At 64.5% G+C, this 56,071-nt stretch carries 51 protein-coding genes, 1 tRNA gene, 2 pseudogenes and 1 riboswitch (1 of these 55 cut by a window edge); of the genes and pseudogenes, 30 read left to right on the top strand and 24 right to left on the bottom strand.

Annotated features, from left to right (window positions below):
- The 7 genes from ACREBX_RS17870 to ACREBX_RS17840 all read left to right on the top strand — a co-directional run.
- On the top strand, nt 1–1,103 hold the 3' portion of the coding sequence (locus ACREBX_RS17870; protein WP_431563084.1) for a hypothetical protein. Its footprint begins 124 nt before the window's first position; 1,103 of the gene's 1,227 nt are visible here — the last part of the coding sequence; the start codon falls outside the window, past its left edge; the stop codon is at nt 1,101–1,103.
- A gap of 40 nt (nt 1,104–1,143) precedes the next feature.
- The gene (locus ACREBX_RS17865) at nt 1,144–2,631 is read left to right on the top strand and encodes a protein adenylyltransferase SelO (protein WP_431563083.1); all 1,488 of its coding nucleotides are present in this window, start codon (nt 1,144–1,146) and stop codon (nt 2,629–2,631) included.
- Nucleotides 2,632–2,701: 70 nt separating this feature from the next.
- Nucleotides 2,702–3,904, top strand: coding sequence for a nucleotide sugar dehydrogenase (locus tag ACREBX_RS17860; protein ID WP_431563082.1), 1,203 nt, complete (start codon nt 2,702–2,704; stop codon nt 3,902–3,904).
- Nucleotides 3,905–4,088: 184 nt separating this feature from the next.
- Nucleotides 4,089–6,398, top strand: coding sequence for an autotransporter assembly complex protein TamA (locus tag ACREBX_RS17855; protein ID WP_431563081.1), 2,310 nt, complete (start codon nt 4,089–4,091; stop codon nt 6,396–6,398).
- Complete coding sequence (locus ACREBX_RS17850; RefSeq protein WP_431563080.1) at nt 6,398–10,636, top strand: translocation/assembly module TamB domain-containing protein; 4,239 nt, start codon at nt 6,398–6,400, stop codon at nt 10,634–10,636. Before ACREBX_RS17855 ends, ACREBX_RS17850 begins: the two co-directional genes overlap by 1 nt.
- On the top strand, nt 10,636–10,857 hold the full coding sequence (locus ACREBX_RS17845) for a hypothetical protein (protein WP_431563079.1): 222 nt from the start codon (nt 10,636–10,638) through the stop codon (nt 10,855–10,857). The genes ACREBX_RS17850 and ACREBX_RS17845 overlap by 1 nt, the downstream gene beginning before the upstream one ends.
- A riboswitch (yybP-ykoY riboswitch) is annotated at nt 10,836–11,013 on the top strand. It overlaps the preceding gene by 22 nt.
- Nucleotides 11,014–11,029: 16 nt before the next feature.
- Nucleotides 11,030–11,602, top strand: coding sequence for a TMEM165/GDT1 family protein (locus ACREBX_RS17840; RefSeq protein ID WP_431563078.1), 573 nt, complete (start codon nt 11,030–11,032; stop codon nt 11,600–11,602).
- Here ACREBX_RS17840 and galE read toward each other — a convergent pair.
- Nucleotides 11,599–12,615 carry a UDP-glucose 4-epimerase GalE gene (gene galE / locus ACREBX_RS17835; protein ID WP_431563077.1) on the bottom strand — a complete coding sequence of 339 codons (1,017 nt, stop codon included), beginning with the start codon at nt 12,613–12,615 and terminating at the stop codon, nt 11,599–11,601. The two genes, ACREBX_RS17840 and galE, sit on opposite strands and share 4 nt — an antisense overlap.
- A gap of 229 nt (nt 12,616–12,844) precedes the next feature.
- On the opposite strand from galE, the gene ACREBX_RS17830 reads away from it, so the two are divergent.
- Complete coding sequence (locus ACREBX_RS17830; protein ID WP_431563076.1) at nt 12,845–13,366, top strand: sigma-70 family RNA polymerase sigma factor; 522 nt, start codon at nt 12,845–12,847, stop codon at nt 13,364–13,366.
- 1 nt (nt 13,367) lies between these two features.
- On the top strand, nt 13,368–14,015 hold the full coding sequence (locus ACREBX_RS17825) for an NrsF family protein (RefSeq protein WP_431563130.1): 648 nt from the start codon (nt 13,368–13,370) through the stop codon (nt 14,013–14,015).
- A gap of 34 nt (nt 14,016–14,049) precedes the next feature.
- Here the strand turns inward: ACREBX_RS17825 and ACREBX_RS17820 are convergent, their stop codons facing one another.
- Together ACREBX_RS17820 and ACREBX_RS17815 are read right to left on the bottom strand one after the other, a co-directional pair.
- A complete protein-coding gene (locus tag ACREBX_RS17820) occupies nt 14,050–14,358 on the bottom strand; it encodes a DUF3325 family protein (RefSeq protein WP_431563075.1) in 309 nt (102 codons plus the stop codon).
- The gene (locus tag ACREBX_RS17815) at nt 14,348–15,955 is read right to left on the bottom strand and encodes a PepSY-associated TM helix domain-containing protein (protein WP_431563074.1); all 1,608 of its coding nucleotides are present in this window, start codon (nt 15,953–15,955) and stop codon (nt 14,348–14,350) included. Before ACREBX_RS17815 ends, ACREBX_RS17820 begins: the two co-directional genes overlap by 11 nt.
- 42 nt (nt 15,956–15,997) lie before the next feature.
- Here ACREBX_RS17815 and ACREBX_RS17810 point away from each other — a divergent pair.
- Nucleotides 15,998–16,918 (top strand): annotated as a pseudogene (locus tag ACREBX_RS17810) (TolC family protein); the annotation flags it as partial.
- Here the strand turns inward: ACREBX_RS17810 and ACREBX_RS17805 are convergent.
- Together ACREBX_RS17805 and ACREBX_RS17800 are read right to left on the bottom strand one after the other, a co-directional pair.
- Nucleotides 16,906–17,949, bottom strand: a complete 1,044-nt coding sequence (locus tag ACREBX_RS17805) for an LLM class oxidoreductase (protein ID WP_431563073.1) — start codon at nt 17,947–17,949, stop codon at nt 16,906–16,908. The pseudogene ACREBX_RS17810 and the gene ACREBX_RS17805 sit on opposite strands and share 13 nt — an antisense overlap.
- A 38-nt stretch (nt 17,950–17,987) precedes the next feature.
- Nucleotides 17,988–18,611 (bottom strand): glutathione S-transferase family protein, encoded by a 624-nt coding sequence (locus ACREBX_RS17800; protein ID WP_431563072.1) that lies wholly within the window; start codon nt 18,609–18,611, stop codon nt 17,988–17,990.
- Nucleotides 18,612–18,732: 121 nt separating this feature from the next.
- On the opposite strand from ACREBX_RS17800, the gene ACREBX_RS17795 reads away from it, so the two are divergent.
- Together ACREBX_RS17795 and ACREBX_RS17790 are read left to right on the top strand one after the other, a co-directional pair.
- Nucleotides 18,733–19,209 carry a LysR family transcriptional regulator gene (locus ACREBX_RS17795; protein ID WP_431563071.1) on the top strand — a complete coding sequence of 159 codons (477 nt, stop codon included), beginning with the start codon at nt 18,733–18,735 and terminating at the stop codon, nt 19,207–19,209.
- Nucleotides 19,122–19,622: a LysR substrate-binding domain-containing protein gene (locus tag ACREBX_RS17790; protein WP_431563070.1), complete on the top strand. Its 501-nt coding sequence runs from the start codon at nt 19,122–19,124 to the stop codon at nt 19,620–19,622. Before ACREBX_RS17795 ends, ACREBX_RS17790 begins: the two co-directional genes overlap by 88 nt.
- A 232-nt stretch (nt 19,623–19,854) precedes the next feature.
- On the opposite strand, the gene ACREBX_RS17785 is transcribed toward ACREBX_RS17790, so the two are convergent.
- The 3 genes from ACREBX_RS17785 to folK form a co-directional block, all read right to left on the bottom strand.
- A complete protein-coding gene (locus ACREBX_RS17785) occupies nt 19,855–20,628 on the bottom strand; it encodes a class I SAM-dependent methyltransferase (protein WP_431563069.1) in 774 nt (257 codons plus the stop codon).
- Nucleotides 20,629–20,826: 198 nt separating this feature from the next.
- A tRNA-Lys gene (locus tag ACREBX_RS17780) sits at nt 20,827–20,902 on the bottom strand.
- Between the two features lie 43 nt (nt 20,903–20,945).
- Nucleotides 20,946–21,467: a 2-amino-4-hydroxy-6-hydroxymethyldihydropteridine diphosphokinase gene (folK, locus tag ACREBX_RS17775; RefSeq protein WP_431563068.1), complete on the bottom strand. Its 522-nt coding sequence runs from the start codon at nt 21,465–21,467 to the stop codon at nt 20,946–20,948.
- A 23-nt stretch (nt 21,468–21,490) separates the two neighbouring features.
- Between folK and ACREBX_RS17770 the strand changes: the two are divergent.
- A pseudogene (locus ACREBX_RS17770) lies at nt 21,491–22,151 on the top strand (uracil-DNA glycosylase).
- A gap of 102 nt (nt 22,152–22,253) precedes the next feature.
- Here ACREBX_RS17770 and ACREBX_RS17765 read toward each other — a convergent pair.
- Nucleotides 22,254–22,730: an RNA pyrophosphohydrolase gene (locus ACREBX_RS17765; protein WP_431563067.1), complete on the bottom strand. Its 477-nt coding sequence runs from the start codon at nt 22,728–22,730 to the stop codon at nt 22,254–22,256.
- Complete coding sequence (locus tag ACREBX_RS17760) at nt 22,727–23,674, bottom strand: alpha/beta hydrolase (protein WP_431563066.1); 948 nt, start codon at nt 23,672–23,674, stop codon at nt 22,727–22,729. Before ACREBX_RS17760 ends, ACREBX_RS17765 begins: the two co-directional genes overlap by 4 nt.
- Nucleotides 23,675–23,858: 184 nt before the next feature.
- Here ACREBX_RS17760 and ACREBX_RS17755 point away from each other — a divergent pair, with 184 nt between their 5' ends.
- The 5 genes from ACREBX_RS17755 (at nt 23,859) to ACREBX_RS17735 (ending at nt 30,298) form a co-directional block, all read left to right on the top strand.
- Nucleotides 23,859–25,721 (top strand): 2-oxoacid:acceptor oxidoreductase subunit alpha, encoded by a 1,863-nt coding sequence (locus tag ACREBX_RS17755; protein ID WP_431563065.1) that lies wholly within the window; start codon nt 23,859–23,861, stop codon nt 25,719–25,721.
- Nucleotides 25,718–26,755 (top strand): 2-oxoacid:ferredoxin oxidoreductase subunit beta, encoded by a 1,038-nt coding sequence (locus ACREBX_RS17750; RefSeq protein ID WP_056375061.1) that lies wholly within the window; start codon nt 25,718–25,720, stop codon nt 26,753–26,755. The genes ACREBX_RS17755 and ACREBX_RS17750 overlap by 4 nt, the downstream gene beginning before the upstream one ends.
- Before the next feature lie 38 nt (nt 26,756–26,793).
- Nucleotides 26,794–27,747, top strand: a complete 954-nt coding sequence (locus ACREBX_RS17745) for a metal-dependent hydrolase (protein ID WP_431563064.1) — start codon at nt 26,794–26,796, stop codon at nt 27,745–27,747.
- A 76-nt stretch (nt 27,748–27,823) separates the two neighbouring features.
- Nucleotides 27,824–29,104 carry a class I SAM-dependent methyltransferase gene (locus tag ACREBX_RS17740; protein WP_431563063.1) on the top strand — a complete coding sequence of 427 codons (1,281 nt, stop codon included), beginning with the start codon at nt 27,824–27,826 and terminating at the stop codon, nt 29,102–29,104.
- A gap of 18 nt (nt 29,105–29,122) precedes the next feature.
- Complete coding sequence (locus tag ACREBX_RS17735) at nt 29,123–30,298, top strand: serine hydrolase domain-containing protein (protein WP_431563062.1); 1,176 nt, start codon at nt 29,123–29,125, stop codon at nt 30,296–30,298.
- Between the two features lie 149 nt (nt 30,299–30,447).
- Here the strand turns inward: ACREBX_RS17735 and ACREBX_RS17730 are convergent, their stop codons facing one another.
- Genes ACREBX_RS17730 through purF form a run of 3 tightly spaced genes read right to left on the bottom strand, consistent with a single transcriptional unit; the run spans nt 30,448 to nt 33,091 of the window.
- A complete protein-coding gene (locus ACREBX_RS17730; RefSeq protein ID WP_431563061.1) occupies nt 30,448–30,834 on the bottom strand; it encodes a hypothetical protein in 387 nt (128 codons plus the stop codon).
- A 60-nt stretch (nt 30,835–30,894) separates the two neighbouring features.
- Nucleotides 30,895–31,629 carry an SDR family NAD(P)-dependent oxidoreductase gene (locus ACREBX_RS17725; RefSeq protein WP_431563060.1) on the bottom strand — a complete coding sequence of 245 codons (735 nt, stop codon included), beginning with the start codon at nt 31,627–31,629 and terminating at the stop codon, nt 30,895–30,897.
- 4 nt (nt 31,630–31,633) lie between these two features.
- Complete coding sequence (purF, locus tag ACREBX_RS17720) at nt 31,634–33,091, bottom strand: amidophosphoribosyltransferase (RefSeq protein WP_431563059.1); 1,458 nt, start codon at nt 33,089–33,091, stop codon at nt 31,634–31,636.
- Between the two features lie 144 nt (nt 33,092–33,235).
- Between purF and hisI the strand changes: the two genes are divergently transcribed.
- The 6 genes from hisI (at nt 33,236) to ACREBX_RS17690 (ending at nt 39,133) form a co-directional block, all read left to right on the top strand.
- A complete protein-coding gene (gene hisI / locus ACREBX_RS17715) occupies nt 33,236–33,616 on the top strand; it encodes a phosphoribosyl-AMP cyclohydrolase (protein ID WP_431563058.1) in 381 nt (126 codons plus the stop codon).
- Nucleotides 33,603–34,157, top strand: coding sequence for a hypothetical protein (locus ACREBX_RS17710; protein ID WP_431563057.1), 555 nt, complete (start codon nt 33,603–33,605; stop codon nt 34,155–34,157). Before hisI ends, ACREBX_RS17710 begins: the two co-directional genes overlap by 14 nt.
- 51 nt (nt 34,158–34,208) lie before the next feature.
- Entirely contained in the window at nt 34,209–34,628 is a 420-nt protein-coding gene (locus tag ACREBX_RS17705) for a MerR family transcriptional regulator (RefSeq protein ID WP_431563056.1), read from the top strand.
- 78 nt (nt 34,629–34,706) lie between these two features.
- Complete coding sequence (locus ACREBX_RS17700) at nt 34,707–36,509, top strand: acyl-CoA dehydrogenase C-terminal domain-containing protein (protein WP_431563055.1); 1,803 nt, start codon at nt 34,707–34,709, stop codon at nt 36,507–36,509.
- 45 nt (nt 36,510–36,554) lie between these two features.
- The gene (locus ACREBX_RS17695; protein ID WP_431563054.1) at nt 36,555–38,054 is read left to right on the top strand and encodes a phospholipase D-like domain-containing protein; all 1,500 of its coding nucleotides are present in this window, start codon (nt 36,555–36,557) and stop codon (nt 38,052–38,054) included.
- Nucleotides 38,055–38,098: 44 nt separating this feature from the next.
- Complete coding sequence (locus ACREBX_RS17690) at nt 38,099–39,133, top strand: TIR domain-containing protein (protein ID WP_431563053.1); 1,035 nt, start codon at nt 38,099–38,101, stop codon at nt 39,131–39,133.
- On the opposite strand, the gene ACREBX_RS17685 is transcribed toward ACREBX_RS17690, so the two are convergent.
- The 7 genes from ACREBX_RS17685 to ACREBX_RS17655 all read right to left on the bottom strand — a co-directional run bounded on the left by ACREBX_RS17685 (nt 39,134) and on the right by ACREBX_RS17655 (nt 45,418).
- The gene (locus ACREBX_RS17685; RefSeq protein ID WP_431563052.1) at nt 39,134–39,985 is read right to left on the bottom strand and encodes an HpcH/HpaI aldolase/citrate lyase family protein; all 852 of its coding nucleotides are present in this window, start codon (nt 39,983–39,985) and stop codon (nt 39,134–39,136) included.
- On the bottom strand, nt 39,985–40,437 hold the full coding sequence (locus ACREBX_RS17680; protein ID WP_431563051.1) for a MaoC family dehydratase: 453 nt from the start codon (nt 40,435–40,437) through the stop codon (nt 39,985–39,987). The genes ACREBX_RS17685 and ACREBX_RS17680 overlap by 1 nt, the downstream gene beginning before the upstream one ends.
- Before the next feature lie 170 nt (nt 40,438–40,607).
- Nucleotides 40,608–42,449: an acetyl/propionyl/methylcrotonyl-CoA carboxylase subunit alpha gene (locus ACREBX_RS17675; protein ID WP_431563050.1), complete on the bottom strand. Its 1,842-nt coding sequence runs from the start codon at nt 42,447–42,449 to the stop codon at nt 40,608–40,610.
- Nucleotides 42,446–42,751, bottom strand: coding sequence for a hypothetical protein (locus ACREBX_RS17670; protein ID WP_431563049.1), 306 nt, complete (start codon nt 42,749–42,751; stop codon nt 42,446–42,448). Before ACREBX_RS17670 ends, ACREBX_RS17675 begins: the two co-directional genes overlap by 4 nt.
- On the bottom strand, nt 42,748–43,092 hold the full coding sequence (locus ACREBX_RS17665) for a DUF3088 domain-containing protein (RefSeq protein WP_431563048.1): 345 nt from the start codon (nt 43,090–43,092) through the stop codon (nt 42,748–42,750). The genes ACREBX_RS17670 and ACREBX_RS17665 overlap by 4 nt, the downstream gene beginning before the upstream one ends.
- A gap of 2 nt (nt 43,093–43,094) precedes the next feature.
- Nucleotides 43,095–43,817: a CPBP family intramembrane glutamic endopeptidase, BDIM_20840 family gene (locus ACREBX_RS17660; protein ID WP_431563047.1), complete on the bottom strand. Its 723-nt coding sequence runs from the start codon at nt 43,815–43,817 to the stop codon at nt 43,095–43,097.
- Nucleotides 43,818–43,819: 2 nt separating this feature from the next.
- On the bottom strand, nt 43,820–45,418 hold the full coding sequence (locus ACREBX_RS17655) for a carboxyl transferase domain-containing protein (RefSeq protein WP_431563046.1): 1,599 nt from the start codon (nt 45,416–45,418) through the stop codon (nt 43,820–43,822).
- A gap of 146 nt (nt 45,419–45,564) precedes the next feature.
- On the opposite strand from ACREBX_RS17655, the gene ACREBX_RS17650 reads away from it, so the two are divergent.
- A complete protein-coding gene (locus ACREBX_RS17650; protein WP_431563045.1) occupies nt 45,565–47,646 on the top strand; it encodes a M13 family metallopeptidase in 2,082 nt (693 codons plus the stop codon).
- A gap of 91 nt (nt 47,647–47,737) precedes the next feature.
- Here the strand turns inward: ACREBX_RS17650 and ACREBX_RS17645 are convergent, their stop codons facing one another.
- From ACREBX_RS17645 to ACREBX_RS17630, 4 genes are read right to left on the bottom strand one after another with little or no spacing between them, the layout of a single operon-like run.
- The gene (locus ACREBX_RS17645; RefSeq protein ID WP_431563044.1) at nt 47,738–48,016 is read right to left on the bottom strand and encodes a hypothetical protein; all 279 of its coding nucleotides are present in this window, start codon (nt 48,014–48,016) and stop codon (nt 47,738–47,740) included.
- Nucleotides 48,013–48,411 (bottom strand): VOC family protein, encoded by a 399-nt coding sequence (locus ACREBX_RS17640; RefSeq protein WP_431563043.1) that lies wholly within the window; start codon nt 48,409–48,411, stop codon nt 48,013–48,015. Before ACREBX_RS17640 ends, ACREBX_RS17645 begins: the two co-directional genes overlap by 4 nt.
- The gene (locus tag ACREBX_RS17635) at nt 48,408–48,755 is read right to left on the bottom strand and encodes a hypothetical protein (RefSeq protein ID WP_431563042.1); all 348 of its coding nucleotides are present in this window, start codon (nt 48,753–48,755) and stop codon (nt 48,408–48,410) included. The genes ACREBX_RS17640 and ACREBX_RS17635 overlap by 4 nt, the downstream gene beginning before the upstream one ends.
- Nucleotides 48,752–49,921: an isovaleryl-CoA dehydrogenase gene (locus ACREBX_RS17630; protein ID WP_431563041.1), complete on the bottom strand. Its 1,170-nt coding sequence runs from the start codon at nt 49,919–49,921 to the stop codon at nt 48,752–48,754. The genes ACREBX_RS17635 and ACREBX_RS17630 overlap by 4 nt, the downstream gene beginning before the upstream one ends.
- 101 nt (nt 49,922–50,022) lie before the next feature.
- On the opposite strand from ACREBX_RS17630, the gene ACREBX_RS17625 reads away from it, so the two are divergent.
- The 5 genes from ACREBX_RS17625 (at nt 50,023) to ACREBX_RS17605 (ending at nt 55,899) form a co-directional block, all read left to right on the top strand.
- Complete coding sequence (locus tag ACREBX_RS17625) at nt 50,023–50,925, top strand: LysR family transcriptional regulator (protein ID WP_431563040.1); 903 nt, start codon at nt 50,023–50,025, stop codon at nt 50,923–50,925.
- Between the two features lie 168 nt (nt 50,926–51,093).
- Nucleotides 51,094–52,020: a sulfate adenylyltransferase subunit CysD gene (gene cysD, locus ACREBX_RS17620; protein WP_431563039.1), complete on the top strand. Its 927-nt coding sequence runs from the start codon at nt 51,094–51,096 to the stop codon at nt 52,018–52,020.
- A complete protein-coding gene (gene cysN, locus ACREBX_RS17615; RefSeq protein ID WP_431563038.1) occupies nt 52,020–53,933 on the top strand; it encodes a sulfate adenylyltransferase subunit CysN in 1,914 nt (637 codons plus the stop codon). Before cysD ends, cysN begins: the two co-directional genes overlap by 1 nt.
- An 8-nt stretch (nt 53,934–53,941) precedes the next feature.
- The gene (locus ACREBX_RS17610) at nt 53,942–54,685 is read left to right on the top strand and encodes a 3'(2'),5'-bisphosphate nucleotidase CysQ (protein ID WP_431563037.1); all 744 of its coding nucleotides are present in this window, start codon (nt 53,942–53,944) and stop codon (nt 54,683–54,685) included.
- A gap of 74 nt (nt 54,686–54,759) precedes the next feature.
- A complete protein-coding gene (locus ACREBX_RS17605) occupies nt 54,760–55,899 on the top strand; it encodes a zinc-binding dehydrogenase (protein WP_431563036.1) in 1,140 nt (379 codons plus the stop codon).
- Nucleotides 55,900–56,071 lie beyond the last annotated feature (172 nt).

Below are 56,071 nucleotides of genomic sequence, written 5' to 3'. Positions count from 1 at the left end.
GTTTCAACGAACTCCGGGCGTTTGTCCCGGCAGATGTCGGAGTACAGGTACTGGCTGTGGTGCTTGGTGCGAAGGTTCCTTTCGATGGCGGTGGCGGCGTGTTTTTGTTCGACAGCCGGTCGTCGGACGCTGATGACGGGATGAGCATTTTGGGCGCGGCGAAGGATGATCGGGGACGCTGGCGTCGATTCGGAGAACCGGCGGTTGCGAATCAGGCGGAGCGCCTTGATGCAAGGTGGTTCGGCGCGAAGGGGGACATCCGGTCGGACGATACGCGAGCAATCCGCGATCTCGTCAAAGCTGCGGGGCCATATGACGGCGTACATGCTAAAGCGGCCTATATGCAGAGCGGGCTCTACAGGCTGACGGGTTCGCTCACCCCCCAAAGCTTTTCCCGGGTGCACGGCGACGGCATCACCCAGTCGGTATTGTATAATTTCGAGCATAAGCTTCCGGATGTTCCGGTATTCTTCACTTCCGAGCGGCTGATTTTCTCCTCATTCGAAAATTTTGGAATGATGTCGCAACGCGCAGGTTTCGATATCGCGGGTGAAACCGATCACAATCACTTCGCGAATGTGGGCTGCTACGAAATGGCAGACGCCCTGTTCCGGTTTCGGGGGCCGCTCCAGACATCGGTGTTCGACCGAATAGTCGCCGATACCTCGACCTACGGCATCGTGTGCGAGCACCCGGTCGTTAATCGCAATACCTTTCGCGAACCCGAGTTCAAGAATCTTCGCAATTCGGCTATGAAGTTCGCCGGTGCCGAGGATGTACTCGTGATCGGTGGTCGCTTCGAGACCGGGGGGGCGCTGGGCAAGGCAATTCTGGATTTTTCGAATGTCCGTCTTATCACTTTTCTCGGCGGCTATTTTGAGGGTAGCCACGAATATATTCTTAGAGCGCGCAACACGGTTGGCCTCATCGCATTTGAATCTGTTCATTTTACGTATTTTCGACCTGGAGTTCCGTATAAGTGGGATGTCGACGCGAAAGCCCGACTTGTATTTCGTAACTGTCACTCAACCATACCTATGACTGTTCCCCGAGGGAGCCTCTTGGAAGGGGTCAACTATAATCTCAGCGTTGCGCCGCGCTGAAAATGCCGTGCGCGACGCGACACAATCTCTTGCATTCTTGATGTCAGCGCTCGACATTGGTGTCATGGATTTCGCGTTCGACAATAGTTTTCATCGTAGCATGGGAGGCTTTTACGCGCCCGCAGATGCTGCGAAGCCTTCAATGCCTGAGTTGCTAGCCATCAACCATCTCCTCGCCGATCGGCTTGGACTCGACGTCGGCGGCACCGCCAAAGACGAGCTTGCGCGGATATTTTCGGGCCATGTGCTTCCCGAGGGCTCCAACCCGCTGGCGCTTGCTTACGCCGGGCATCAGTTCGGGCATTTTTCGCCGCAGCTTGGCGACGGCCGTGCGCTGCTTCTCGGCGAAATCATCGCCCCTGAAGGCGCGCGATACGACGTCCAGTTGAAAGGGTCGGGGCCGACCGCCTTTTCGCGCAATGGTGACGGCAAGGCCGCGATCGGCCCGGTGCTGCGCGAGTTTCTGGTGTCGGAAGCGATGGCGGCGATGGGCGTCCCGACGACGCGTGCGCTGGCCGCTGTCGCGACGGGGGACCGCGTGCAGCGCGAACGTGCGCATCCCGGCGCGGTGCTGACCCGCATCGCGAGCAGCCACATCCGCGTCGGAACCTTCCAGTTTTTTGCCGCGCATTTCGGCGCGGATCACATCGTCCAGCTCGCCGACTACAGCATTCGCCGCCATTTTCCCGACCTGGCGCAGGCCGCCAACCCGTCGCTTGCACTCCTCGATCGCGTTATCGGCCTGCAATGCGAACTGGTTGCACGCTGGCTGGCTGTGGGTTTCATCCACGGCGTCATGAACACCGACAATGTCGCGATCAGTGGCGAGACGATCGATTATGGTCCGTGCGCCTTCATGGATCGCTTTGCCGTGAACACGGTCTTCAGCTCGATCGACGCCAACGGCCGCTATGCCTATGGCCGCCAGCCGCAGATCCTGCACTGGAATATGGCGCGCTTTGCCGAGGCGTTGCTGCCCGCGATCCACCGGGTGTCGCCCGCCGATGTCGATGCGGCGAAGGCATTGGTCGATGCCATTCCCGTCCGTTTTCGCACGATATGGCATGCGCAGGTCCGGGGGAAACTGGGTCTCGGCGGCGAGGGCCCCGACGACAGCGAGTTGATCGATACGCTCTTCGACGAACTCGAAGAACATGATGTGGATTTCACCTCTTTCTTTCGGGCGCTCGCCATGCTCCTGCGCGGCGACGGTGCGATGCTGGAAAGCCTGCTTCCCGCCCTTGACGCGATGGCGCCGTGGATCGCGCAGTGGTGGGAGCGGATCGCGCACAAGGCGACGGGGCCGCTGGAACACGCCGCCGCGATGGACGCGGTGAACCCGCTCTACATCCCGCGCAATCATCTGGTCGAAGCCGCACTGGACGCGGCGGAGGCGGGCGACCTCGCGCCGTGGCTCGAACTGCTCGAAGTCGTGCGTCATCCCTATGCCCTTCGTCAGGGGCATGAGCGGTTTGCCGCGCCGGCCCCTGCCGACGCCGGCCCTTACACGACCTTCTGCGGCACCTGACGCCGGCCACGGTTGAGCCGGTGCGCCGCAATTGCTAGGGACGGCGCCACATCGATCAGAGGATAAGTCATTGCCCCCAGCAAATGTGCCGCATGCGCCGTCCGTCAAAATCACAGTCGTCGGCACGGGCTATGTCGGTATTTCCAACGCCATATTGCTGGCGCAGCGCAATGAGGTGATCGCGCTCGACATCGATGCGCGCAAGGTCGAGCAGATCAATGCCAAACAATCGCCGATCGCCGATCCCGAGATCGAGGATTATCTCGCGAACAAGCCGCTGAACCTGATCGCGACGACTGACCGCGACGCCGCATACGCGGGCGCGGCCTTCGTCATTGTCGCGACGCCGACCGACTATGATCCCGATACCAATTATTTCAACACAAGCACGGTCGAGAGCGTGATCGCCGATGCGCTGGTAAAGGCGCCGGGCGCGCTGATCATCGTGAAATCGACCGTGCCGGTCGGCTTTACCGAGCGGATGCGGGCCGAACATGGCAGCGACGCGATCGTCTTCTCACCCGAATTCCTGCGCGAGGGGCGCGCGCTCTACGACAATCTCCACCCCTCGCGCATCATCGTCGGCGACACGCACCCGCGCGCCGCCGAGTTCGCGCGCCTGTTGCTCGAAGGATCGCTCAAGCCCGAGGCGGAGATTTTGCAGACCGGCAATACCGAAGCCGAGGCCATCAAGCTGTTCGCCAACACCTACCTTGCGATGCGCGTCGCCTTCTTCAACGAGCTCGATACCTACGCCGCCTCGCACGGCGTGGACTCGCGCCAGGTGATCGAGGGCGTTTGCCTCGATCCGCGTATCGGGCAATTCTACAACAATCCGTCCTTCGGCTATGGCGGCTATTGCCTGCCCAAGGACACCAAGCAGATGCTCGCCAACTATCAGGAAGTGCCGCAGAATCTGATCCAGGCGATCGTGTCGTCGAACACCACGCGCAAGGATTTCATCGCGTCCGAAGTCATCAAGCGGGCGCCGCGCGTCGTCGGCATCCACCGGCTCGCGATGAAGGCGGGATCGGACAATTTCCGCGCCAGCAGTATCTTGGGCGTGATGAAGCGAGTGAAGGCGAAGGGCATCGAGGTGATCGTCTATGAACCGCTGGTCGAGGAGGACCGCCTGTTTAATTCGCGCGTGATCCGCGATCTCGAGGCGTTCAAGGCCGAGGCTGATGTCATCATTGCGAACCGGGTGACCGAAGACCTCGCCGATGTCGCGGACAAGGTTTACAGCCGCGACCTGTTCGGCGCCGATTCCTGAGTTTTCTCCATCGCCGCAACTCGCCGCATCGCCGGGAACTGTCCCATTGTCGGAGAGTTAGCTTATCAAATGGGGAGAAACGGGTTGCACAGCCATATCTCGCAAGCCACAAGTGCGCATCGGTGGCCAGCAGATGAAAAAATCTGAAAATTCCTGTGTATCGTCAGGCCGTCGATCCTCGCGGATGCGGCCGCTATTGATCGCCGCGACCTCCTTTCTTTGCCTCGCCTGGGCCGGCGCTGCCCATGCGCAGCAAGTCGAACCGCCGCAGGTGGTCCGGACCGTCGAAACTAAACAGACCGAGCCGATCGCGGCGCCATCGCCCCCCCCGCCCGATGCCGTCCTGCCCGAAGTGGCGCCGATCATCGAGGATGAGGAGTTCGAAAAGGCGATCCCGCCGATTAGCGCCGAGGACGATGCCGAGCTCGACCGTCCGCTGGAATCGATTGCCGATTTCGAAAAGCGCCAGGCGGCCGAGGCCGCGAAAGGCGTAAAACCGGCCGCGGAGGGCTCCGCAGAAGCCACGGTGGAAGCCCAGCCGCCGCAGGTGGATGGCGTTCCCGTGCCCGCACTCGCCGACGGCGATACCGTCGAGGTGATCGGCGACGCGCCGATCAGCGACGTCGAGCTCGCGGCGCCGCTGCCGCCGCTCGAAAATTTCGACGTCGAACCGGTCCAGTTTGCCGAGGCCGACGACGACAAGGATAATGTCAGCGTTGCCTATACCGTCAAGGTCAACGGGCTGAACGCCGCCGACGACAGCACCGATGTCGATCTCGCCGATCTGTTCGGCGACCTGTCGGCGCTGTACGACGGCGACGGCAAGGCCGACAATGCGGCGATGATCCGTGCGCGCCTGACCGCCGATGGCGAACTGATGCACCGTATCCTCGCGTCCGAAGGCTATTATGATGCGGTCGTCGATACGCGTATCGACCGCAGCGAGCGCGAGGAAGGGCAGCAAGACCAGCAAGACCAGCAAGGCCAGCGCCGGTCGATCACCGCGGTTATCGATGTGAAGCCGGGCAAGCGTTACACGCTGGCCGACATCATTATCAACGCCGCGCCGACGGTCCCGCCGAGCCTGATCGCCGACAATTTCCCGCTCGCCGTCGGCGAACCGATCGTGGCGCAGCGGATACAGGGTGCCGAAGCGGCGATCGCGCTCAAGCTGCCGCAGGAGGGCTATCCCTTTGGCAAGGTCGGGCAGCGCGACATATTGCTCGACGGCGCGACCGGCGACGGCGTCTATACGCTGCCGGTCGAGATCGGGAAACGGTCGCGCTTTGGCGGGATCGAGACGACGGGCGACCTTGCGTTCGATGCCGAGCATGTCGAGGTGCTGGCGCGATTCAAGCGCGGCGATCTTTACGACAGTCGCATGGTCGACGATCTTCGGCAGGCGCTGGTCGCAACGGGGCTGTTCGCGACCGTCGCCGCCGAACCGCAGCCGACGGGCGAAAGCGCGGGCGACGATACCGAATATGTGACGATGCTGGTGACCCAGCAGGCCGGCCCGCCGCGGACGCTGGCCGCCAGCGCAGGTTACGGGACCGGCGAGGGCATCAGGCTGGAAGGCAGCTGGACGCATCGCAACCTGTTTCCGCCCGAAGGGGCGCTGACCTTCCGCGGTGTATTGGGCACGCAGGAGCAGGGGATCGGGGCGACGCTGCGCCGCTCGAACGCCGGCCGCCGGGACCGTACGATGGAGCTCGTCACCGAGGTCACGCGCAGCAATTATGACGCGTTCAATGCGATCACGGGCCGTGTCGGCGTGCGCGTCAGCTATGACTCGACCCCGATCTGGCAGAAGAAATTCACCTATGCCTATGGCGCCGAGCTGATCGCGACACGCGAGGATGATTATGATTTCACGACGGGTGCGCGATCCTATGATTTCTATACCATCTTCGGGTTGACGGGGCAGGTCGGGATGGACCGCACAGACAGCCTGCTCGACCCGACGAAGGGTTTCCGCATCGCCAGCCTGATCCAGCCCGAAGGCTCGCTCGCCGGGAGCTTCTCGCCCTATGCACGGCTACGGACCGACGTCAGCGGTTATTATCCCGTCACCGACAGCATCGTGGTCGCGGGCCGCGTCCGCGTCGGGTCGATCCTCGGCGCGGCGCGCGAGCGGCTGGCACCCTCGCGGCGTTTCTATGCGGGTGGTGGCGGCTCGGTGCGCGGCTTCGGTTATCAGGAGCTCGGGCCAAAGGATCCGAACAACGACCCGATCGGCGGCCGCAGCGTCGCCGAGGCAGCGTTCGAGACACGCTATCGCTTCGGCAATTTCGGCGTCGTCGGCTTTGTCGACGCTGGGCAGGTTTATCGCTCATCCGCGCCGACCTTCCAGAATCTGCGCTTCGGCGCCGGTATCGGCGCGCGCTACTATACGAACTTCGGTCCGATGCGTTTCGACATCGCCACCCCGATCGGACGCAAGCCGGGTGAGGCGCGCGTCAGCGTCTATGTTTCGATCGGGCAGGCGTTCTGATGGCCGACGACGCCGCCTTCGCCGAAGACGGGACCGTGCCGGCGAAAGCCTTGCGTTCGTGGCCGCTCACGATATTGCGCTGGATCGGGCTGAGCCTGCTCGGGCTCGTGCTGCTCTTTGCGCTGTTCCTCATCGGGCTCAACAGCGACGCCGGACGGCGTTTCGTCGTCACCCAGATCGAAAAATATGAATTCGAAAACGGGATGAAGATCGGCATCGGCCGGCTCGACGGGTCGCTCTATGGCCGGATGGTCATCCGCGACTTTACGCTGTCCGACCCGAAGGGCGTGTTTCTCGCGTCGCCCGAAGTGAAAGTCGACTGGCGGCCGATCCGCTATCTCGCCAATCATGTCGACGTCCGTTCGGCAACCGCCGCGACGATGACGATGCGCAAGCTGCCCGAGTTCAAGGTGGTTCCCGACACCGGCGAGCCGCTGCTGCCCGATCTCGATATCGACGTCGGGCTGGTGCGCGTCGATCGTTTCATCTTCGAACCGCTGGTGGCGGGCGAGCGCCAGGTCGCGAAATTGAACGGCAAGATCGCGATCGCCGATCGCCGCGCGCAGGTCACCGCCAATGCCGAAACGATTGCTGGCGGCGGGGGGCAGGGCGATGCGCTGAAACTGGTGCTCGATGCGGTGCCCGAGGCGAACCGGCTCGCGGTCAAGCTCGACGTCACCGCGCCGCAGGGCGGCGTGCTTGCGGCGATGGGCGGCTTCAAGGAAACGCTGACCGCGAAGCTCGACGGTCGCGGCGACTGGAAGGCGTGGAACGGCAATCTGACCGCGAACCTGGGCGCCGTGCCGCTCGCGCGGCTGGCGTTGACGGCGCGTGACGGCACTTTCGCAGCCAAAGGGACGGCGCAGGCTTCCCGCCTGTTTGCCGACGGCCCGGTGGCCGAGATTTTGGGCACCGAAACCGCGATCGATCTCACCGCGCGGCTGAACGAGCGTAAGGCAGCGATCGACGGGCGGCTCTCTTCGGACGCGGCGCGGCTCGGGATCAGTGGCGGGGTCGACCTCGGTGCCAGCCGCTACGATGGGCTGGAACTCGCGGCCAATATATTGCGGCCGGGCGCGATTGCGCCCGCGGTGCGCGCCAATGGTCTCCGCGCGACGGCCAAGCTCGACGGCGCCTTCGCATTGCCGACGGTCGAATATCAGGCGAATGCCAACAGTCTCGCGTTCAACGACATTATCGTCGAGGGGCTGAGCCTCGCGGGCAAGGCGCGCGTCGACGCCGACCAGATCGTCATCCCGGTCTCCGGCCGCGCGACGCGCATCCGCGGACTCGATACCGTCGCCGGCGGCACATTGGTGGCGGTCCGGCTCGACGGCGATCTCGCCTACAGCAACAGCCGCATCCTCAGCGACAACCTGCGCCTGCGCTCGCCGCGCATCGATGCGAAGGCGATCATCATCGCCGATCTGAATAAAGGTTTCTACACGGGCGCGATCGACGGGCGGATCAACGATTATCGCGTCGAAAGCGTCGGCATCTTCGACATCGACACCGATGCCGATTTGAAGACCGCGCCGCGCGGCGGGTTCGAGATCGTCGGCCGCGTTCGCGCGCGCTCGACCAGATTGTTCAACTCGGGCGTGCGCGATTTCCTCGGCGGCAATGCGACCGCGTCGAGCGACGTGCGCTATGGCACCGATGGCATGATCCGCTTCGCCAATTTGCGGATGTCGGCGCCGCGCTTGCGGGTCACCGGCGGGCAGGGGAGCTATGCGCCGAACGGCCAGATCCGGCTGACGGCGCGGGCGAATTCGTCCGACTATGGTCCCGTCGGGGTTCAGCTTGCCGGGACGATCAGCGATCCGCGCGCCGTTGTGACCGCCGCGCGACCGGGGCTCGGTATAGGGCTCGCCAATCTGGTGGCAAAGATCAACGGCGCCCCGAACGGCTATCGCCTCGCGGCGACCGGCGACACCGATTATGGCCCGCTGTCGGCCGACGTCGTCCTGCTGATGGCGAAAGGGCCGCTGACGATCGATGTCGAGCGCGGCGACCTTTCGGGCATCGGTTTCTACGGACGGCTGGTAAAGAGCGATGCCGGGCCGTTCGTGGGCCAGCTTAACGCGTCCGGGCAGGGACTTGGCGGTCTCGTCCGTCTGAGCGCCGCGGGCCAATATCAGGCCGCGGCGATCAACGTCCGCGCCAACGATGTCGTGCTCCCCGGCGCGGCGAAACTCGCGGTGGGCTCGGCAATCGTCGATGCCGATGTGACGCTCTACGACACGCCGCATATCGTCGCCGACATCCAGATCGCCGACACGCAGATCCGTGAATATGATATCGCGGTCGGACGCGTGAAGATCGACTATCGCGACGGCAGCGGCAAGGCGCAGGCGCTTGTCGAGGGCACCAGCGGCGTGCCGTTCCGCATCGCCGCCAACGCCGATCTCCAGCCCAAGCTCTGGCGCGCGGCTGTGCAGGGGCGCGCGACGGGGATCAGCTTCCGCACGACAACGCCCGCGCGCATCATTCCCGGCGCCGACGGCTACGAACTGTTGCCGACCAATATCAGCCTCGGCCGTGGCAGCCGGGCGCGGATTGCCGGGCGCTTCGGCGACGGGATCATGATTCAGAGCCGGCTCGAACGCGTCAACATGGCGATTCTCAACGCCGTCTATCCCGACATGGGGCTTGGCGGCCGCGCGACGGGCAGCCTCGATTTCGAGCAGGCCAATTGGGACAGCTTCCCGCGCGCCGACGCGCGGCTGACGATCACCGACTTCACGCGGACCACCGCCGCGTCGGTCAGCCAGCCGGTCGACGTCAACTTCGCCGGCAAGCTGCTCGCTGACGGCGGCGAAGCGCGCGCGGTGATGCGCAAGCGCGGCAGCGTGATCGGGCGCCTGCAGGCGTCGCTCCGCCCGCTCGGCGCCGGCGCGGGCAGCTGGACCGAACGGCTGATGGCGGCGCCACTTGGTGGCGGTATCCGCTACAACGGCCCCGCCGACACGCTCTATTCCTTCTTTGGCCCCGCCAGCCAACATGTATCGGGGCCGGTCGCAGTCGCCGCCGATTTCAGCTGCAGTGTCTCCGATCCCTGCTTGCAGGGCGTCGTCCGCGGCAAGGACATGGTCTATGAAAACCAGACTTATGGCACGCGGCTGACCAATATGGTCGTCAATGGCCGTTTCACCGGCAACCGGCTCGAGATCGAGCAACTGACCGCGACAGCGGGTGAGGGCACCGTACAGGCCAAGGGGTATATCAGCCTCGCTTCGGCTGACGGTTATCCGATGAACATCTCCGCGACGCTCGACAATGCGCGCCTCGCCAAGAGCGAGAATATCGCCGCGCGCGCGACGGGCAATCTGACGCTGGAAAAGGTCGCGGGCCAGACCGCGCTCCTGTCGGGCAGCCTGCGCCTCCCCGAAACGCGCTATCGCATCATTCGCGAGGGCGCGGCGCAGGTTCCGGTGCTCACCGGCGTGCGGCGCAAGCCCCCCGCGGGCCGCCAGCGGATCAGCGGGGACGGGCTCGCGGCGGTCGGCGGCAGCCTGTTCGACCTCATCCGCCTCGATATTGCGCTGAAGGCGCCCGACGAAATCTATGTCAGCGGCATGGGGCTCGAATCCGAATGGAAGGCCGACATCGTCCTGCGCGGCACGACCCAGGATCCGCGCGTCACGGGCGAAATCGAGCTGGTGCGCGGCACGCTAGGCTTTGCCGGCCGCTCGTTCGAGCTTCAGGAAGGACGAGTGACCTTCCCGACGGGCGAAGCCTTCGACCCCGCGATCCGGTTGCTCGCGAGCGACACGATCGAGACCGTGACGGTGAGCATCAGCGTGACGGGCCGTGCGAGCAATCCGCAAATCGCCTTCTCCAGCGTCCCGGGGCTGCCGCAGGACGAAATCGTGTCGCGCATCCTGTTCGGCGATTCGATCACGACGCTGTCGCCGCTGCAGGCGGTGCAGCTCGCCTCGTCGCTTAACACGCTGAGCAGCGGAGGCGGGGGTTTGAGCCCGCTCGGTGCGCTCCAGTCGGCGACGGGGATCGACCGGCTGCGCGTGCTTGGCCCGGACGATACCGTCGGGCGCGGCGCCGCGCTGGCCGCCGGACAATATATCACCAAGGACATCTATCTGGAGGTGATCACCGACGCGCGCGGCTATACCGCGACGCAGCTCGAGATCAGCCTGACCCCGGCGCTGTCGCTGCTCAGCCAGGCGGGCGGATCGGGCGGATCGAACCTCAGCGTCCGATACCGCAAGGATTATTGATGCGCGCCGCTGTCCTGCTCGTCCCGCTGCTGCTGCTCGCGGCGTGCAAGGACGAACCGCGTTTCGAGGACCGCTACGACAAAGCGGCCAAGGAGATCGAAGCGCGCGCGAAGGCGATGGATGCCGACATCGCCAAGTCCGACGAAGCGGCCGCCGCGGCATCCAAAGACTTGCCTAAAGACGCCAGGCCGTCTAACGCGCCCACGTCATCTGGGGAGTAGCCAGCCGTCGTTCAGGACGGGCCACCGTGTCAACATACTCGGCCGAGAGGTCGTGGTGCGGTGGAAGCGGGAGACCGCTTGGGCGAGACCAATGGCATCAACCTTCGTCCGGGCCGGGCGGCGGGTTTGATGTCTATTGGAATCGCGAAGCCGCTCGGCCCCGGAGTACCCCATGGAAGCCCTGTTCACCTCGACCGCCGTCGTTGCGCTCGCCGAAATCGGCGACAAGACGCAACTCCTCGCGATCCTGCTCGCAACGCGGTTCAATCGCCCGGTGCCGATCATTCTCGGCATATTGGTCGCGACGCTCGCCAACCATGCGCTTGCGGCGCTGCTCGGGGCGTCGGCCGCTGCTTTCCTCGACAGCCCGGTCTTTCGCTATGCGATCGGCCTGTCCTTCATCGCAATGGCGGCGTGGACGCTGATTCCCGACAAATTCGAGGACGACGACGCGCCGAAGCCGCGCTTCGGAGCGTTCCTGACGACGCTGGTCGCTTTCTTCCTCGTCGAAATGGGCGACAAGACGCAGGTCGCGACGATCGCGCTTGGTGCGCAATATCATGACGTCCCTTTGGTCACCGCGGGCACGACGCTCGGCATGATGATCGCCAACGTGCCCGCAATCTTCCTCGGCCAAGAGCTGCTCAAGCGCGTCGATCTCGCCAAGGTCCGCATGGCCGCTGCGGTCTTGTTCCTCGTGATCGGCCTGTGGGTACTGGCGCAGACCGCGGGCTGGCTCGGCTAGTCCGCGTTTCGTCCGGCGAGGGTGCGTTCGAAATGCCAGCTCGACGAGCACATGGCGTCAAGATCGCGCTCCGCAGTCCATCCAAGTTCATTCGCGGCGCGGTCGGGGCTGGCGAAGCAGCTTGCGACATCGCCGTCGCGGCGCGGCGCGATGCGATAGGGAATGCTAACCCCATTCACGCGCTGGAATGCCTCGACCATGTCGAGCACCGAATAGCCTTGGCCGGTGCCGAGGTTCCAGATCGACAAGGATGCGTCGGCCTTGCCGATCGCATCGAGCGCCGCGACATGGCCATCGGCGAGGTCGACGACATGGATATAGTCGCGCACCCCGGTGCCGTCGGGCGTTTCATAGTCGTTGCCGAACACCGACAGCTCGTTCAGCCGTCCGGCGGCCACGCGGCTGATGAACGGCATAAGATTGTTCGGGATGCCGTTCGGATTTTCGCCGATCAGCCCGCTGTCGTGCGCGCCGACAGGGTTGAAGTAGCGCAGGATCGCGATCCGCCACTCGGGATCGGCGGCGGCGACGTCGGCCAGCATTTCCTCGATCATCAACTTGGTGCGGCCATAGGGGTTGGTCGCCGAGGTCGGATGATTTTCGTCGAGCGGCAGATATTGCGGCTGCCCGTAGACCGTTGCGCTCGATGAGAAGACCAGTCGCTTTGCGTTGCAGTCGATCATCGCTTCGAGCAGCGACAGAGTGCCTCGGACATTATTGTCATAATATTTGATCGGTTCGGCGACCGATTCCCCGACCGCCTTCAAGCCCGCGAAATGGATGACGGCCTCGATCGCGTGCTCGGTCATCACGCGGCGCAGCGTGTCGCCGTCGCGGATGTCGCCTTCGACGAGCGGTATCGCCTGGCCCGTAATCGCCTCGAGACGATCCATCACCGCTGCATCGCTGTTCGACAGATTGTCGAAGCACACCACATGGTGGCCAGCCGACACGAGCGGCGCTGCGACGTGGCTGCCGATATAACCTGCACCGCCCGTCAGTAGAATATTCATTGCTCGATCATCTCCATTCGCGCGCAGCGGCCGTCGCGGATGGACCTATTCTATCCGCGACACCCTGCCAAATAATTGTCCGTCGGCCATGTGTCGATTTTCGTGTAACCTTCGCTGCCATATCGGCGAACAGGTCATCAAACGCCGTCATCTGCGTCGGGAAGGGATCGTTGTTGCAGCCGCTTCGGCCATCCTGGTTCCCGATGAGCTTCGTCAGGATATACGCGAAATGAGCATCGACGAACCTTCGCTGGCGCGCTTGATGGCCGCATCGCAGCGGGGGGACCGCGCGGCCTATCGCGCGTTGCTCGGCGATTGCCGCAAATGGCTCACCCGCTATTTCGCACGGCGAATCGCGCCGCACCATATCGACGATCTGGTGCAGGAGACGCTTGTGTCGATGCACCGCAAACTTGCCACATGGGACAGCGGACGCGCCTTTCTGCCGTGGCTTGCGGCGATCGCGCGCTACCGCTGGATCGACATGCTCCGCCGCCAGCGCGACGAGGCCGAGCTGGGTGACAATGATGCCGCGGTCGGCGCCGAGGACGAGGCGATCCACGCGCGCCTCAGCATCGACCATCTGCTGACGCTGCTTCCGCCGGGGCAGGCTCAGGCGATCACGCTCGTGAAGATCGAGGGCGCCTCGATTGCCGAGGCATCGCAGATTTCCGGCCAGAGCGAATCGCTCGTCAAAGTGAATATCCATCGCGGGCTCAAGAAGCTCGCCGAACTGATTGAGAGTGAGTGAGATGAAGGACGCATCGATCGACGATCTGATCGACGGCTTGGCAAGCGACCTGAAACCCGTTCGTCCGCGGCGCGTCGTGCGCGGATCCCTGTGGGTCGCCGCCGGCTGGCTGGGGGTCGGCGCTGTGCTGGTAACCCTGTTCGGGGCACGGCACGATCTTGCCGCCGGCGTGATGCCGCCGCTTTCGATGCTCGCCTTCTGGCTGCTCGCCGCCGCGGGTGTCGCCGCGGCATGGAGCGCGCTGCGCATGGGGCTGCCCGGCGTCGGGCGCGACTATGGCGGCTGGCGCTGGGCGGTCGGGGCGTTGCTGGCGTTGCCGCTCGCGGCCGTGTTCGTGTCGTTCGGCGATGCGCATGGCCCTGCTGAAACCGCGCGGCGCGGGTTCGACATACACTGCCTCGCGCAAGGCGTGGTTTCGGGACTGGGCGTCGGGGCGGCGCTGTTCCTCTGGCTCAAGGCGAGCGCGCCGACCTCGCCGACGCGCGCGGGCTGGGTTATCGGGATTGCGGCGGGGGCGGCGGGGGCAACGATCGTCGCGCTCCTTTGCTCGAGCGACGACCTTGTCCACATCACGCTCTGGCATGCGTCGGCGGTGCCGTTCTCGGCGATCGCCGGGCGGCTGATCCTGCCTCGCTTCCTACGCTGGTAAGCGTCAGCGGACCGCTATTTTACCAATGCGGGTATCAACGTGCCAAACGCACCGCGGAGGCGCCGAGCCCCGTGACCAACGCGGCCCTCGGCCAGCGCGAAAGCAGCAGCACGAGCGGCAGTCCGGCGATCGAAACCATGCCGATGAAGGCGACCGGCCCCTGATAGGGACCGAAGGCATGGACCGCGCGCCAGGCCGCGAGAACGAGCAGCACCACGGCGAACGCGCGTAAGGTGGCGACCGTCGGCAGCCGCGCAAACGCGACGTCGCGGCGCAACCGGTGGCTGCTCAGCGCAAGGCAGGCCAGAGACGCATAGGACAGAAGAGCCGACTCAAGGCGCATCGACGGCCTCGCGCAAGGGGCTGGCGGGGCGCGGCGCCGCGCGGGGTTTCCGTGCCGGGCGTGACGATATTTGCGCTGCTCGCCATGCACCGAAGCCGAGCAACGCACCCGTCGCAAGCATGGCGAGATCGAACGCGACGAACAACCAGTCGCCGTTCACGAAAGATCGGAGAAACCCCCGCTCGGTCGTGAGTGCGTTGACCAGCGGCAGCGCCAGGAAAGCGATCGCCGCAATCGCCAGCATTTCGGTCCAGGCGCGGCGGATCGGCCGCACACAGGCCAGCGCCGCGAGCCCGAACCAGGTCCAGAACATGATGCTCACCTCGACGTCCCCGCGCGCCGGCAGCGCGGTCGGCAGCAGGCGGTTGGCGAGGAGGAAGGCTGCCATGCCCGCGGGAAGGCAGGCGATGGCGCCGACGTTCATCCGCTCGGCCAATCCTATTCCGAAGAAGGGCGCCGCGTTCGGGCGCTTGCGCTTCAACGTCCAGAGCATGAGCCCGGTGCCGACCATCGCCGTTCCCGAGAGGCCGAGCAGGAAAAAGGTCCAGCGCAGCAAGGGGCCGGCAAAGCTGCCCGTGTGCAGACCGCGCATGACGCCGCTCGTCTCGGCCGCGGGGCCGGGGGGCGACGACGCCGACAGCTGCCGGCCATCGACGCCCGAAAAGACGATCGATCCGCCGCGAGCGTTGAGCTGGTCCCTCGAGTTCTGGAACAGGGTAATCGTGGCGGCCGCGTCATTGGGATAGCGAACGACCATCGTAGCGGGCGTGCCGCCGCCCCATTCCTGCGACGCCCGGGCGATGAGCGGGCCGACGGGCGTCAGCGCGGCCAGGCGTCCCGGTGCCTCGGCGTCGGGCTCGGCGCCGAAGACGGCCTTCTCGAAGGTTGCCGGGTCCTTGTAGTTGGCCTGGATCGGCCACGGCATATACATCGCGACCAGCGTGATCAGGCCGGTGTAGGTGATCATCGCGTGGAAGGGCAGGGCGATCACCGCCGATGCATTGTGCGCATCGAGCCAGCTCCGCTGCCCCTTGCTCCACCGCAGCGTGAAGAAATCGACGAAGATGCGCTTGTGCGTGATGACGCCCGAGATGATCGCCGTCAGCATCGCCATTGCGCAGAGCCCGGCGAGCCATCGCCCCCATGGATGCGGAATCTGGAGCTGGAAGTGAAAGCGGTAGAAATGCTCGCCGCCGCGAGTGTCGCGCGCCGTCACTTCTTCGCCGGTTGCGGGGTCGAGCCGGAGTTCGGGGCGGCGCGGCGCGGGCTTCGCAGCGGGATCGGGGTTCGGACGTTCGCGAATGAAGATGCGCGTCGCGGTCGTGCGTGCGTCGGGCAGCGAGATGAACCATTGCTCGGCGGTCGGCGCGACCCTTTGCAGGTGCGCGACCGCGGTGCCCGCGGCGGTCGCGGCCGTGACCGGGCGCAGGTCGATCTCGGGCTGCATCCAGCGCGTGATTTCGGGCCGAAAATAGCTCGCGGTGCCGGTGAGGAACATCGCGAACAAGATCCACCCCGCGAGCAGTCCCAGCCAGCCGTGGATCCACGCCATCGACTGGCGAACGCCCGGCGCCTCGTTCGATGAAGCTTTGCTCATAGCGCCGGTCCCAGCAGCCACAGACATCCCGCCGACGTCGCCAGCCATTACTTCGAATTGCGGGGAAGCGAGGCTGCGCTTGCGATAACGCGTCGGCAGGTCGAAACGCAGCGGCGCTCGTTTGAGGTGACGCGCAAGCTCGAGCGAGCGGGTGCGGGGGCACGCTTCGACATTGTGCGCGCGGAAGCTCAACTCTCCGCGATCGAAGCGAGGCTGCCCCGGATCGAGCAACGCATCGGTACGGCGCGTCATGCGCTCGCCGTGCTGCTCGGCCAGACGCCGCAGAGCTTCGCCGGCCCGCCCGCATCGGGAGCCAGCCTCCCGCAGATCGCCCGGATCGGTGTCGGCGCACCGGCTGACTTGTTGCGCCGTCGACCCGATATCGCCGCCGCCGAACGCGCGCTCGCCGCCGCTACTGCCCGACAAGGGGTTGCCAGGGCCGACCTGTTTCCCACGGTGCGCCTGACTGGCTTCATCGGGCTTCTCGCCGGCGGGTTCGAGTCCTTGTTCGGCGGCGGTGCGCTTGCTTTCTCGGGCGGCCCCGGTCTCGATTCGGGCGTATTCGATATGCCGCGCCTGCGCGCGCAGGTTCGCGTCGCCGACGCCCGCACCGAGGCCGCTCTGATCGACTACCACCGGACCGTCCTTGGCGCGCTTCGCGATGTCGAGGACGCGCTGGTCGCTTATGGCGCGATCCGGACCAGCTTCGCGATGCACACCGAACAGGTCAATGCCAGCCGTGAGGCGGCGCGGATGGCGTCGGTCCGGTTCCGCGAGGGCGAAGGCCAGTATCTGGATGTTCTCGATGCCGAACGCACCTCATACGAAGCCGAAGCCATACTCGTCGATGCACGCGCGCAGCATCTGCTGTCGGTGGTCGAAATTCATCGCGCGCTCGGCGGCGGCTGGGAGGTGTGCGAGCCGGAAAACGGAGGCTCCTCAGGGCCTCGTCACCAATGCTGAGGATAAGGATCGGGGCCGGCATGTGACGGGAAATGGGGTAATATATATTCCGCCAGTTCCTGAATGATCTCGCCTGCCGGACGCGCGGAAAACTGGATGCCAAGCGCGGCGTGATTCACGCCCGCGTCCCGCCACTCGCGCAGCAGATCGATCAGCCCGTTGCGGCCGGTGCGCAGAACGAAGCCGCCTTGAACGGGCGTACGCGGGAAATCCGGATCCTCGACAAGATCGAGCCATTCGTTCGTCATATGCGGCCGAAAGCCTTGATCCGGAATGCTGTCCCGCCAGCCGCGTATCCTGGCGGCGAGCTTGTGGGGGCCGGCGGGCAGGTGCGTCGCCTCGGGATAGGTCAACCAGCCGTCGGCCTGCGCACCGATCCACTCCATGGACTGTCGGCTGGATCCGGTCACCATCAAAGGGATGCGCCCCGTCACGGGTTTGGGCAGCAGATCGATCCCCTGCATCTGCCCCAGTGGTGAAGCGATGGTCGGGCGCGTTTCCTCCACCAGACGCCGGAACATGGGAACCGCTTCGGCGAAGCGTCCGGCCCTTTGATCGCTGTCGAGGCCATAGGCCGGAAATTCGGAGGCGCGGTCACCGGACGCGATGCCGAGTATCAGCCGTCCGCCGGACAGGCGATCGATGCTAGTCGCGGCTTTGGCGAGGTCGATCGGATGGCGCAGGGAAAAGATCGCGCTGCCTGTGGCCAGCGCCGCATGCTTCGTGTGCGCGGCAAGCCAGGCGAGATAGGTGAAGGGATCGAAGAGCTGGCCGGCGTCGCCGAAGGCCGGGTCGAACAGGGGCACATCGCGCACCCAAATGGCGGCAAAGCCCTGGCGATCCGCTTCCGAAACCAGGGCGCCCTGATTTTCGAGGACGCGCATGTCGCCGTTGAAAAAGCGCAGTGGTAGGAACAGGCCGAGGGTCAGTGCGTCGGGTGCGAACATGCGCCGATAGCCTGGATGACCAGCGAATGCGTCGGAGGAGCGGCCGGCAGAAACGGCCGGTCCGTGGGAAGAAATGGTCGTCATGTTATTCCTTTGCGGGAGGAAGGCGCCGGGGGAGGGCGTCAGGGGCCGGTGGCGGGGGCGGGCAAGCTGATCCCGCGCTGCACGGCCGGCCTTGATGCGACGGCCTCATGCCAGCGGCTCAAATGGACGAAATTGCCGAAGGAGAAGCCGCATATGCGCGCGATATGCGTCCAGCCAAAGGTCGCGATATCGGCGATCGAATACTCCTCGCCGGCCAGAAATACATGGTCGCCGAGCCGGGCGTCGAGCACGGTGAATGCGGCGTGCGACAGTTCGCGATATCGCGCGATCGCGCCGGGAATCCTGTCTTCGGCGAACATCTCGAAGTGGACGCGTTGGCCTAAAATCGGCCCGGTGCTCGCGGCGTGGAATTGCAGCCATTGCAGCGCGGCCCAGCGCGCCTTGCGGTCGGACGGCAAGAGCTGCCCGCTCGCCTCGGCGATATAGAGCAGGATCGCGGCGGATTCGAAAAGGTCGATGCCGGTTTCGTCGTCGCGAAGGACCGGAATGCGCCCATGCGGATTGAGCGCAAGGAACGCCGGTTCGCGATGCTCCCCCCGTTCCATGTCGACGGCGTGCAGGTGATAGCGAAGGCCCGTTTCCTCCAAAGCGATCGTGGCTTTGAATCCATTGGGTGACGGGGCGGTGTAAAGTGTCAGCATGGCATGATCCATAAGTTAGACAAGCTCAATTTTTGAGCTTGTCTAACTGCCAATAGATCATGATATCGCAGAGGAAGTAGCGATCCTTTCTCCATCCAGAATATAGTTTGGCTAATTCCATATGGGCCGTGTCCTTCCTCTTCTCGCGCTTCGCGCTTTCGCCGAGGCGGGGCGCTATCAAAGCGTCAAGCGCGCGGCCGAAGCGATGGGCGTGACACCCGGTGCCGTCAGCCAGCAGATCAAGCAGCTTGAGGCACGGATAGGCATGCCACTGTTCCGGCGAACGCGTCACGGCATCGCGTTGCAGGAACCGGCCGAGGCGCTGCACCGCGAAATGCTCCGTGCCTTCGATCAGATCGAGGCGAGCCTCGATCGAATGGCGGCGGCGAGCGCGCGCCCTTTGCTCCGGGTCAGTACGGAGCCGTCCTTTGCGGCGTCATGGCTGGTGCCGCGGCTTGGCCGGTTCAGCGCGGCGCACCCCGGCATAGAGGTCCGGTTGAAGCGTCGGCCGTGCTCGCCGACTTGCACCGCGATGGCGTCGATATCGCAATCCGCCATGGGCTCGGACGCTACCCGGGACTGGTGTCGACGCTGCTGATGGCGCCTGCGCTGATCCCCGTCGCAAGCCCTGACTTACTGGCGCGGGGGCCGCGGATCGACACGCCGTCCGATTGCCTGCTGTATCCGCTCCTGCAGGATTCGGCGCGCGCAGATTGGCCGCTCTGGTTGGAGGCCGTGGACGATGTTGCCGATGAGCGCGCGGTTCGCGGGCAAGCCTTTGACGATGATTATCTGTTGCTGCGGGCGGCCGAGGCCGGGCAGGGGCTGGCGTTGGTGCGCGACGTTCATGCCGAGAGCGAAATCGCTTCGGGACGACTCGTCCACGCGATCGACCGTCCCTGGCCGGGGGCTTTCGCCTATTATGCCGTAACCCGACCCGACAGCGCGGAACGGCATGCGGTAAGGGCGTTCATCCAATGGGCCGGTGACGAGGCATCCTCTGGCTGCTGACGTTATCCGTGCGCTGCGAAACGCCGGTATGTTTCGTCCTGCTTCTTCTCGAACAGCTGCCATTTCGGCGCATCGCGGGACGGTCGTCGGTTCGCTGCGCTATAAATGGTGAGCTTTCGTCTGGTCGAACCGGGCGAATAGGCGAACAGCCGATGCCCATCTGTTCCGCCTTGGTCAGCGGCTTCAAAATTATGGGGTAGCGACCGCCGCGGCGATCACATGATGAAAGTGGTCAGACGTTGCGGTAACCGACCTTCCAGGGATCAGAGTTTTCCTTCATGCCCGGCAGGTAGGGCGCCAGCAGGTCCAAGTCGCCATAGTCGAAGGTGAGCTTGGGAAGGTCGATCTTGCGCGGCTGGAAGATCAGCGAAAATTCATTGGAACCGCGCACGAACTCCGCATCCGACAGATCGACGCCGCACAGGACCGTATTGTAGGCAAGCAGGCCGGGCGTCCAGAGCGAGACATGGCCACCCCAAAGCCCACGGTGCGGATCGGGAACGGTGATGCAAACCCATCCGCCGGGCGCGCAGTTTTCGATCAGGCGGGAAATGAACTCGCCCGGATTCCGCTGGTGCTCCAGCACATGGGATGCCCAGACCAGATCAAACCGCTCTTCGCTTTCGTAACGATTAAAGTCGGCGTTGACGATCTCGATACCGTCTTCGGTCCTGCTTTGTGCGTAGACCGAGGTTCCCAGGTCGATGCACACGACCCGGCTGCCGCTTTCCTTGAATCGCCGGGCATGTTCGCCGCCGCCGGACCCGACATCGAGAACCGCCGTGGGCTGCCGCTTCAAGACGTGGTCCAGCGCGTAGAGCGCGCGATATTTGATCGGCCCCGGGCGGGGGTCGCGAAATATATTCAGACCGAGAAAGGATAGCCCCGGCGAGAAGGCGTAGGTCAGATTGAGGTTGAGCGCGCTGAGGGTGTTCCTCGCGAAAGCCTTCAGCCTGCGATGCTGGACGTGCGAAGCGGAATCGGGGGACGTGAAATCTTCAGGCACATTGACCTCTCTTTCGGAAAGTCGCCGACTAGTTGGTGCGCTTGTCCGGGTCAATGTCGGTAAAATTGAAAAGCCGAACGCAGGTCGAAAGCATGACCTGGTCGCGCTATCGACTTGCAGCGCCGCACCTACCACGGTCTCGCGCAGGTGACCGGTCGGGACATGGAGCCGGAGCTGTTGCGGGCGTTTGCTTTCAAGTGGTGAGCCCTGCTGGGTTCGAACCAGCGACCTACTGATTAAAAGTCAGTTGCTCTACCGACTGAGCTAAGGGCCCATCGCGGCGCCGCCGAAGCGGGCTTGCGAAGTGAGCCGCCGCCCTAGTGCGCCGATGCGGTCCGGTCAACCGGCTTTGGACGCGAAAGTCGCGCGGCGAGTTGGCGGACGCTGCGCCCGTGCAAAGGGTGCTGCCATTCGGGGACGATCGTGCGCAGCGGGCCGAGCACGAACGCGCGCTGCTCGATGGCCGGGTGCGGGATCGTGAGGGCAGCGTCGGACCATGTTCCGCCCGACCAGAGCAGGATGTCGAGGTCGAGCGTTCGCGCGCTCCAGCGCTGGCCGGTGCGGCGGCCGAAGCTCGCCTCGATCGCTTGCAGCCGTGCCAGCATTTCGGGCGGGCTGAGCGGCGAGGCGACGAGCGCGACGGCGTTGGCATAGCGGCGGCGCGACGGGCCGATCGGGTCGCTCGCAATGATCGGGCTGGCGTCGACCGCTTCGATATCGGCGCTCTCCAGCGCCGCCAGCGCGGCGAGCAGCACCGCGCGCGGGTCGCCGAACCGCGCATGGCGCCGATTCGATCCGAGCCCGATGGCATAGAGGGGAAGCGGCATTGCGTTGCTCATGCCCCCGCGCCTATCGCAGAAGCGTGGAGATTGACAGCCCATTGCCCGGAACCGAGCCACCGCGCGATTGCCCGCGCTGCCCGCGGCTCGTTGCTTTTCGGCGCGAATGTCAGGCCGAGTATCCCGATTGGTGGAACGCGCCGGTCCATGCGTTCGGCGATCCAGATGCGTGGTTGGCCTTCGCCGGACTGGCGCCGGGCAAGCATGGCGCGAACCGGACGGGGCGGCCTTTCACCGGCGATTATGCGGGCGATCTTCTGTTCGCAACGCTCGCCGAATTCGGCCTCAGCAAAGGCCGGTACGATGCGCGCATCGACGACGGGCTGAGGCTCGACGGTGCGATCATCGTCAACAGCTTCAAATGCTTGCCGCCCCAGAACAAGCCCACGCCTACCGAAATTGTGAGCTGCCGGCCGTTCTTCGAGACGCAGCTGGCGGCGCTGCCAAAGGTTCGCGTGATCATCGCGCTCGGGCGGATCGCGCATGACGCGGTGCTGCGGGCTTTCGGTGAACGGCTTGCCGCCCATGCCTTCGCATGGCGCGGTCCATGCGCTGCCGGGTGGGCGGCATCTCGTCGATAGCTATCATTGCTCGCGCTACAACACGAACACCGGACGGCTTACGCCCGCGATGTTCGCCGATGTCTTTCGCATCGCGCTGGAGTTGCGCGCCAACACTACCTAAAAGCTCGGTCATTGCGAGCGAAGCGAAGCAATCCAGAGCTGCCTTGCACCGCCCCTGGATTGCCGCGTCGCCTTCGGCTCCTCGCAATGACGATGTGGCTGGCTATACGAGCGGGCCGAATTCCTCGACCAGCCCGCGGTAAAGGACACGTTTGAACGGGACGATCAATTTCTCGATCTTGTTCAGCTCGGCCCATTTCCACGCGCGGAATTCCTGGTGGCTGGTGTGGATGTTGACGTCGCTATCTTCGCCCATGAAGCGCATCAGGAACCAGTGCTGGCGCTGGCCGCGATATTTGCCGCCCCACATCTTGCCGATCAGATGGTCGGGCAGGTCATAGAAATATTCCTCGCGGCTGCGCGCAATGATTTCGACCAGCCCGCCGTGGACGCCGGTTTCTTCGCCGAGTTCGCGGATCGCCGCTTCCTCGGCATCCTCGCCGTCGTCGATCCCCCCCTGCGGCATCTGCCACGCTTCGCTCGACGTATCGAGCCGCTGGCCGACGAAGATGCGGCCGTCGCGGTTGGCGAGCATCACGCCCGCACAGGGACGGTAGGGGAGAGCATTATGGTCTATCATGCCGCCCCGGTAGCTTCGGCGACGATCGCTTTCAATACGGTCAATGCCCCACGAATATCTTCTTTGGCGCTCGGAATGCCCTGCGCCAGGTTGATGTAGCCGTGAATCGTACCGGCGGCTTCGCGATAGGTGGTGGGCACCCCGGCCTCGATCAGCTTCGCCGCATAGGCGCGGCCCTGGTCGCGCAGCGGGTCGAGCCCGGCGGTGACCAGCAGCGTGGGGGGCAGGCCCTCGGCCGGGAAATCGAGCGGCGAGGCGCGATAGTCGGCGGCGTCCGCGGCATAATGATTGCCGAACCAGGTCATGCTGCCTGTCGTCAACAGATGGCCTTCGCCGAAATCGCGATAGCTCTGCCAATCGTCGTGCGTCGTAACCGCGGGATAGATGGGGTGGATCGCGATCACCGGTTTCGAGGCCGGCTTGTCGCGCAAGGTGAGCGCGGTGGCGATGGTCAGATTGCCCCCGGCGCTTTCACCCGAGAGGACAAGCCCGGTGCAAGGGATGTTGTCGGCGACCCAGCGCGTCGCGGCTTCGCAATCGATCGGCGCGGCGGGGAAGGGGTGTTCGGGCGCGAGGCGGTAGTCGACCGCTATAACGGGCATGTCGAGCAGCCGCGCCGCTTCGGCGCAAAAGGGGTCATGCGTGTCGAGGTCGCCGATCACCCAGCCGCCGCCGTGATAAAAGACCATCACCGGGCCGGTTTCGCGGGTCGGGCGATTGTCGTAGATGCGGATGGCGATCTCGCCGGCGGGGCCGGGGATGGTGCGATCTTCGACCTTCGTGATCTCGCCGCGCGGTACGTCGGCGAGCTGGCCCATCATGCGGAACATCTCGCGCGCGCCCGCGGGCGGCATCTCTTCCATCTTCGGGCCTTCCTGCGCGTTCAGGAATGCAAGGAAAGCCGCCACGTCGGGGCGCGTATGTTGGGTGGTTCCGTCGGTCATCTGCGTCTCTCCCTGGTCGCTGTTTTTACCATGCTATTCGGTATCGGCGGGGCAAATTCAATCCCGAAATGAAACTCACCTGTGCTTCGCCCTTTGCGGCGCACAATTTTTTCTCAATTGCGGCTTGGCGCGCACGGGCCTAGGCCGATGTCACAGGTTCGCAAGATTTGAGGCAGAAGAGAAAATGGCGACAGCGGTAGTGGACCAGGCCGACAAACGGCAGTCCCCCCTTTCGGATGCGGTAGTGGTACGATTTGCCGGGGACAGCGGCGACGGGATGCAGTTGACCGGCGGTCAGTTCACCTTGTCCTCCGCGCTCGCGGGCAACGACTTTGCGACCTTCCCCGATTTTCCCGCCGAGATCCGCGCGCCGCAGGGCACATTGTTCGGTGTGTCGGCGTTTCAGATCAATTTCGGATCGTCGGCGATCGACACCGCGGGCGACGCGCCCGACGTGCTCGTCGCGATGAACCCCGCGGCGCTCAAGACCAACGTGCCGCAACTCAAGCCGGGCGGCCTGATCATCGCCGACGAGGGCGAGTTCAACGACCGCAATCTCGCCAAAGCGAAATATGAGGCGAACCCGCTCGACGACGGCAGCCTCGCGAAGTGGCAGTTGCTCAAGCTGAACATCAGCCAGGCGACGGTGGAGGCGGTCAAGCAGTTTGGGCTTGGCACCAAGGACGCGCTGCGCTGCAAGAATATGTGGACGCTGGGGCTCGCGCTGTGGATGTTCGATCGTGATCGCGCGCCGCTGATCGACTGGCTCAACGCAAAATTCGCCAAGGATCCCAATCTTGCTGCTGCGAACGTCGCCGCGCTCAACGCCGGCCATGCCTATGGCGAGACCGCCGAACTGGCAGGTCCGCTCAAGCAGCATCATGTCGATCCCGCGCCGGTCGCGCCGGGCCTTTACCGCACGCTGACCGGCGCCGAGGGTATCGCGCTCGGCCTCGTCGCGGGCGCGCAGTTGGCGAAGCTGCCGATGTTCTTCGGCGGCTATCCGATCACGCCCGCCTCGGCGATCCTGCATCATTTGTCGCGGCTCAAGGAATATGACGTCACGACCTTCCAGGCCGAAGACGAAATCGCCGCCATCTGTTCGGCGATCGGCGCGAGCTATGCGGGCTCGCTCGGCGTTACCAGCTCGTCGGGCCCCGGCATCGCGCTGAAGGGCGAGGCGATGGGCCTCGCGATCATGACCGAGCTGCCGCTCGTCATCGTCAATTCGCAGCGCGGTGGCCCCTCGACCGGGCTGCCGACGAAAACCGAGCAGTCGGACCTGTATCAGGCGGTTTATGGCCGCAACGGCGATGCGCCGATGCCCGTCATCGCCGCACGCTCGCCCGGCGACGCGTTCGAATGCGCGATCGAGGCGGTGCGCATCGCGGTTCAATATATGACCCCGGTGATGCTGCTCACCGATGGCTATATCGCCAATGCGGCCGAGCCGTGGGCCGTGCCCGACCTGACCAGCTATGAAGCCTTCCCGGTCGAATTTTTGACGGAGGTGCCCGAAGGCGGGTTCAAGCCTTATGGCCGCGATGAAAAGCTCAAGCGTCCGTGGGTCAAGCCCGGCACGCCGGGCCTGCTCCACCGCATCGGCGGGATCGAGAAGGAACTCGACACCGGCCATATCAATTATGAGGCATCCAACCACCAGGCGATGACCGACATCCGCAAGGACAAGATCGACGGCATCAAGGTGCCCGACCAGATCGTCGAACTCGGCGCCGAGGGCGGCAAGCTCGCGGTCGTCGGCTGGGGCTCGACCTTCGGCCCGATCCACCAGGCTGTGCGCCGCAAGCGTGCCGAGGGGCTGGACGTCAGCCACGTCCATATCCGCCATATCTGGCCGCTGCCCGCCAATCTTGGCGAGCTGCTGAAGAGCTTTGACAAGGTGATCGTGCCCGAAATGAACACCGGCCAGCTCAAGACCGTGCTGCGCGACCAGTATCTGGTCGATGCCAAGCCGGTGAACAAGGTGTCGGGCCAGCCCTTCACCATCGCCGAAATCGAAGCCGCCATCGAGGAGGCACTCAAGTGAACGAGATGACGACCATCGCGCGGACGACGACACTCAAGGATTGGGAAACCGATCAGGAAGTCCGCTGGTGCCCCGGTTGCGGCGACTATGCGATCCTGAAGGCGGTGCAGCGCACGATGCCCGAAATCGGCACCGCGCCCGAAAACACCGTATTCATCAGCGGTATCGGCTGCTCGTCGCGTTTCCCCTATTATATGGAAACCTATGGCTTCCACACGATCCACGGCCGCGCGCCGGCGTTCGCGACGGGGCTGAAGCTCGCCAATCCGAACCTCGACGTGTGGATCGTCACCGGCGACGGCGACGGCCTGTCGATCGGCGGCAACCACACGATGCACCTGATCCGCCGCAACCTCGATTGTCAGATCATGCTGTTCAACAACGAGATCTACGGTCTGACCAAGGGGCAATATTCGCCGACCAGCCGCGTCGGCACGACCAGCCCGTCGACCCCCTATGGCTCGGTCGACCGCCCCGCGCAACCCGCGGCCTTCGCGCTCGGCGCGGGCGCGCGCTTCGTCGCGCGCGGCTTCGACGTGTCGAAGGAATTGCCGAACGTGCTGAAGGCGGCGCACGCGCACAAGGGCGCCGCCTTTATCGAGATTTTCCAGAACTGTATCGTCTACAATAAAGACGTGTTCGAGGATTTTGCGGCGCCCAAGGGCGCCGAAGACCGCCAGCTCTGGCTCAAGCAGGGCGAGCCGATGATTTATGCCAAGGGCACCAAGGGCATCGCGCTCGATGCCGAGGCGCTGCACCTCAAGACCGTCGATGTCGTCGATGGCGACTGGCAGGCGGCGGGCGTGATCGTCCATGACGTGACCAACCGCAGCGTCGCGCATATGCTCGTCGAAATGCGTTTCGGCGAATTCCCGATGGCGCTCGGCGTGCTCTATGACGACCCGCGCCCGACCTTCGAGGCCGATGTCGTCCGCCAGAACAAGGCGGCGGCCGAAGGCAAGACAGCCGACCTCCAAAGCCTGCTCAAGAAAGGCCAGACCTGGACGGTGACCGAGGGCGGACCCGAACTCTGATCTTGCCGCGGCACTGCGCGTCGGATCTATAGTTCGGTATGGACAATCTCACTCACGGCCTCGTCGGCGCGCTTCTTGGCCAGATGGGACTCAAGAAGAAGACCGGCCTCGCGATGCCGACGCTGATCATCGCGGCGAACCTGCCCGATATTGACGCGACCTGCGCGATCTATGGTATCGAATCGCTGTCGATGCGGCGCGGGATCACCCACGGGCCGATCGCGCTCCTGCTACTGCCGGTCGTGCTGTGGGCGCTGATGCTCGCCTTAGACCACTGGCAGGGCCGGCGCGGAAAAAGGCCGGCGGAGCGGCTCCCGGTCCACAAGGGCTGGCTGCTCGCGCTCGCCACTATCGGCTGCTTCAGCCATCCGGCGCTCGATTGGCTCAACAATTACGGCATCCGCCTGCTCGAACCGTTCAGCCATCGCTGGTTCTACGGCGACAGCATCTTCATCATCGACCTGTGGATATGGATCGCACTCGCTGTGTCGGTATGGTTGTCGCTCCGCGGCGAGCGGCGCGGAGCGGCGAACTGGCGGCGCCCGGCCTGGATCGGCTTCACGGCGGTCTGCGCCTATATCTTCGCCAATGGCCTCGTCACCGGCGCTGCCGAGCGCATGGCCTCGCGCGCGCTCGATGCGAGTGGCCAGAAGGACGCGCTCGTCGTCGCGAGTCCGTCGCCGCTCGCCTTCTGGAAACGCGATATTTTCTGGCGGACGGCCGACCGCTACGGCACCGCAAGCTTCGTGCCGGGCGTCGGCGGCGAGGTCGATCTGACCGGCGCACCGACGGGCATGGACGATCCGCGCCTCGCGACGTGGGTCAAGGCCGACCCCGCGGCGCGCGCCTTCCTCTTCTGGTCGCGGATGCCCGTGGCGCAAAATGATGGCGATGCGATCCTGCTGCGCGACCAGCGTTTCATGCACCCGCTCGCACAGGACCGGTTCCAGGTTCGCCTGACCGCGCCCGACACCGCCAGCCATCGCGAATGAGGGTGCTAGGCGTGACGTCATGGCGCCGCGCTTCAACCGATTGTCAGCGGACCCGGTTTGAGGCAGGAAGGTGCCAATGAACACGCATGTCAGCCCGCGCCGCGGTAAGGAACTGCTCCGCGCCGACCGTGCCTATCGCTCGGGCGGCGGGATGGCGCGGCTGATTGCGCTGGCGCCCGCGAGTCTCTTTCACCGCATGCTCGACCGGATCGACGCGGGCCTTGCGGTCGGTACGATCGAGAGCCATCTGCCCGACGGCAGCGTGCGCCTGCTTGGCGGCCGCGGGAAGGGGCCGGTGGCGGTCGTTCATCTCCACAGCTGGGCCTCGCTCGCGCGGCTGGCGCTATCGGGTTCGGTGGGCTGGTATCGCGCGTGGGAAGCCGGCGAATGGTCGTCGCCCGATCCGGTGCCGTTGTTTGACCTGTTCATGCGCAACGGTGAAAGCCTAGGCAATGTTGCGCGCGCGCATGGTCCGTGGCGCTGGCTGAACAAGGCGGTCCACGCGCTCCATCGTAACGATCGGCGCGGCGCGAGGCGAAACATCCACGCCCATTATGATTTGGGCAATGATTTCTATCGCTTGTGGCTCGATCCGAGCATGAACTATTCGAGCGCGCTGTTTACCGATCCCGGGCAATCGCTGGAGGAAGCGCAAGCGGCTAAGGTCGATGCGATCCTCGATCGGCTCGACCTCAGGTCGGGAAGCCGGCTGCTCGAAATCGGCTGTGGCTGGGGGGCGCTCGCCGAGCGCGCGGTCGAACGCCACGATGTGCTCTACACCGGTATCACCTTGTCGCCCGCGCAGGCCGAAATCGCCGATGCGCGGCTCGCCGCGGTCGATCTGTCAAGCCGCTCGCGCATCGAAATCCGCGATTACCGCGACGCGCAGGGCCCCTATGACGCGATCGCCAGCGTCGAGATGGTCGAGGCGGTGGGTGAAGCCTATTGGCCCGCCTATCTCGACGCGATCGCGCGGCTGCTGCGCCCCGGCGGCAAGGCGGCGATCCAGTATATCCTGATCAACGACGCGCTGTTCGAACGTTATGCGGCGAGCAGCGATTTCATCCAGGCTTATATCTTTCCGGGCGGCTGCCTGATGTCGGAAAGCCGATTCCGTGCGCTTGCCGAGGCGCGCGGCCTCGTCTGGCGCGACGTGCGGCGGTTCGGCGGCGACTATGCCGAGACGCTCCGCCAGTGGCGCGAACGCTTCGACGCCGCGGTCGCGGCCGATCAACTGCCGTCGGGGTTCGACGCGCGTTTCGTCCGGCTCTGGCGTTATTATCTGCAATATTGCGAGGGCGGCTTTCGCGGCGGCGGTATCGACGTCGCCCAAGTCACGCTCGAAAAGACAGCCTGAAAACAGGGGGAGAGAAGCATGCGAAGATTTTTGGCGGCGGTGCTGCTGTGCACCGCGGCGGCGGGATGCAGCGCGCCCGCACCCACCGAGACGACCGACAAATTACCAAAGGATCTGAATGTGCTGTTCTGGACCCAGGATCAACGCGACGCCGCCTTCCGCACGATGGAAACGGTCCCGAAGGTGGTGGTCAACAAGGTCGCGGCGGGCGGGACGGTCTATCCACTGCCGCAGGGCAAGCCGATCGATCTCGGTTCCGATGTCGACGCCTATATGGCGAAACAGCGCAATGCGGGGCTGATCATCGTTCAGGATGGCAAGATCCGGTTCGAGAAATATGCCCTCGGCTATGGCGCCACGGGCCGCTGGACGAGCTTTTCGGTCGCCAAGAGCTTCACCTCGACCCTCGTCGGCGCGGCGGTGAAGGACCGCTATATCAAAAGCCTCGACGACAAGGTTACCGTCTATATCCCCGGCCTGAAGGGCTCGGCCTATGACGATGTGTCGGTGAAGCAACTGCTTACCATGACCTCGGGCGTCAAATGGAACGAGGATTACACCGATCCCAAGTCCGACGTCGCGCTGTTCAACATGCAGAAGCCCGTTGCCGGAGAAGACATAACGGTAAGCTATATGAAGACCTTGCCGCGCGAAGCGCCTGCGGGGTCGAAGTGGGTGTACAAGACCGGCGAGACGAATTTGATCGGCGTGCTGGTATCGAGCGCGACGGGCAAGACGCTGTCGGCCTATCTGTCCGAAAAGGTCTGGAAGCCGTTCGGCATGGAGCAGGATGCGGTGTGGATGCTCGGTGCGACGGGGCATGAGATCAGCGGCTGCTGCATGTCGGCGAGCCTCAAGGATTATGCACGCTTCGGCCAGTTCATCCTGAACGGCGGGGTCGCGGGGGGCAAGAAGGTGCTGCCCGACGACTGGTTGCCTGCCGCGACGACGAAGCAGGCGGGCATCGATCTGCCGGCGCGCGGCTATGGCTATCAATGGTGGACCAACGACGACGGCAGCTTCGCCGCGCAGGGCATTTTTGGTCAGGGCATCTTTATCGATCCGAAGCGGAAACTGATCATCGCATCGAACGGCAATTGGCCGACCGCGACCGATCCCGAGGGCGTCGGCGCCGCGCGTGAGGCGTTCTACAAGAGTGTGCAGGCGGCGGTGGACAAGGAGGCGGCGAGGTAAAGCGAACTGTTCGCTAAAAACTGTCGTCATTGTGAGCGAAGCGAAGCAATCCAGGGCGGTTCCCGCCACTCTGGATTGCCACGTCGCTTCGCTCCTCGCAATGACGACGATCCAATTATGCGGCGCCGCGCTTGTTGGGGCAAAGCGCGTTACTCAGTAACGATACTCGTGGCGCGCTGGGCCAGCCACACCGCGGCAAGCGGGACGGCGACGCCCAGCGCCATGATCCACCAAGCATCGGCGAGCGTCACGGCGCGGTAAAGCGCCGCGCCGATCACCGCGCCGGCGACGATCCAGCCCGCGCCGGTGCCGGCCGAAATGCGCATCGCGAACCAGCTGCCGCCAAAGGTGCCGATGAACCAGCCGACGATCAGCGCGATCGTCGAGCCGATCGGGATCAGGATTTCGCCGCTATTGGGATCATAGACGTCGGGCGAAATTTCGCTGCCGGCATATTGCGCCAACCAGATCAGCCCGAAAGCGACGACGATGCCGATCACGGCGGCAATCGCCGATCGCAAAATATCCTTGGTCATTCCAGCGCCCTCGCAAACCCTCTTATGCGGGTGTCTTAGCGCAGGAAAACGAAGATGGCGTTAAGCTTTTTCCATGACCTTGGGCAGTGCATGGAAGGCGGTGCTGTCGAAGCCTTGGGCCATCAGCTGGGCGACAAATTCGCCGACCGCGGCAGGATCCTTGATGCTTTGCGGATCTTCGCCGGGATAAGCGCGCGCGCGCAGTTGCGTCCGCGTGCCGCCGGGGTCGAGAATCGCGGTGCGCACGGTCGAGATATTGCGCATTTCGGCGCCATAGCTCGTCACCAGCGTCTCGAATGCCGCCTTCGACGCGGCATAGGCGCCCCAATAGGCGCGCGGCTCGCGCGCAACGCTGCTCGACAGCGCGATCAGCCGGCCGTTGGCGGCGCGGCGCAGCAGCGGGTCGAAATTGGCGATCAGCGCCTGCTGCGCGATCAGGTTCAGCGTCAGCAGCTTGTTGAATTCCTTGCCGTCGATCGCCGCCACGGGGGTCAGCGTCCCAAGCATCGCGGCGTTGAGCACGAGCATGTCGAGATGCTGCCAGCGTTCGGCGATCGCGCTCGCGAGGCGGGCGATGCTGTCGCCGTCGGTCAGGTCGAGCGGCGCAATCGTCGCGCTGCCGCCGGCTTCGTGGATGCGGTCTTCGAGTTCCTCGAGCCCGCCCGCGGTGCGCGCGGTGATCACGACATGCGCGCCGCGCGCGGCGAGCGCTTCGGCGATCGCTTCGCCGATGCCGCGGCTTGCCCCGGTGACGAGCGCGACCTGGCCCGTCAGTTCTTCAGACCTTGTAGTCATTGTGTCAGACAACCCGTTCGGCAAGCAGCGAAAATTGGTCTTCCAACCCATGCTCGTCGAAATCGGTCAGCGTGGTCGGATAGTCGCCGGTAAAGCAGGCGTCGCAATATTGCGGCGCATCGTCGCTGCGCTTTGCTTCGCCCAGCGCGCGATAGAGGCCGTCGATCGAGACGAAGGACAGGCTGTCGGCGTTGATGAAATTCGCCATCTGGCCGACGCTCATCTGCGCCGCGAGCAATTTGGCGCGTTCGGGCGTGTCGACGCCATAGAAGCAGCTGTGCTGCGTCGGCGGGCTCGCGATGCGCATATGCACCTCGGTCGCGCCGGCATCGCGCATCATCTGCACGATCTTCAGGCTGGTCGTGCCGCGCACGATCGAATCGTCGATCAACACAATCCGTTTGCCCGCGATCAGCGCCCGATTGGCATTGTGCTTCAGCTTGACGCCGAGATGCCGGACCTTGTCGCCCGGCTGGATGAAGGTGCGCCCGACATAATGCGAGCGGATGATGCCGAGTTCGAACGGGATGCCCGATTCCTGCGCATAACCGATCGCCGCGGGTGTGCCCGAATCGGGGACGGGGATGACGAGGTCGGCATCGACCGGATTTTCGCGCGCGAGTTCGGCGCCGATTGCCTTGCGTACCGAATAGACGCTTGTCCCGTCGACGATCGAATCGGGGCGCGAGAAATAGACATATTCGAAGATGCACGGGCGCGCCGACTGCGAAGCGAAGGGGCGGTGCGAGGTCAACTGGCCTTCACGAATGATGACGAGCTCGCCCGGCTCGACCGAGCGCACGAATTCGGCGCCGACCACGTCGAGCGCCACGGTTTCGGACGCGAGGATGTGCGCGTCGCCGAGCTTGCCGATGACGAGCGGGCGAATGCCGAGCGGATCGCGGCATCCGATCATGCCTTCGGCGGTTAGGCAGACCAGCGAATAGGCGCCCTCGACCTGTTTCAGCGCGTCGATGAAACGGTCGATCAGCGAGCGATAGCTGGAGGTCGCAACGAGGTGGATGATCACTTCGGTATCGCTGGTCGACTGAAAGATCGAACCGCGGCGGACGAGCACCTTCTTCAGCGCTGCCGCGTTGGAAATATTGCCGTTGTGCGCGACCGCGAAGCCGCCCGTCGACAGGTCGGCGAACAAGGGCTGGACGTTGCGCAGTGCGGTCTCGCCCGTCGTCGAATAGCGAACATGGCCGATCGCCGATCCGCCCTGAAGCTGGCGCATGATTTCGTCGCGGTCGAAATTACCCGCAACATGGCCCATCGCGCGATGCGTATGGAACTCCTTGCCGTCGAAGGCAGTGATGCCCGCGGCTTCCTGTCCACGGTGCTGCAAGGCATGAAGCCCCAGCGCGACTACCGCGGCGGCGCTATCCGCGCCATGAATACCAAATACGCCGCACTCCTCGCGGAGCTTGTCGTCATCAAAAGGGTGGGTCGTCAGCATGTCATTCCAGGGGCAGGGGGGCAGTGACTGGGGCGCATATAGGGACGGCAATCGCAAATGTCGCCCCCCATAATCACGGATTTGTCATATGGGCCGCGACGGACGGGGTGACAGCGGTTCATATCCTGCTCTAAAGCCCGGTTTATGGATGATCAGCGCGACACGACCGACCGATTTTCTCCGCGTTTCGACGCTGCCGGACTGGTGACGGCGATCGTCACCGACGCCGACAGCCACATATTGCTGATGGTCGCGCATATGAACGCCGAGGCGATCGAGCAGACTCGCGCGACGGGGCAGGCGCATTTCTGGTCGCGGTCGCGGCAGGCGTTGTGGCGAAAGGGCGAGACGTCGGGCAACGGCCTGACGCTGGTCGAAATGCGCGTCGATTGCGATCAGGACGCGCTGCTGCTCCGCGTGAAACCCACGGGTCCCGCGTGCCACACCGGGCGTCGCTCGTGTTTTTATCGCCGTGTCGAGGCCGGTGGCGGTCTGACGTTCCTGGCGGACGATGCGCAGGGCTAGCATCGCACTTGCCCTCGCGGCGCTGTTGCTCGCGGGATGCGGGCGGCCCGCGCCGGCCGAGCGCACGACGGGGATCGACACCAGCAATCCGCTCGAAGTGGCTGCCCGCCAGCGCGGCGTCGTCCATCCCGAAGCCGCCACGCCGGTCGGCGTGTTCGAGCGCGCGCACGACCTCGGCCGCGATGCGATGTGCGTCGTGCCCGATGGCGCCGGAAAATGGCGCTTCGCCGTCACCGCGGCCTTCGGCCCCAGCGTCTCCTGCACGGCTTCCGGAACGATGACGCGCGAGGGCCGCGGCTGGCGGATGCGCTTCGCCGGGACCGATGGCTGCGAAGCATTTGTGCACGAAGAAGAGGACGAGCTCCGCTTGCCCGGAAAGCTGCCGCCGCAATGCAGCCGCCTGTGCCCCGGCCGCGCCTCGCTCGCGGGGCTCCGCCTGCCGCGTGCGAGCTGGTCGGCCGCCGATGCGGGGGGCTTGCGGATCGCCGATCGAGACGGCAATATGCGCCGTCCGTGCGGGGGCCGACCTGCCCCGAAATGACCCGCTCTGCCGGTCTTGACGTTCACGTCAACGGAAACTAGTTTCATCGGCATGACCGAACAATATGGCCACGCCCATATCGATACGCCCGACCATCTGGGGCGCGAACAATTCAGCATCACCGACTTGTCGACCGAGTTCGGGGTCACCGCCCGTGCGCTGCGTTTCTATGAGGATGAAGGGCTGATCAGCCCGTCGCGCAAGGGATTGTCGCGCATCTATTCGAAACGCGACCGCGCGCGGCTGGCATGGATTCTGCGCGCCAAGCGCACGGGCTTCAGCCTCGCCGACATTCGCGAGATGATCGACCTTTACGACGTCGGCGACGGCCGCAAGACGCAACGCCAGGTCACGATCGAGAAATGCGAGCAGCGCATCGGCTTGCTGCAACGCCAGCGCGACGATATTGACAGCGCTGTAGATGAGCTGTCACGGTTCATCGACATGGTGAAGAAAGTCGACGCCGGCTAGTCAGCCGCCCGGTTAATGCCCCTCTGCCTCTCCCCAGGCAAGTTTGACATCGTTAGCTGCTTTTCAGAAGGATTCCCCATGCCCGTCTATCGCGCTCCCGTGCAGGACACCCTCTTTCTTCTCAACGACGTGCTCGGGATCGAGCGCTATTCGAATCTTCCCGGTTTCGCGAACGCGAGCCCCGACATGATCGAGGCCGTGCTGACCGAGGCGGGCAAATTCTGCGAGGAAGTGCTGTTCCCGATCAACCAGTCGGGCGACCTCGAGGGCTGCACGCGTCACGACGATGGATCGGTGACCACGCCAAAGGGCTTCAAGGAAGCGTATAAAGCCTATTCCGAAGCCGGCTGGGGTTTGTTGACGGCGCCCGAGGAATTCGGCGGTCAGGGCCTCCCGCACGTCATCGGTTTTCCGGTCGAGGAATATCGCAACGCCGCCAACCAGGCATTCGCCATGTATCCGGGGCTGACGCAGGGCGCGACCGCGGCGATCCTCGTCAAGGGCTCGGACGAACAGAAGGCGACTTATGTCCCCCGGATGATTTCGGGCGAATGGGGCGGGACGATGAACCTGACCGAACCGCATAGCGGCACCGACCTCGGCATGATCCGCACCCGCGCGGTGCCGAACGACGACGGCAGCTATGCGGTTACGGGCACGAAAATCTTCATCTCGTCGGGCGAGCATGACCTCACCGACAATATCATCCACCTCGTCCTCGCGAAGACCCCCGATGCGCCCGACAGCGTCAAGGGCATCTCGCTGTTCATCGTGCCGAAGTTCCTCGTCAATGAAGATGGCTCGCTCGGCGAGCGCAATACGCTCTCGTGCGGGTCGATCGAGCACAAGATGGGCATTCACGCCAACTCGACCTGCGTGATGAACTATGAAGGCGCAAAAGGCTGGATGGTCGGCGAGGAGAATAAGGGCCTCGCCGCGATGTTCGTGATGATGAACGCCGCGCGCCTCGGCGTCGGCATCCAGGGCCTCGGCCAGGCCGACGTCGCGTATCAGAACGCGGTCCAATATGCGCAGGACCGCCGTCAGGGCCGCGCACTGACTGGCCCCAAGGATCCGCAGGAAAAGGCCGATCCGCTGTTCGTGCATCCCGACGTGCGCCGTATGCTGATGGACGGCAAGGCGACGGTCGAAGGGCTGCGCGCGCTCTGCACCTGGGGCGCGCTGCAGGTCGACCTTGCGCATGTTGCCGAGACCGAGGAAGAGCGCCAGCGCGCCGACGATCTCGTCAGCCTGCTGACGCCGGTGATCAAGGGCTTTGGCACCGACAAGGGCTATGAGGTCGCGACCAACGCGCAACAGGTCTTCGGCGGCCACGGCTACATCGAAGAACAGGGCATGTCGCAATACGTCCGCGATGCGCGCATCACGATGATCTACGAAGGCGCGAACGGCGTGCAGGCGATGGACCTCGTCGGCCGCAAGCTCGCGCAGAACGGCGGACGCGCGATCCAGGCGTTCTTCGCGATCGTCGACGAGGAATGCGGCCGTGCCAAGAGCGATGAAGCGCTTGCCGACTTCGCGACGCGCCTCGAAAAGGCGAATGGCGAGCTCAAGGCCGCCACGATGTGGTTCATGCAGAACGGCATGGCGAACCCGAACAATATCGGCGCCGGCGCGCATCATTATATGCATATCCTGGGGATCGTCGCGCTGGGCTCGATGTGGCTGATGATGGCCGAAGCGGCACAAAAGGCGCTAGCCGAAGGGCGCGGCAACAAGGCGTTTCTCGAAGCCAAGCTCGTCACCGCACGCTATTTCGGCGAGCGTTTCCTGCCCGACGCGGGATCGCTCCGCCGCAAGATCGAGGCGGGCAGCGAGGCGATGATGGCATTGACGCCCGAGCAGTTCGTCGCCGCCTGATCCGCGCCTTTGCAACCATCGCCGCCGCCATGCGTGTCGGCGGCGATGAGCAACGGGGACCTCAAACCGATCGTCGTCGAAGGGCGCAATTGCTGGCGCATCGAACGCGCCGACAAGGCGCGGATGATCGTCGATGCCGCCGACTATTATGCGCTGCTCGAACGGCTGATGGCCGAAGCGAAAGAGCGCATCCTGCTCATTGGCTGGGATTTCGACCCGCGCATCGCGCTCAAGCCCGACAAGAAGGGCAAGGGTGAACCGCTTGGCAATTATCTGCTGCGGCTCGCAAAGGAAAAACCCGATCGCGACATCGACATATTACGCTGGAATTTCGGCGGGCTGAAACAATTTGCGATGCCGCGCATCCTGTCGATGGTCGCGCGCTGGAAGCTGACGCGCGCGATCAGCTTCCGCCTCGACAGCGCGCATCCGGTCGGATGCAGTCATCACCAGAAAGTCGCGGTGTTCGACGATCATCTCGCCGTGTGCGGCGGGATCGACGTCGGATCGCGGCGCTGGGACACGCGCGATCACAAGGATAGCGACCCGCGCCGCACCGCACCCGATGGCAAAGCCTATATGCCATGGCACGATTCGACGATGATCCTCGCTGGACCCGTCGGCAACGCGCTCGCCGACCTCGGCAACGAGCGTTGGCAGCGCGCGACCAAAAAGCCGCTGCGTGATCTGAAAGGCGAGGGTGAAAATTGGCCGGATGACCTCGAACCCGATTTCGAAGGCGTCGACGTCGCCATCTCGCGCACCCGCGCCGAATTTGATGATGTCGAGGAAATCCGCGAGATCGAGCAGCTCTATCTCGACATGATCGCTGCTGCGACACGCTTCATCTATTTCGAAAATCAATATTTCACCTGCGGCAAGATCGCCGCCGCGATCGCCGAGCGGCTGAACGAGGACGATCCGCCCGAATTCGTGATGGTGATGCCAAAGACCGCCGACGGCTGGCTCGAACAGATGGCGATGGATGCTGCGCGCGTGCAACTGGTGCGCGAGATTGCGAAGGCGAAGCACGGCGACCGTCTTCGCGTCTATTTCCCGTGCACGAAGCGCGGCGAGCCGATCTATGTCCATGCGAAGACCGCAATCGTCGACGACCGCATGATCCGCGTCGGCTCGGCGAATATGAACAACCGTTCGATGGGGCTCGACAGCGAATGCGACGTGACGATCGACACCGCGCTGCCCGCGAACGAAGGCGTCGAACCCGCGATCGCGCGCCTGCGCACGTCGCTGATCGCCGAACATCTCGACGTGCCGGAGGAAGAGGTCGCGGCGACATTCAAGCGCACCGGATCGCTGATCGACACGATCGAGGCACTGCGCGGCAAGGGCCGGTCGCTCGAACTGCTCGACCTCGTGCCCCCTGGGCCCTTCGACGAGTTCATCGCCGATAATGAGGTCCTCGATCCGACCAGCCCCGATGCGATGTTCGAAAGCTTCGCCGAACGCGGCCTCAGGAAAAGCTGGCATCGCGGCCGCAACTGGATGAAGCACCACCGGCCATTTCGGCGCAAAACATCCTGATTGCCCTGTGCGCATAGTCACTTGCGGTCGTGGGGCATGCTCATATGATGGCCGCAATGACCGACGCCGGACCACCGCCGATCACGCCAAAGCGGCTTTCCGCTTTCATCAGCCATCACAGCTCGCAGGTTGAGACCGCCCGGCGATTGAAACGCCTGCTCGCGGCGTGCGGGATCGACGGCTGGCTCGCGCCCGACGATATTGCGGCGGGCACCGCCTTCGACCAGTCGATCGTCGACCAGATCGACCGTTCGGACGCGATCGTGCTGCTCTTTTGCCCGCAATCGGACCAGTCGCGCCACGTGAAGCGCGAACTGATGCTGGGTGAGGACAGCAACAAGATCATCCTGCCGGTTCGACTGGAGGATGTGCGCGCGCAGGGCCTCGCTTACTGGCTCAAGGACTACCAGTGGATCGACTGGTTCGCGGGCGAGGAGCAGGCGGTCGACCGGATCGTCAGCGCGATGAACTCGGGCGCCGCGCCCGCAATGTCGCCCGGTACGACCGCGCGGCAAATGTCGGCCGCCCCCGCGCCGCGCCGCAAGCGGCTATGGATGCTGATTGCAGCGGGTGTTGCGCTGGCCGGCCTGATCGGCGGCGGCATCTGGTGGCAAAGCCGTACACCGGCGGCGGGCGATCCGGGCGCCGCGGTCGCTGACAATCCGATCGAGCCCGGCATCTGGACGAGCAAGCGTGAAGTCGTCGAAATCCTCTTCCCCGAAATGGCGCCCGAATTCGTCGCGCAGTTCAAACAAGTGCTGGAAACCGACCCCGATCCCGAAGACTGCATCGCGCCCAAGGTCGCCGCGAAGCCTGACGTGCTCCTGTTCGACCCCGACCATGAGGCAAAATGCACGATCGGCGCCTTCAAGATGAACGGCGGCCGGATCAGCGGCTACCTTAACTGCAAGCCCGCGGGGGACGACCCGAATGCCAATTTGCAGATAACGATGCGGGGCACCTACACGCGCACCAGCATGGAGTTCGACAATCTCGTCACCATGCAATCGAGCCAGGGCATGGTCCGCTTCCGCAGCCATGAAACGCAGCGCTGGCTGCGCGGCCCCGCCTGCAGTTGATCAGTCCGCCAGCGAAAGGATGTGCTTCGCCTGCTTGAGGTGCGGCGCGTCGACCATCTTGCCATCGACCTGCAACACGCCCGCACCGGGATTGGCGGCGAAGGCATCGACGATCGCCTGCGCGCGCGCGGCTTCATCTGCCGACGGTGTGAAGGCGGCGTTGATCGGTTCGACCTGCGACGGATGGATCGCCATCATGCCGGTAAAGCCGTCGCGCCGCGCGCGGGCGGCATAGGCGGCGAGGCCCGTCTCGTCCTTGATCGCCGGAAATACCGTATCGATTGCGGCGGCGCCCGCCGCATGCGCCGCGAACAGCGTCATCGCGCGGGCAACCTCATAGGGCGAGGTATAGCGGCCATCGGCTTCGCGGCTCGTCGTAGCGCCAATCGCAGCGGGCAGATCTTCGGCGCCCCAGGTCAGCCCGAGCAGGCGATCCTTCGCCTCGCGGTAGCTGCCGAGCGTGAAGATCGCCGCGGCGGTTTCGGTGGCGATCGGCAGGATCGGCGGCAGCGACGCATCGCGCGCGGCTTCGCTGCGCAGGATCGTGTCGAGCTGCGCGATGCTCGGCGCGCCTTCGGCCTTGGGCAGCATGATCGCGTCGGGCCGCGCCGCGGCGATCGCGGAAACATCGGCGGCGGTTAGATGCCCGTCGAGCGGATTGACGCGAACCAGCGTCACGACTTCGCGCGTCCCCGCCAGATATTCGGCGATCGCGTGGCGCGCCGCATCCTTGTTGGCGAGCGACACCGAATCCTCAAGGTCGAGGATGATCGCGTCGGCGCCCGACGCCGCCGCCTTGGCAAAGCGCTCGGGGCGGTCGCCGGGAACGAAGAGGAGGGAACGAAGTCGCATTAGCTGGCCTTCCGCTGGACAAGAGCAGAACGCTCGCACTGGCAGACAAGTTCATCGCGCTGGTTGATTGCGCGGTGGAGGAAGGTGACGATCCCGGCATTCGGCCGCGATTTCGACTCCTTCAGGGCAATGACTTCGCTTTCGGCGCGCAGCGTATCACCGATGAACACCGGCTTGGGCATCACCAGCTTGTCATAGCCGAGGTTCGCGACCAGCGTCCCCAGCGTCGTGTCGCCGACCGAAAGCCCGACCATCAGGCTGAAGGTGAAGGTGCCGTTGACGAGAATCTGGCCGAACTCGGACGCCTTTGCTGCTTCGATGTCGAGATGCAGTGGCTGCGGATTGTGCGTCATCACGGTGAAGAGCAGATTGTCCGTTTCGGTGACGGTGCGGCGAATGTCATGCGTCAGCGTCTCGCCGATCGCCCATTCGTCGAAATATTTGCCAGCCATATAATTTCCTCTCCCATAGGGAGAGGGATGCGAAAACTTGCCAACTTGCTGGCTAGTTGTAGCTGGGTGAGGGGTTCCGCCCCCACGATAGCTCGCAACCCCTCATCCAACTCCGCCTAGCCGCTGAAGCGGCAAGGCTCCATATCCTTCTCCCGCCGGGAGAAGGATGGCTATTCCGCGGCCGCCTCGATCCGCACGAGCAATGCCTCGACCTGAACCTGTGCGCCTGTGGCCGCGTTGAGTTCGGCAACGACCCCGTCGAACGGCGCCGTCAGGCTATGCTCCATCTTCATCGCTTCGAGCGTCAGCAATTTCTGTCCCTTGGTCACCTTGTCGCCCGCGGCGACCTCGACCGCGATGACCTTGCCGGGCATCGGCGACAGGATCGCGCCGTCGCCTGCCGCACCGGCGGCACTGCCTTCGGTCCGCCACGGCGTCAACTGCCAGACCGAACCGCCTTCGGCAACGAGCATGGCGGGGGAGGGCTCTTCGGCGCCCGGACCGTGCAATTCGATCTCGACGCGCTTGCCGTCGAGCAGGAAAGGCGCTGAGCGCACATCGGGTGCGTTCAATCGGAACCCCGATTGCAGCGACCGCGGCACCATCGCCATCGCGGCGTTGGTCAGCGCCTGGCTCGTCGGCACCGGTTCTTCGGTCATCGCATCGCCGTCGCGGCCGATCAGTCCGGTATCGACGGTGCCCGCGACGAAATCGGGATGACCCAGCGCATTGATCAGGAACGCCGAATTGGTCTTCACCGGCCAGATCGCGCTGTCCTCCAGCATCTCCGACAACAATTCGCGTGCTTCCTCGCGGTCCTCGCCCCAGGCGATGACCTTGGCGATCATCGGGTCGTAGAAGGGCGAGACCTCGGCGCCCTCGTAGACGCCGGTGTCGACGCGGCCGATGTGCTCGGGGAGCTGGAAGAGTTCGAGCGTGCCGATCGAGGGCAGGAAGCCCTTCGTCGGGTCCTCGGCATAAAGCCGCGCTTCCATCGCCCAGCCGGTGATCGCAAGCTCGTCCTGCGCGAGCGGGATCGGCTCTCCGCTAGCGACCCGGAGCTGCCATTCGACCAGGTCGACGCCGGTGATTTCCTCGGTCACCGGATGCTCGACCTGCAGGCGTGTGTTCATTTCCATGAACCAGATGCGGTCGGCGCGCAGGCCCTCGCTGGCGTCGGCGATGAACTCGATCGTCCCGGCGCCGACATAGTCGACCGCTTTCGCCGCGCGCACCGCGGCGGCGCAGAGGTCGGCGCGCGTGGCTTCGTCCATGCCGGGCGCGGGGGCTTCCTCGATCACTTTCTGGTGACGGCGCTGCAACGAACAGTCGCGTTCGAACAGGTGGACGACATTGCCGTGCGTATCGCCGAACACCTGCACCTCGATATGACGCGGGGTCAGGATATATTTCTCGATCAGCACATGGTCGTTGCCGAACGAAGCCGCCGCCTCGCGCTGGCACGAGGCGAGCGCGTCGATGAAGTCCGCCGCCGCATCGACCTTGCGCATTCCCTTGCCGCCCCCGCCCGCGACCGCCTTGATGAGCACCGGATAGCCGATCTCGGCCGCCCGTTCGGCAAGGAAGGCGGGGTCCTGATTCTCGCCCATATAGCCGGGCGTCACCGGCACGCCGGCATCGGCCATCAGCTTCTTGGCGGCATCCTTCAGCCCCATCGCGGTGATCGACGACGGTTTCGGCCCGACCCAGACGAGGCCGGCATCGGCCACCGCCTGCGCGAACTCGGCGTTTTCGGAAAGGAAGCCGTAGCCCGGATGGATCGCCTCGGCGCCGGTCGCCTTTGCGGCGGCGATGATCTTCTCGCCGATCAGATAGCTCTCGCGCGCCGGCGACGGCCCGATATGCACCGCCTCGTCGGCCTCGCGCACATGCAGCGCCCTGGCGTCGGCATCCGAATAGACCGCAACGGTCCTTATGCCCATCTCGCGCGCGGTGCGGATGATACGGCAGGCGATTTCGCCGCGATTGGCGATAAGCAGGGACTGGATCATAGGGTTCCGTTCACTTCGAAATGCAGCACATGCGCTTCCTTTTCGATCAGATACGCATCGTCGAAATCATAATATTTGGCGGCATCGACGGGCGTGCCGGCAAAGCCCTCGATCACCTCGATATTGTCCCAGAAGGTCAGCATCTCGAAATGGACGACATCGCCGTCGGGACGCCGGAGGCACCAGGCGCCGCGATTGCCGGCGACCGACCGATAGTCGGGAATGGCGACGTCGAGCATCAGCTTGAAATAGGCTTCGGCCTTGTCCTTGGGGACGATCCCGTGCCAGCGCCGCGCGATCATGGGTGCGCCTCCGGAAAACCGTGCCGGACGTGCAGCGCGTGCAGCAGCCGTTTGAAATCGCCAACGAAGCGCGTGCCCTGATGCTCGCCGTCGGCAAGCTCGGCCGGTGCATCGTCGGCGAGCACCAGCACCGGCAGATTCTGGTTCGCCGCGCCGATCGCCGCGATCACCGCATTGCGCGGGCGCGGAAAGGCGATGCGGATCACCTCGAGCTTCGCGGCATGCTCGGGAAAGTTCGCGAGCAATCCATCGATGGCAATGCAGTCGCGGCAATAGAAATTTCGCCCGGGCAGCGCGGGGTCTTCGAACAGCGGATCGAGAAGATAAAGACGGTCGCTCATGGTCACACCACCAACATGATCGCGTTGCCGAAATTATGCATCGCGACGGGAAGAAGCAGGCTGCCCGTGCGTTCGCGGAGCCATACCGCGAGAAAGGACGGACCGGCAGTAAGCGCCATCGTGATGACGTCGAACTGAAACCCGTCGCCGGCGGAATAGCTCAAAGCATGCGCCAGCCCGAACAAGGCGCACGACAGCACCGCGCCCCAGCCCCAATCGATGCCGAGCAGCCTGATCCGGCCCCGGAATGCTTCGTTCAGCGCCAGCAGAAGTATGCCGCGATAAAAGGGTTCTTCCTCCAGCCCCGGCTTGGTGAGCTGGAACGCCAGGGTTTCGCCGGAGGCGGGCTCGTTCGGAAACGACAAGGCGAGCGCCAGAAAGAAAAGGCAGTAGAGGGCCGCGACCGGCACCGCCGCACGCAGCGAGCCGGCATTCTGCTTGAGTGTCAATCCCGAGCGCCGCCAGCCGAACGCCGGATGCGCTGCGATCGCCAGCGTCGCCGCCAGCGCGAGCAGCTTGCCCTGCCAGTTCCAGTCGCTCGCACCGAACAGGTCGGGCAGCGCGCCATAGAAATTGGTCAGCAGCGCGTCGTTGATCACGACGAGTCCCGCCGCGACAAACAGCCAGCGCGGTGAAAAGCCGCCGCGATCGGTGAGCCCCAACGCAAAGCCTGCCGTCACCAGCATCGCCACGACGGCGAGTATGAAAAGCACCGGATCGGGCATCGTCACATCCGGAACACGCCAAAGCCGCGATCCTCGATCGGCGCGTTCAGCGTCGCGGCGAAGGCGAGCCCGAGCACGTCGCGCGTCTGCGCCGGGTCGATGATACCATCGTCCCACAATCGCGCGGTGGCGTGATAGGGATTGCCCTCGTCCTCGTACTTCTGGCGGATCGGCGCCTTGAAGGCTTCGGCTTCCTCGGGCGTCCATTTGTCGGCGTCGCGGTGGACGGTCGCCAGAACCGACGCCGCCTGTTCGCCGCCCATCACGCTGATCCGGCTGTTGGGCCAGCTGAACAGGAAGCGTGGGCTGTAAGCGCGGCCGCACATGCCGTAATTGCCCGCGCCGAAGCTGCCGCCGATGAGCACCGTGATCTTCGGCACCGTCGCCGTCGCCACCGCGGTCACCAGTTTCGCGCCATGTTTGGCGATCCCCTCGGCCTCATATTTGCCGCCGACCATGAAGCCCGAGATATTCTGGAGGAAGAGCAGGGGAATGCGCCGCTGCTGCGCCAGTTCGATGAAATGCGCACCCTTCACCGCGCTTTCGCTGAACAGCACGCCGTTGTTCGCGAGGATCGCCACCGGAATGCCCCAGATATGCGCGAAACCGCACACGAGCGTGGCGCCGTAATTCGCCTTGAACTCGTGAAACTCGCTGCCGTCGACGATGCGCGCGATCACCTCGTGCACATCATAGGGCGCGCGGACATCGTCGGGGACGACGCCGTAAATTTCTTCGCCGTCATATTTGGGCGGACGCGGGGCCTTGAGCGGAACCTCGAAGCCTGCGCTTTCGCCCAGATGGCTGACGATGTCGCGGACGATCGTCAGCGCATGCTCGTCATTCTCGGCAAGATGATCGACGACGCCCGATTTCTTGGCATGAAGATCGCCGCCGCCAAGGTCTTCGGCGCTGATCTCTTCGCCCGTCGCGGCCTTCACCAGCGGCGGCCCGGCGAGGAAGATCGTGCCCTGATTGCGCACGATGATGGTCTCGTCCGACATCGCGGGAACATAGGCGCCGCCTGCGGTGCAGCTTCCCATCACGCAGGCGATCTGCGGGATGCGCTTGGCGCTCATATTCGCCTGGTTGAAGAAGATGCGGCCGAAATGGTCGCGGTCGGGAAAGACCTGGTCCTGATGCGGCAGGTTCGCGCCGCCGCTGTCGACAAGATAGATGCACGGCAGGCGGTTCGCCTCGGCAATCTCCTGCGCGCGAAGATGCTTCTTGACGGTCATCGGATAGTAGGTGCCGCCCTTCACGGTCGCGTCGTTGCACAGGATCATGCACTGGCGCCCCGATACGCGCCCGATACCGCAGATCAGCCCCGCGCCCGGCACTTCGCCGTCATACAGGTCGTTCGCGGCCAGCTGGCCGATTTCGAGGAAGGGTGAGCCCGGGTCGAGCAGCCGCTCGACGCGCTCGCGCGGCAGCAATTTGCCGCGGCTCGTATGCCGTTCGCGCGATTTCTCGTTGCCGCCCAGCGCCGCCTCGGCGACCGCCGTCCGCAGCGTATCGGTCAGCGCGCGGTTATGCGCGCTGCGGGTGCGATATTCGTCGCTGTCCGCGTTGATGCTGGTGCCAAGGACCGGTGCGCTCACTGTATAATCTCTCCTGGAAGTCGGTTCGGAACTAACCCGTCGCTCGTCGATTGAAAAGCGCAGCAGGCCGAAAATGGTTGGCGTTGAAACCAGTTTTTCACACGCCTCGGCCGCCTGCCTATTCGTGACAAAACAAGGTCATTTCCATGAAAAAAGCTGTCTTTGCCGTTCTTCTGTCCACCGCCGCGATCGTCGGCGGCCCCACCGCCTGTAGCAGCGGCAAGGACAGCTCCGCCGCCTACACCGTCGGCACCGAAATCGGGATCAGCAAGGCCGCGATGGACACCACCGCGAAGCCCGGCGACGACTTCTACGCCTACGCCAACGGCAATTGGGACAAGGCGACCGAAATCCCCGCCGACCGCTCGTCGATCGGTGGTTTCTACGTGGCGCAGCTCGAAACCGAAAAGCGGAACCGCGAGCTGGTCGACGCGATCGTCAAGGGCGATGCCGCTGCAGACACCAACGAGGGCCGCATTGCTGCTTTCTACAAGGCTTACACCGACACGAAGGCGATCGACGCCGCGGGCATGAAGCCCGTCGCCGCCGACCTCGCGCGCTTTGCCGCGATCACCGACAAGGCGGCGCTGTCGAAAATTCTCGGCGAACAGCTCCGCGCCGACGTCGACCCCTTGAACGCGACCGATTTCGGCACCGAGAATCTCCTCGGCGTGTTCGTGACGCAGGGGCTCGCGACCCCGGGCGACGTGGTCCCCTATCTGCTGCAGGGCGGGCTCGGCATGCCCGAGCGCGAATATTATCTGTCGGCCGATCCCAAGATGGCGGGCATCCGTAAGGCGTACCAAGCCTATATCGCGAAGCTGCTGACCGCCGCCGGCCAGAGCGACGTCGCGGCGAAGGCGAAGCGTATCTATGATCTCGAGGTCAAGATCGCCAAGGCGCATGCGACGCGCGAACAGAGCGAGGATTTCACCAAGTCGGCCGACGTGTGGGCAAAGGCCGACTTTGCCAAAAAGGCGCCCGGCATCGACTGGCCCGCCTTCATGAGCGCCGCGAAACTCGACGGTGCGGCGAAGTTCGGCGCCTATCACGCGAACGCGATCACCGGCCTGTCGGCGCTCGTCGCGTCCGAACCGCTCGACGCGTGGAAAGACTGGCTTGCCTTCCACCAGATCAACAGCCACGCCGACGTGCTGCCGAGCACGATCGATAACGCGCACTTTGCCTTCTATGGCACGACGATGGCGGGCACGCCGCAGCAACGCAGCCGTGACAAGCGCGCGCTCGACGCACTCGACACCTATCTCGGCGATGCGGTGGGCAAAGCCTATGCCGACAAATATTTCCCCGCCGCGGCGAAGGCCGAAGTCGGCGACATGGTGAAGAACATCAAGGCCGCGTTCGCGACCCGCGTCAACACGATCGACTGGATGGCGCCCGAAACCAAGAAGGAAGCGATCAAGAAGGTCGAAACGATCGCGGTCGGCGTCGGCTACCCCGACACGTGGCGCGACTATGGCAGCTACACGGTCGGCGCCGACGCTTATGCAAACGAGGTTGCAGGGCAGCAGGCCGAATATGCGCACCAGCTCGCCAAGATCGGCAAACCGATGGACAAGGGCGAGTGGTGGATGGTCCCGCAGACGGTCAACGCCGTGAACCTGCCCGTCCAGAACGCGCTGAACTTTCCCGCCGCGATCCTCCAGCCGCCCTTCTTCAACGCCAAGGCGGACCCGGCGTTCAACTATGGCGCAATCGGCGCGGTCATCGGGCATGAGATCAGCCACAGCTTCGACAACAATGGCGCGGCCTTCGATTCCACCGGCGCGCTGCGCAACTGGTGGACCCCGGCGGACCTGGCGAAGTTCAACGCTTCGGGCGCTGCGCTCGCGGCGCAGTTCGACACGTACAAGCCGTTCCCCGATCTCGCCGTGAACGGCAAGCTGACGCTGGGTGAGAATATCGCCGACGTCGCGGGGCTGCAGGCGTCCTACGACGCCTATCGCGCCTCGCTCGGCGGCAAGGAAGCGCCGGTGATCGACGGCTTCACCGGCGACCAGCGCTTCTTCATCGCCTTTGCGCAGACATGGGCGACCAAGATGCGCGCCGAGGCGCTGCGCGCGCGCGTTGCGACCGACGGCCATGCGCCGGGCATGTACCGCGCACTGACGGTGCGCAATCTCGATGCGTGGTACAAGGCGTTCAACGTCCAGCCGACCTACAAGCTGTATCTTGCGCCCGACAAGCGCGTCCGCGTCTGGGGATAAGTCAAACTCGTCATTGCGAGCGGAGCGAAGCAATCCAGAGCGGTTTACGCCTGCTCTGGATTGCCGCGTCGCTTCGCTCCTCGCAATGACGCTATTCATCGGACGTCCGTTCGCCCGGCTTTTCCTTCAGGATCAGGTAGCGATAGACGCCGATCGCGTTGATGATCAGCAGCGCGATATTCTGCCACCCGATTCCCTCGCTGTCGGGTTGCAGGAAACCCCAGGCGACCAGCGCGACGCTGCTCGTCACGAAGACGACGAACGCCCAGCCGGTCCAGCGCCGCCCGAGGTTGAGCGACACGACCAGCGCCGCGAGCGTCGCAGCGCCCGCGCCATAATATTGCAGGAAGGTGAGCATGCTATCGCTCATCGCCGCTCGATCAGGTTGCTGACCTCGACCAGATTGCCGTCGGGATCGTGGAAATAGAGCGAGTCGATCGTCCCGGTCGCGCCGTCGCGCAATCCGGCGTCGATGATCTCGACGTCTTGCTCCGCCAGATGCGCGCGCCATTCCGCCACCGGCGTATCGCTGAGCAGGCAGAAATTGCCGCTGCCTGGAACCGTGTCCCGTGCGATGCCCGGTGTTGAGGCTGCATCCTGCAAGCTGATCTTATTGGTGCCGAACTGCAGCGAATATTTGCCGGGGCGTTCCTCGCGCGCGGTCATGCCAAGCAGGCGCTCGTAAAAATCGCGCGTGGCCGCGACATCGCGAACGCAAAGCACGATATGATCGAAGCCCATGACGCGAAACGGCGATGGACTCATGCCGCCCCCAGCAGCGCGAAGACGCCCGAAGCGGTGAGGAAGGGCCAGCCGATATGACGGCCGCGCGTGTAGATCGCGTCGAACAATCCGGTCGCGGTCCAAGCCGCGCCGATCAGCAGGATCAGTTCGCGCGGCGTTCCCGGCCAGACGACCGAGGCGGCCGACACCAGCATCAGGAGCGACAGCGCGTGCCACGCCAGACGAAACACCTTGCGCGCCAGATCGACGCCCATCACGCCCTGATCGAGTATCATCAGCGGCTGGATCAACCGCTTTTCGCCCAGCACGCCGTGAACGATGGCCGTCGTCACCATGAAGGCGGCCGACAGCCAGAGCCAGATCACGCGCCGGCGCCGATCAGTTCGCGCCCGATCAGCATGCGGCGGATTTCGTTCGTGCCCGCGCCGATGTCGAGCAGCTTGGCGTCGCGCCAGTAACGTTCGACCGGCCAGTCCTTGGTATAGCCCGCGCCGCCCAACGCCTGAATCGCTTCACCCGCGACCTTCACCGCATTCTCGCTCGCGAGCAGGATACAGCCCGCGGCGTCGAAGCGCGTCGTCTGCCCCGCGTCGCACGCCTTGGCGACGTTATAGACATAAGAGCGCGCCGACTGGAGCATGACATACATGTCGGCGACCTTCGCCTGCATCAGCTGGAACGATCCGATCGGTTTGCCGAACTGCTTACGCTCGCGCACGTAAGGAATGACGGTGTCGAGGCACGCCTGCATGATGCCGAGCTGGAGCCCCGCGAGCACGACGCGTTCATAGTCGAGACCCGACATCAGTACGCCGACGCCGCCATTTTCGGGGCCCATGACCTGCTCTTCGGACACCTCGCAATCGGTAAAGACCAGCTCGGCGGTTGGCGAGCCGCGCATGCCGACCTTGTCGATCTTCTGCCCGATGCTGAACCCCGGCATATCCTTTTCGATCAGGAAGGCGGTGATCCCGCGCGATCCCGCCTCGGGGCTGGTCTTCGCATAGACGACGAGCGTGTCGGCGTGGGTCGCGTTGGTGATCCAGAATTTGGTGCCGTTCAGGACATAGCCGCTGCCCTTTTTCTCGGCCTTCAGCTTCATCGACACGACATCGCTGCCCGCACCCGCTTCGGACATCGCCAGGCTGCCGACATGCTCGCCGCTGATCAGCTTGGGCAGATATTTCGCCTTCTGCTCGGCATTGCCCCAGCGGCGGATCTGGTTGACGCAAAGGTTCGAATGCGCGCCGTAGGAAAGGCCGATGGCACCCGAGGCGCGCGAGACTTCCTCGACCGCGATGACGTGCTCGAGATAGCCGAGCCCGAGCCCGCCGAACTCTTCCTCGACGGTGATACCGTGCAGGCCGAGGTCGCCCATTTGCGTCCACAGCTCGTCGCGCGGAAACCAGTCGTCGGCGTCGGCCTTGACGGCGAGCGGCGCGATCTGTTCGTCGGCGAAGCGGGCGGTGGTGTCGCGGATCATGTCGGCTGTTTCGCCGAGCGCGAAATCGAAATCGGGGGTGGCGCGCATGGATTACCTATCGATCTGGGGGCAGGGCTGCGCGGGATAGTGCATCAAAATATCATCATAGGGAAATTGAAACGATTGCCGGTTTAGCATAAGTAAAATCTATGATTAAGCGCACCCATATCCGCCAGTTCCTCGCCGTCGTCGATGCGGGCAGCTTCACGCAGGCGGCGCTGCGCATCCGCGTCACCCAGCCGGCGCTGTCGACCGGCATCGCCGAGCTCGAAAAGCTGGTCGGCACGCCGCTGTTCATCCGCAACCGCCGCCAGATCCGGCTGACCGAGGCGGGCGGGCGCTTCCTGCCAATCGCGCGCGATCTCGAACGCGGCTTTCGCGCCGCCGACAGCTTCGGGCGCGAGAGCGACCGCCGGGCGAGCGAACTCAAGCTTGGTGTGATCCGCTCGGCACCGGCGGAATTGCTGCAAGCGATCGCCGCCGCGCTGCGGCCGGGTTTCGCGATCGAACTCGTCGAAAACAGCGACTCCGAACTGCGCGCCGCGCTTGGCAGCGGCCGCATCAACATGGCGCTCGTCCCGCTGCGGCCGGGCGAGCGCGGCGATCATGTGATGCCGCTCTACGAAGAGCCCCTCGCGATGTTCATCGCATCGGACCATCCGCTCGCGGGACGCATCGAGGTCGGGCCCGAGGAATTGGCCGCCGAAACGATGATTGCGCGCCGCTCGTGCGAATTTCTCGATGCGACGAGCCGCTTCTTCACGCGCCACGGCGTCCGCCCGCGCTTCGCGCTGCGCAGCGAGAGCGACGAGCGCTGTCTTCGCATGGTCGCGGCGGGGATTGGAATCACCACGGCGCCCGTCTCGCTCGCGATCGACGGCATCGTTCCCTTGAAGGTCGCGGGCTATGATTTCCGCCGCGAACTCGGCCTGATCGCCGATCCCGCATGGCGCGCGCTTCCCGAGATCACGCCGCGACTGGGCCATGCACTCGAAACGATCGCTGCGATCGGGGCCGAATGGCGGCGGGCACGGGTTGATGCTGCTGCCTGAAGACGCCCCTGCAAGCCTGGCTTGCAGCGTCAAAAGCCCATAACGTTTGCCCGCTCGCATCGCCCGGCGTTACGGCGCGCCCCAAGACCCCGTCCATTTGGACGTATGACGAAATGAGAAACATCCTATTCCGCTCTCAGCGGCGGGAGTGTGAGGAGACAGAGTTTGTTGTCGTCTGATTTGCAGGCAAGGTCGTCGGAGCTGACCCATCTCGACCGGCTTGAGGCCGAGAGCATTCATATCATGCGCGAAGTGATGGCCGACGCGGCCAAGCCCGTGATGCTGTACAGCGTGGGCAAGGACAGCGCCGTGATGCTGCATCTCGCGCGCAAGGCATTCTATCCCTCGCCGCCGCCGTTCCCGCTGCTCCATGTCGACACGACGTGGAAATTCCAAGCGATGTACGAGCTGCGCGATCGCATGGCGCGCGAAAGCGGGATGGAACTCCTCGTCTATCAGAACCCCGAAGCCAAGGAGCGCGGGATCAATCCGTTCGACCACGGACCCTTGCACACCGACATGTGGAAGACCGAAGGGCTTAAGCAGGCGCTCGACCTCCACGGCTTCGACGTCGCTTTCGGCGGCGCGCGCCGCGACGAGGAAAAGAGCCGCGCCAAGGAGCGCATCTTTTCGTTCCGCACCGCCACGCACGGCTGGGACCCGAAGAAGCAGCGCCCCGAGCTCTGGAACCTCTACAACGCCAAGAAGGCAAAGGCCGAGAGCATCCGCGTCTTCCCGATCTCGAACTGGACCGAACTCGACATCTGGCAATATATCGCGCGCGAGAATATTCCGATCGTCCCGCTCTATTTCGCCGCGCCGCGCCCGACGGTCGAGCGTGACGGCCTGCTGCTGATGGTCGACGACGACCGCTTCCCACTGCTGCCCGGCGAAACGCCCGTTCAGCGCTCGGTACGCTTCCGCACCCTTGGCTGCTACCCGCTCACCGGCGCGGTCGAGAGCGAGGCCAGCACGCTGTCCGAAGTGATCCAGGAAATGCTGCTGACCACCACCAGCGAGCGTCAGGGCCGCATCATCGACAAGGACGGTGGTGACGCGTCGATGGAGAAGAAGAAGCAGGAGGGGTATTTCTGATGCCAAATTCCTCCGACACTCCTGTTTACGTCACCGACGCGCTGATCGCCGAGGACATCGACGCCTATCTCGAACAGCATCAGCAGAAATCGCTGCTGCGTTTCATCACCTGCGGATCGGTCGACGACGGCAAGTCGACGCTGATCGGGCGCCTGCTCTATGACTCGAAGATGATCTTCGAGGACCAGCTCGCGGCGCTCGAAGCCGACAGCAAGCGCGTCGGCACGCAAGGGCAGGAGATCGATTTCGCCTTGCTCGTCGATGGCCTCGCGGCCGAGCGCGAACAGGGGATCACGATCGACGTCGCCTACCGCTTTTTCACGACCGAGAAGCGCAAGTTCATCGTCGCCGATACCCCGGGCCACGAACAATATACGCGCAACATGGTGACTGGCGCGTCGACCGCCGACCTTGCGGTCATCCTGATCGACGCGCGCAAGGGCGTGCTGACCCAGACGCGCCGCCACAGCTTCCTCGCGCACCTGATCGGCATCAAACATATCGTGCTGGCGGTGAACAAGATGGACCTCGTCGGTTACGACAAGACCATCTTCGACCGCATCACGCTGGCGTATCGCGCCTTCGCGAGCGAGATCGGCATCACCAATTTCACCGCGATCCCGATCTCGGGTTTCAAGGGCGACAATATCACCGCGCTGTCGGACAACACCCCGTGGTTCAAGGGCCCCGCGCTGATCGAACATCTCGAAAATGTCGAGATCGGCGCCGCCGCCGACGAAGCCAAGCCGTTCCGTATGCCGGTGCAATGGGTCAACCGACCGAACCTCGACTTCCGCGGTTTCTCGGGCCAGCTTGCAAGCGGGTCGGTCAAACCGGGCGACGCGGTGCGTATCCTGCCCAGCGGGAAGACGACGACGATCGATCGTATCGTTACGCAGGCCGGCGATCTCGACCAAGCCGTCGCCGGCCAGTCGGTCACACTGACGCTCGCCGACGAAGTCGACTGTTCGCGCGGCGATGTGATCGCTGCCGCTGACGCGCCACCCGAGGCGGCCGACCAGTTCGAGGCGACTTTGGTGTGGATGGCCGACGACGCGATGATCGCGGGCCGCGCCTATTGGCTCAAGCTTGCGACCCAGACCGTCTCGGCGACGATCCAGCCGCCGAAATATGAGATCAACGTCAACACGCTCGACCATCTCGCGGCTAAGACGCTCGAATTGAACGGCATCGGTGTCGTCGAGCTCTCAACCGACAAGCCGGTCGTGTTCGAGAGCTATGCCGACAACCACACGCTTGGCGGCTTCATCCTGATCGACAAGCTCACCAACGCGACCGTCGCCGCGGGCATGCTGCACTTCAGCCTGCGCCGCGCGCAAAATGTCCATTGGCAGGCGACCGACATCGACCGCGACATGCGCGCCGGTCTGAAGAACCAGCGGCCGGCGCTGCTCTGGTTCACCGGCCTCTCGGGGTCGGGAAAATCGACGATCGCGAACCTCGTCGAAAAGAAACTGCACCGGATGAACCGCCACAGCTTCCTGCTCGACGGCGACAATGTCCGTCACGGCCTCAATCGCGACCTCGGCTTTACCGAGGCCGATCGCATCGAGAATATCCGCCGCGTCGGCGAGGTCGCGAAACTGATGAGCGACGCCGGTCTCATCGTCATCACCGCCTTCATCTCGCCCTTCCGTGTCGAGCGCGAAATGGTGCGCGGCATGTTGCCCGAGGGCGAGTTCATCGAGGTCTTCATCGACACCCCGCTGGCGGAAGCCGAGAAGCGTGACGTCAAGGGCCTCTATAAAAAGGCGCGCGCGGGTCAGCTCAAGAATTTCACCGGGATCGACAGCCCCTATGAGGCGCCCGAGTCGCCCGAAATCCGGATCGACACCACCGCGATGACGCCCGAAGAGGCGGCGGATCTGATCATCGATCGTTTGCTGGGATAGGGACGCGCATGGAGGAAAGTGACGAACAGCTCGCCGAACGGCTTGCAACGGCTGCGGGTGCGATCCTGCTCGATCTGCGCGCGCGGGGCGAGCTCGAAGGCAAGGCTCTGGGGCAGGCGGGCGATCAGCAGGCCAACGCCATGCTGTGCAACGAAATCGGCGCCGCGCGCCCCGACGATGCGCTCCTCTCCGAAGAGGAAAAGGACAATCCCGAGCGCTGCGGCCAGTCGCGCGTCTGGATCGTCGACCCGCTCGACGGCACGCGCGAATATGGCGAGGGTCGCGACGATTGGGCGGTGCATGTTGCCCTCGCGGTAGATGGCGTCGCGACGGTCGGCGCGGTTGCGCTGCCGGGCCTCGGCATCACGCTGACCTCGGGTGCTCCGGTCGCGCTTCATGCGGCAAACCAGCCGCTCCGCATGCTCGTCAGCCGCACGCGCCCCGCCGCAGAAGCGGTCTTTGTTGCGGGGCAGCTCGGCGCCGAACTCCTCGCGATGGGCTCGGCGGGCGCCAAGGCGATGGCGGTCGTGCGGGGGGAGGCCGATATCTACCTTCACACCGGCGGCCAATATGAATGGGACAATTGCGCCCCGGTCGCGGTGGCGCAGGCGGCGGGCCTGCACGTCAGCCGCGCCGACGGATCGCCGATCCGTTACAACAATCGGGAGACCTATTTGCCCGACCTGCTGATCTGCCGGAAAGAGTTCGCCGAAGAGGTGCTGCGGCTCGCCGCGGAATATTCGTCGGGCTGACGGGCAGGGCATTGCCAGCGGCGCGGCCGCGTCTTAATCCGTTGCATCGAAAAACCGAACACGGGAGATGCGCGATGACCGACCTGCCTGAAACCAACCTCACCATGCTGACGCTTGTGAAGCCCGAAGGGCAGCTCGAAGTGTCGCTTGAGCGCCGCCCGATGCCGACGCCGAAACCGCACGAAGTGCTGGTGAAGGTGCTCGCCGCGCCGATCAACCCGTCGGACCTCGGCCTGCTGTTCGGCGGCGCCGACATGTCGACCGCGCGGGCGTCGACCAGGGATGGCCAGCCGCTGATCACCGCCGACGTGCCGCCCGCGGGCATGCGCGCGATGGGCGGGCGCATCGGTGACGCGCTCGCGATCGGCAACGAAGGCTGCGGAACCGTCGTCGCGGCGGGCGACACGCCCGAGGCGCAGGCACTGCTCGGCAAGACCGTCGCGCTGCTTGGCGGTGAAATGTACGCCGAATATCGCTGCCTGCCGGTGCAGATGGTGATGCCGCTCCCCGATGGCACCGCTCCGGCCGACGGCGCCTCCTGCTTCGTCAATCCGCTGACCTCGCTGGCGTTCACCGAAACGATGCGGATGGAGAACCATAGCGCCATCGTCCACACCGCCGCGGCGTCGAACCTGGGCCAGATGCTCGTCAAGATTTGCGCGAAGGACGGCATCCCGCTCGTCAACATCGTGCGCAGCGACGCGCAGGTTGAAATCCTGAAGGGCATCGGCGCGAAATATATCGTCAACAGCAGTGCCGACGACTTCATGGAGCGGCTGGTCGACGCGATCGTCGAAACCGGCGCGACCATTGGCTTTGATGCGACCGGCGGCGGCAAGCTTGCCGGGCAGGTCCTCACCGCGATGGAAGCCGCGGCGGTCAAACGCATGACGACTTACAGCCGCTATGGCTCGGACACGTTCAAGCAGGTCTATATCTATGGCGCGCTCGACCTGTCGCCGACCACCTTTTCGGCGCGCAGCTTTGGCCTGACCTGGGCACTCGGCGGCTTCCTGCTCACGCCGTTCATGGCGAAGGCGGGCATGGAAACCGTCGGTCGGATGCGGAAGCGCGTCGTCGACGAACTGACGACGACCTTCAAGAGCCACTACAGCCACGAAATCTCGCTGACCGACGCGCTGAACGTCGATACGGCGCAAGCGTACAACGCGAAGCGCACCGGCGAGAAATATCTGATCAAGCCGCACGGGTGATCGTGAAACTGTTCCCCGGCGAAAGCCGGGGGACAAGGAGTGTCCGCTAACGACCGGTTGCAGCCGTAAAGGTCCTCCCCGCTTGCGGGGAGGGGGACCGCCGAAGGTGGTGGAGGGGGTTGGCGGCCTGAAGCGACGTTGCGGGCGGGCGCCAGCCCCCTCCGTCAGCGCT

It is taken from the genome of Sphingopyxis sp., assembly GCF_050725655.1.
In the GTDB taxonomy this organism is placed as follows: Bacteria; Pseudomonadota; Alphaproteobacteria; order Sphingomonadales; family Sphingomonadaceae; genus Sphingopyxis.
This window is presented reverse-complemented; position numbering and strand designations above follow the sequence as displayed.

Excerpts from the sequence above, each read along its gene's own strand:
- ACREBX_RS17700 (WP_431563055.1), top strand. The coding sequence starts at position 34,707 with ATGCCCGTCTATCGCGCTCCCGTGCAGGACACCCTCTTTCTTCTCAAC.
- ACREBX_RS17800 (WP_431563072.1), bottom strand. The coding sequence starts at position 18,611 with ATGCTGACACTTTACACCGCCCCGTCACCCAATGGATTCAAAGCCACG.
- purF (WP_431563059.1), bottom strand. The coding sequence starts at position 33,091 with ATGCTGACGACCCACCCTTTTGATGACGACAAGCTCCGCGAGGAGTGC.
- ACREBX_RS17610 (WP_431563037.1), top strand. The coding sequence starts at position 53,942 with ATGGAGGAAAGTGACGAACAGCTCGCCGAACGGCTTGCAACGGCTGCG.
- ACREBX_RS17660 (WP_431563047.1), bottom strand. The coding sequence starts at position 43,817 with ATGCCCGATCCGGTGCTTTTCATACTCGCCGTCGTGGCGATGCTGGTG.
- ACREBX_RS17745 (WP_431563064.1), top strand. The coding sequence starts at position 26,794 with ATGGACAATCTCACTCACGGCCTCGTCGGCGCGCTTCTTGGCCAGATG.
- ACREBX_RS17805 (WP_431563073.1), bottom strand. The coding sequence starts at position 17,949 with ATGACGACCATTTCTTCCCACGGACCGGCCGTTTCTGCCGGCCGCTCC.
- ACREBX_RS17855 (WP_431563081.1), top strand. The coding sequence starts at position 4,089 with ATGCGGCCGCTATTGATCGCCGCGACCTCCTTTCTTTGCCTCGCCTGG.
- hisI (WP_431563058.1), top strand. The coding sequence starts at position 33,236 with ATGGATGATCAGCGCGACACGACCGACCGATTTTCTCCGCGTTTCGAC.
- ACREBX_RS17730 (WP_431563061.1), bottom strand. The coding sequence starts at position 30,834 with ATGACCAAGGATATTTTGCGATCGGCGATTGCCGCCGTGATCGGCATC.
- ACREBX_RS17795 (WP_431563071.1), top strand. The coding sequence starts at position 18,733 with ATGGGCCGTGTCCTTCCTCTTCTCGCGCTTCGCGCTTTCGCCGAGGCG.
- ACREBX_RS17740 (WP_431563063.1), top strand. The coding sequence starts at position 27,824 with ATGAACACGCATGTCAGCCCGCGCCGCGGTAAGGAACTGCTCCGCGCC.
- ACREBX_RS17725 (WP_431563060.1), bottom strand. The coding sequence starts at position 31,629 with ATGACTACAAGGTCTGAAGAACTGACGGGCCAGGTCGCGCTCGTCACC.
- ACREBX_RS17760 (WP_431563066.1), bottom strand. The coding sequence starts at position 23,674 with ATGACCGACGGAACCACCCAACATACGCGCCCCGACGTGGCGGCTTTC.
- ACREBX_RS17605 (WP_431563036.1), top strand. The coding sequence starts at position 54,760 with ATGACCGACCTGCCTGAAACCAACCTCACCATGCTGACGCTTGTGAAG.
- folK (WP_431563068.1), bottom strand. The coding sequence starts at position 21,467 with ATGAGCAACGCAATGCCGCTTCCCCTCTATGCCATCGGGCTCGGATCG.
- ACREBX_RS17630 (WP_431563041.1), bottom strand. The coding sequence starts at position 49,921 with ATGCGCGCCACCCCCGATTTCGATTTCGCGCTCGGCGAAACAGCCGAC.
- ACREBX_RS17850 (WP_431563080.1), top strand. The coding sequence starts at position 6,398 with ATGGCCGACGACGCCGCCTTCGCCGAAGACGGGACCGTGCCGGCGAAA.
- cysN (WP_431563038.1), top strand. The coding sequence starts at position 52,020 with ATGCCAAATTCCTCCGACACTCCTGTTTACGTCACCGACGCGCTGATC.
- ACREBX_RS17830 (WP_431563076.1), top strand. The coding sequence starts at position 12,845 with ATGAGCATCGACGAACCTTCGCTGGCGCGCTTGATGGCCGCATCGCAG.
- ACREBX_RS17845 (WP_431563079.1), top strand. The coding sequence starts at position 10,636 with ATGCGCGCCGCTGTCCTGCTCGTCCCGCTGCTGCTGCTCGCGGCGTGC.
- ACREBX_RS17680 (WP_431563051.1), bottom strand. The coding sequence starts at position 40,437 with ATGGCTGGCAAATATTTCGACGAATGGGCGATCGGCGAGACGCTGACG.
- ACREBX_RS17670 (WP_431563049.1), bottom strand. The coding sequence starts at position 42,751 with ATGATCGCGCGGCGCTGGCACGGGATCGTCCCCAAGGACAAGGCCGAA.
- ACREBX_RS17705 (WP_431563056.1), top strand. The coding sequence starts at position 34,209 with ATGACCGAACAATATGGCCACGCCCATATCGATACGCCCGACCATCTG.
- ACREBX_RS17625 (WP_431563040.1), top strand. The coding sequence starts at position 50,023 with ATGATTAAGCGCACCCATATCCGCCAGTTCCTCGCCGTCGTCGATGCG.
- ACREBX_RS17695 (WP_431563054.1), top strand. The coding sequence starts at position 36,555 with ATGAGCAACGGGGACCTCAAACCGATCGTCGTCGAAGGGCGCAATTGC.
- ACREBX_RS17865 (WP_431563083.1), top strand. The coding sequence starts at position 1,144 with ATGTCAGCGCTCGACATTGGTGTCATGGATTTCGCGTTCGACAATAGT.
- ACREBX_RS17675 (WP_431563050.1), bottom strand. The coding sequence starts at position 42,449 with ATGATCCAGTCCCTGCTTATCGCCAATCGCGGCGAAATCGCCTGCCGT.
- ACREBX_RS17690 (WP_431563053.1), top strand. The coding sequence starts at position 38,099 with ATGATGGCCGCAATGACCGACGCCGGACCACCGCCGATCACGCCAAAG.
- ACREBX_RS17685 (WP_431563052.1), bottom strand. The coding sequence starts at position 39,985 with ATGCGACTTCGTTCCCTCCTCTTCGTTCCCGGCGACCGCCCCGAGCGC.
- ACREBX_RS17765 (WP_431563067.1), bottom strand. The coding sequence starts at position 22,730 with ATGATAGACCATAATGCTCTCCCCTACCGTCCCTGTGCGGGCGTGATG.
- ACREBX_RS17650 (WP_431563045.1), top strand. The coding sequence starts at position 45,565 with ATGAAAAAAGCTGTCTTTGCCGTTCTTCTGTCCACCGCCGCGATCGTC.
- ACREBX_RS17735 (WP_431563062.1), top strand. The coding sequence starts at position 29,123 with ATGCGAAGATTTTTGGCGGCGGTGCTGCTGTGCACCGCGGCGGCGGGA.
- ACREBX_RS17755 (WP_431563065.1), top strand. The coding sequence starts at position 23,859 with ATGGCGACAGCGGTAGTGGACCAGGCCGACAAACGGCAGTCCCCCCTT.
- ACREBX_RS17710 (WP_431563057.1), top strand. The coding sequence starts at position 33,603 with ATGCGCAGGGCTAGCATCGCACTTGCCCTCGCGGCGCTGTTGCTCGCG.
- ACREBX_RS17640 (WP_431563043.1), bottom strand. The coding sequence starts at position 48,411 with ATGAGTCCATCGCCGTTTCGCGTCATGGGCTTCGATCATATCGTGCTT.
- ACREBX_RS17645 (WP_431563044.1), bottom strand. The coding sequence starts at position 48,016 with ATGAGCGATAGCATGCTCACCTTCCTGCAATATTATGGCGCGGGCGCT.
- ACREBX_RS17820 (WP_431563075.1), bottom strand. The coding sequence starts at position 14,358 with ATGCGCCTTGAGTCGGCTCTTCTGTCCTATGCGTCTCTGGCCTGCCTT.
- ACREBX_RS17840 (WP_431563078.1), top strand. The coding sequence starts at position 11,030 with ATGGAAGCCCTGTTCACCTCGACCGCCGTCGTTGCGCTCGCCGAAATC.
- galE (WP_431563077.1), bottom strand. The coding sequence starts at position 12,615 with ATGAATATTCTACTGACGGGCGGTGCAGGTTATATCGGCAGCCACGTC.
- ACREBX_RS17815 (WP_431563074.1), bottom strand. The coding sequence starts at position 15,955 with ATGAGCAAAGCTTCATCGAACGAGGCGCCGGGCGTTCGCCAGTCGATG.
- ACREBX_RS17825 (WP_431563130.1), top strand. The coding sequence starts at position 13,368 with ATGAAGGACGCATCGATCGACGATCTGATCGACGGCTTGGCAAGCGAC.
- ACREBX_RS17665 (WP_431563048.1), bottom strand. The coding sequence starts at position 43,092 with ATGAGCGACCGTCTTTATCTTCTCGATCCGCTGTTCGAAGACCCCGCG.